Below are 56059 nucleotides of genomic sequence, written 5' to 3' on the forward strand. Positions count from 1 at the left end.
TGATTTAATCAAATAATAAGATAGGTTGTTAGTTATAAAGTCTATGTTTTTTTGATAAGTAGCTTTTCGATAAGTAGCTTTTCGATAAATGGCTTTGTGATAGTTCCTGAGCGTTTTCTATATGACTATTTTTATATATAGTCGGTTCAATATAATTTGGATACAAGGAAGGCGAGTGAAAGTGCTACAAGTAGCAGACTAAACGAGACTGTTATCGTATCTAATATATAGAGGATTGAATATAGTACCGTAGCAGTCAGTTATTGCTGCGGTAGGGTAGAGACAAGCCTGTTAATATTGAGGTCTGTTGAACATTAAAATATTAGCGCTATATTTTATTCATTAATAAGGATTGTTATGAGCCCAATTGCAACTGATCAATATGAGACCTTAAAAGTTGATATCACTGATAATATAGTAACGGTGACTCTGAATCGCCCACACAAAAAAAACGCCATGAGCTTCAAAGTTGTCAGTGAATTGATAGCATTGGCAGACCGTATTAGCAAAGATAAAATAATACGAGCGGTTATTTTAAATGGTGCAGAAGGCACGTTCTGTGCAGGTATCGATTTGGGTGACTTAAACCATCCGAAAAACAAAGCATTTGCATTTTGGGAACTCATAAAACCATGGCAGAGCTCTTTCCAACGCGTTTGTCTTGCTTGGCGCGATGTACCTGTACCAGTGATTGCCGTATTAGAAGGCTATTGTATTGGTGCAGGGCTGCAATTGGCGCTGGCTTGTGATGTGCGCATCAGCCATCCTGATTGTCAGCTGTCTATTATGGAAGCTAAGTGGGGCCTGGTACCAGATATGGGCTTGACTCAATCAGCATTTGGCGTGGTGCGAGAGGATGTGCTCAAAGAGTTGGCCATGAGTGCACGTATCATCGATGCTAATGAAGGTAAGGCATTAGGGCTGGTCAGTCATTGTAGCGAGACACCACTTGAGCAGGCTCAGCAGCTTACCGCTGAATTTGCAGAGCGCTCTCCTGATGCCGTATTAGCCAGTAAGCGTATCATCAATGCCATGCATCAGCAGCCAGCGACAACCTTATACAAAGAAAAAGTATGGCAGCTCAAAATGATGCTTGGTCAAAACCGCAAACTTGCGCTCAGAAAAGCCAAGCAAGCGAGTACTGCATTTGGCAAACGTCAGTTCCGCTAATCGAGTTTTTATCAAACAAATCGTCATTTATATTTTAGGCATTCATTGTATAGTCGATTCAATTTAAAAGTCATATAAGGTAACCAAGTGCAGATGTATATTAAATACGTCAAGCGCGGTTAACGAAGTAACACTTTTATAGTGGAATGATTATAGTGATTAGCGATTGTTTTATTAACGTTATACTACTATTGAAATACAAGCGGATGGTGCGATATAGCACTGTCTGTTTGTACAGTTGTATGTAACTATACACTATTGTTGTTAATGGCCTTTGTTGTCGGTATTAAGTAAGGGCTAAAACAGTGGAAGTATGAATAATAAAATAAAAATTACTATATAAAATGGTCTAAATATGTCTGCTCAAAAATCCTCCCTGCCGAACAAACCTATCGCTTCTGAGCGCGTACGCTCTGCTGATTTGCCCGTGGCATGGATTATGATGCTCGGACTTATCGTCGCGGTAGGGCCACTGTCTATCGATATGTATCTGCCAGCACTACCGTCAATGGCAAATGACTTTGGTGTTTCCACTGCCTTTATGGCCAACTCTGTCCCAGCCTATTTTTTGGGTTTGGTATTTGGTCAGCTGTTTTATGGACCATTTAGTGATCGTGTTGGTCGAGTAAAGCCATTATATATAGGTATGACGTTATATGTCATCGCCTCAATCGTCTGTGCGACCACTGATAATGAGTATGTATTATTCGTTGGGCGTACGATGCAGGCACTTGGTGCTTGCGTCGGAGCGGTGGTTACTCGTGCAGCGATTCGTGACCGTCTGACGGCCAAACAAACAGCAAAAGCATTTTCTATTATGATTTTGGTGATGGGGTTGGCGCCAATATTAGCACCATCGCTAGGGGCATTATTTTTACAGTTTTTTAGCTGGCACTCTATTTTTTGGTTTTTGGCAGCTTTTGGCACGCTGAATTTACTACTCACTAAGTTTTTCTTTTTTGAAACACTGACTGAAGAAAATCGAAATGTACGCCCTGCAAAAGAAGTGCTTAGTCAGTACTGGGACTTATTAAAAGACAAAACATTTAATTATCCAGCGATTGGTGGTGGTTTGCTGATGGGAGCCATGTTTGTCTACATCAGCTCAGCTTCTGAATTGATTATGGATACTTATGGCGTATCGGCAACGCATTTTGGTTGGTTGTTTGGCATGAACGCAGCAGGCTTTGTTGGCCTGACTCAGCTAAACCAATGGTTGACCAATCGCTTTCGTATTCTAAGTATTTTACGCTTTGGTGCGATGATGCAGGTTATCTCTGCAGGTGTGCTTTTCGTCGTAGGACTGTTTTTGGGTACAGACGCTTGGCTACCATTGGTACTTGCCTGTATTTTCTTCTGTATTTCAGGATTAGGTCTGACTCAGCCAAATGCTTCTGCTATTGCACTTGCTTTTCAAAAGCGCCGTGCTGGTATGGCGAGTGCACTGCAAGGCTCACTAATGTTTTCAGTTGGTATTTTTGGCGGATTGTTATTAAACCTATTTCCGGTCAATCCAGTCCTCAAAATTGGTATTGCTATGTTTGCATTAATGGGTCTTGGTTGTTTCTTGATTTGGCAAATCGATCGTAACTTAAACTTGGATGATGCTGAGTAAGCTAAAAGTTTAACTTTTTTGCGTTATATCTCAAAAAGCACTGATATAGATATCCTATATCAGTGCTTTTTTTGTCTATTTTATTGCTCAAGCAAAAAATATTTAATATTTATAATTAGACAAGGAGAAAGTTTAATTAGTTTATTTGTAATATATTTACATTTTGTTATATATAACAAATTATTAACAATTGCTAAACATAGTTATTGCAATCATAAATTTAGATAAGTATTATCAGTACGTAAGTTTCTGTAAGGAAATATTACGAATATATTGTATAACCTTGCTAAATTATTTTTCACTGAAATGTATAACAACGTTAAGCGTAAAGGGTAGATTATGATGCAGTTATATCGAGTGTTACCAGTTGTATTGAGCGTCGGCCTATTTGGCTGTGGTAACTCTTCCACTCAAGAAAATACTAATTCTACTGGTGCGCCAGTAACGGAAAGTAAGGATAACTTTGTTAGTAATCTGCCTGATACAGCGCCAACACTAAAGGTGGCGATGACTGGTGATTTACCACCTTTCTCGTTCCAAGATGATTATGGAAATATGCAAGGCACTGATGTTGATTCTATTAGAGCGATTGGAGAAGAGCAGGGCTTTAAAGTCGAGTTCTATAAAGAAACTTGGCAAGATATGTTCGATAGTGTCGAATCAGGACAGCGTGATCTAGCGATCTCAGGTATCTCTTATAAAGATGATCGCGCAATCAGATATGGATTATCAACGCCTTATTTCTTCAATCCGGCGACTATTATGTACTTAGAGGGTAAGTTTGATATCAAAGGTTTAGACGATATCAAAGGCTTAAAGGCAGGTACGTTAGAAGGATCTAAAGAAGAAGATACGCTAAAAGAGATGGGTAGCTCAGTTGAGCTAGCTTCAAGATCTACTGCATTTTTGGCTTACCAAGACTTGATACAGGGCAACACTGATGTTTTTTTATATGACATGCCAGTCTTACAATATGTCGCAAAAGGTTATCCAGAGCACAAAGTTACGATCGTACCTTATGAAGCTGCAAATGCGCCTTCAGCACAGCAAGTTATATTAATGGCAAAGGAAAATACTAAGCTCATTAAGACCGTGAACGAAGGTATTGCCAAGCTTAAAGAAAAAGGAACATTTAAAGAGATTGAGAATCGTTGGTTAGGTGAAGCCGAACCTGCTGAAAAGAGCGACTCTGACACTAACACTAAGCAATTGAACTAAGGAACTCTAAAGATGGCAACTATCTCGAATGTTGACAACAAGCGCTATCAAGGTCTAATTATTTCAATTGCACTGTTTTTATCTCTAATCGGTGCTTTGCTAGCCTTTACTTTTTATACCTCAAGTTTATTAGAAAGAAACACCGCCTTAATTGATCAAACCAACCAAGTCGCAAATAGTGCACAGGCGGTAATCAAAGATCTTTTTGATTTAGATCATAGTTATGGTGAGGATACCAACTCTCCACACATCCAGCGAGCGCTAAGCCGTTTGGAGCAAAATACTACCTTGATTACTGGCTCTTTGTCTGCTATCGAGCAAGGTGGAACGATTACTGATGCCGATGGTAAGAGCTATGACCTGCCAAATATTGATAGCAATGCACAAGTAAATATTGCTGCAGCTGATGAACAATGGAAAGCACTAGAGCCCAAGATTCAGACATACCTAAAAGATGCTGATAATATCATGGTGTCTTCCGAAGATGATCTAGCTCAAGCAGTTGAGCAGGCGAAGACATCAAGTTTGTTTATCAATGATTCTTTAGATAACTTGACTAAGGACGTGTTTAATAGTGCAGAACGTCAAGCAAACAGAATTCGTTTGGTTCAGCTATTGGGTGTTGCGGCTATTTTTGCCTACTTCCTAGTTTTCGTTTTCTTCTTTGTACGTCGTCTGCGTGAGACGGATGCGGAAGCTTTTGCCGCTCGCCAAGAAACGCAAGAGATTATGCAAACGGTAAATACAGGTCTATTCTTGCTTGATAAAGACTTAAATATTGGTCAACAGCATTCTCGCGCACTAAACGATATTATCGGTTCTGATAACTTATCAGGAGAAAACTTTGCCAATGTTTTACGTGGCCGTATTTCTGATAAGGATTTGAAGACCACACAGCAATTCATTGAGCAGCTTTATAATCCACGAGTCAAAGAAAAGCTGGTGAACTCTCTCAATCCTTTGCATAAGGTGATGTTGCATAATGCATCTGGAAGTAAAGCACAGAATAATCGTTTCTTAGATTTTAAGTTTTCACGTGTATATGACGATAAAGACATTGCCCGTATTCTGGTCAACGTCAATGATGTATCAGATGCGGTTTACCTAGAGCAGCGTCTAGAGAAAGAGCGCTCACAAAATGATATGCAAATTGAGATGTTAACCACTATCTTGAATGTGAATCCGAAGATTATTAATGAGTTCATTGTTAATACTCAGATGCATATCGACAAAATGAATAATATCTTGAAAAACCCTGGTAGCTCACAATACGAGCTTGAAGGAAAATTAAAAGCCATCTATCGCGAGATGCATAGCTTAAAAGGTGAGGCATCTGCGTTAAAACTACACAGCTTTACGAAGATTGCGTCTGATGCGGAAGATAAACTGCACGCATTACAGAACCAAGGCCAGCTTTCTGGTAATGACTTCTTACCATTGGCAGTACATTTAGATGACTTGTTGAGCTTATCGAACACCATCGCGACGTTAGGTGAGCGTATCAACCGCTCAGCACCGAAGACGTCACAGCCTGTAGAAGAAGCACCCGTATTAGGTGATGATATTGCAAAAAATAGCATACCAAAAACAGTCATGGTTGAGACGCCAAGATCAAACGATTCAGTCAATAGTGTAGATTTCGATGGCGGTCAGGATATTGATCTAGATAGTGACGAAGATGATAGTCTTTTGTCTTTTTATGAAGCGTTCGTAAAAGATATTGCCGAAAGACAAGGTAAGCAAGTGCAAATAAAGAGTAATACGCTGGCGCAAGTACACATACCAGAACGTATAGCAAAGCCATTCAAAGAAATGAGTATTCAGCTACTACGTAATGCTGTGGTGCATGGCATCGAAGCACCAACGGTTCGTCATTCAACTGGTAAGGCTGAAGTAGGAACCATTGATCTAGAAGTACAAAATAATGATTCGAACTTCATGCTGATTGTACAAGATGATGGTCAAGGTATTGATTATGATAGCATTCGTACTAAATTGAGCACAGAAGGTCGTTTTAGTATTGAAGACGCCAATAAGTTGACTAAAGGTCAGTTACTTAAGCAGCTATTTTCTTCAGGGTTTTCTACCAAAGATGATGCAGATGAAGATGGCGGGCGCGGTGTCGGTCTTGATATCATCAAAGCTAAAGTAAAAGATTACGATGGTAAGCTTAATGTGAATAGTGAACTGGGTCAGATGACACGGTTTGTTATTACGTTGCCTAAAGCTTAATTAAAAACAGCAGGTTATATTGTCAGGGACGACAAGCACTTCATTAAAGGTAATAGATCAGTTATGCATAAGTTAATGATTGTTGATGATTCAAATATTATTAGAAATCGTATTCAGCGCGCATACGATTCAGGGCAGTTTATGCTGGTTGCTACGGCGACCAGTGGTGTACAAGCCATAGAGAAGTTTAATATTCATCGTCCTGATGTGATCACGATGGACTTGACCATGCCGCAAATGGATGGACTCGAATGCATTGAAAAAATCATTGAGATTGATCCTGATGTACGTATTTTGGTAGTGTCAGCACTGTCTGACAAAGCCACCGGCATTGAAGCATTGTCGTTGGGTGCCAGTGGGTTTTTGTGCAAGCCTTTTTCCGAAGAAGAGCTTGTCGAGTCTTTGTATGAATTGATGCAAGACTAAACCCTTTAACGACTTAAGTAGATGTTATTATGAAAGAACAAAAGCTACAGATTTTTCTAAGTATTATTACTAACTATTTTAATCAGTTTGGGGGCGATGAGCTTATCGCTGATACCCCATATTTATTAGAGAACAAACAACCAAAAGTTCATGATTATACGGGCGTCATCGGTATATCAGGCGGCCAAAAAGGTGTGGTGTATTTTTCAGCAACCCGTCAGTTATTGTCTTCTATATTAGATAGCATGGGTGAAACGGACAAAAGCGATGAGAATTATATAGATTTGGCTGGCGAAGTGGCCAATACTATCGCAGGTAATGCGCGCAAAGAGTTTGGCTCAGAGTTTCATATCTCTGTACCACTTGTGTTTAAAGGATCTCCGCAAAGTATTGTATTGCCGAGCAATGAGCGTTCCTTTATTATTCCCATCACTTGGCACTCACAAGTTGGCGAGATTGTAGTTTGTTTGCAAGATTAACGACACTGCCGCGTAATAAAGACGGATATTAATATATTATGGTTAAAGTAGAAAAACTAGGTGTGTTTCTTAGCTCAATCAATGCGTTTTTTGCACAAATTGATGGCTCAGAAGTATCTATTGATACCCCTTATTTAAATCATAACAGAAGTGCTATTGGTTATGATTATAGCGGTGTGATTGAAATATCTGGCCCTCTCGAAGGCTGCGTGTATGTGAGTGCGCCAAGCGTGATGTTGCGAGAGGTGTTAAAAGTGATGGAGGAGCCTGACTCATCAATCGCGATGATGAAAGATTTGCTAGGTGAAATGGCCAATACCATCTCTGGTAATGCTCGTACAGAGTTTGGTGCGGAGTTTATTATTTCTCCACCCCATATTGTAGAAAGTGCGCCTAGCGTGTCTTATTTACCTAAAGACCGTCAAAGCTATGTGACTCCATTTATTTGGCGTGGTCATAAAGCCGTGATAGGTATTTGTATTGCATAGCCTAGGGCATGTCCTCAATTCTTGAAATGAGGACATGCTCAAATGTAGCGCAAATAACATACAGCCAAAATAATAACCAAAAAGCGACGCATCTGTGTCGCTTTTTTCGTTTGTTAGAATGGGGATGTTTTGCTTTTACTTTACGGGGTTATACTGATAAATTACTGGCGATTACAGTAAGTTATATGATAAAATACTGCGCAGCTATTTTATAATTTGATTTATAGTTTAGGTTTGAGAATATTTCTGAAATCTGATCATAGCTTCTTTTTTAAACCAACCAATGACACACACATCATGGCAAAGAATTGCTGGGTGTTTGGCGACTTGATTAATTTGCAAAAAAGTTAGTGTTGTCCCAATAAGCATTAACCGTTAGCAGATGCGTATCGCTAAATAGGCAGTTTTTGTGATGTGGAGGCATAACCCAACCAATAGGAATATTTCACATGGCTACAAAGAATCCAACCAAAATCGAAATGCGCGACTTACTACAAGCCGGCGCTCACTTTGGTCACCAAACACGTTTTTGGAACCCAAAAATGGGACCATACATCTTTGGTGCACGTAATAAGATTCACATCATCAACTTAGAGCACACAGTAAAAGCGTTTAACGAAGCATTGACTTACGTAAACGGCCTAGCTGCTAAGAAAAACAAAGTATTGTTTGTTGGTACTAAACGCGCTGCAAGCGGCATCATCCGTGAGCAAGCTGCTCGCGCTGGCATGCCATACGTTGACCATCGCTGGTTAGGTGGTATGTTGACTAACTGGAAAACTCTACGCCAGTCAATCAATCGTCTAAAAGAGCTTGAGAAGCAAGCAGAAGACGGTACTTTCGCTAAGCTAACTAAGCGTGAAGCGTTAGAGCGTACTCGCGATATGGAAAAACTTGAGCGTTCACTAGGTGGTATCAAAGACATGGGTGGCCTACCTGACGCTATCTTTGTTGTAGACGTAGATCATGAAGCGATCGCTATCAAAGAAGCCAAGAACTTGGGTATCCCAGTTATCGGTATCGTTGATACTAACTCTAGCCCAGACAACGTTGATTACATCATTCCAGCTAACGATGATGCTATCCGTGCTGTGACTTTGTATGTTACTTCTATGGCTGATTCTATCATTGCCGGTAAAGAATACGCACAAACTCAAGCTGGCGGCAAAGCTGAGCAAGAAGCACCTGCTGCTACTGAAGAAGCTCCAGCTGCAGAAGAAGCTGCTACTCCAGCAGAATAAATAGCTGACCCGAAGGGTTTAATGTTGTAAGGATAACTTGATAGTACTGCTATCAGCATCCTTATAATGTTATTAACAGCGTACAAGCTTACAATAGGCATGATGTAGTTTTACTCGTCATGCCTTGTTGTTGATGGATAGCTCACTAATAGACGAGTATTATCGTCTATACCTTCTGTCGCTATATACAGTTCCTGTGATAACGACATAATAAGTGCTTTCCTCACGACAAGAGCGACATCGTACAACTTGATTGTATAGCTAAACAGTAAAGCAACATCAGCAAAAGTTAAGCACGATAGTTGAATTCAAATAATTCTGATACAACGATGTAGCGGATTTATATGGACTTAACTGTACCTCACATAACAATACTAAGGTGACTCTTATGTCAGAAGTAAAAGTATCTGCCAAAATGGTAAAAGAATTGCGTGACCGTACTGGTCTTGGCATGATGGAATGTAAAAAAGCGTTAGAAGAATCAAACGGCGATGTTGAAACTGCCATTGATAACTTGCGTAAATCTGGTCAAGCTAAAGCAGCTAAAAAAGCGGGTAACATCGCAGCTGACGGCGCAATCATCATCGCTCAAGGTGAAAACAAAGCATTCTTGTTAGAAGTTAACTGTCAGACTGACTTCGTTGCAAAAGACGAAAACTTCAATGCGTTTGCAGAGCAAGTAGCTAGCATTGCTTTAGAAAACAACGAAACTAATGTTGCTGCTATCGCTGAATTACCATATGGTAATGGCCAAAGCGTTGAAGAAGCACGTGTATCACTAGTACAAAAAATCGGTGAGAACATTCAGATCCGCCGTGTTGAAGTACTTGAAGGTGCAAACATCGCTGCATACCGTCATGGTCTACGTATCGGTGTAGTGGTTTCTTTCGAAGGCGGCGCTGCAGACACTGGTAAAAACCTTGCCATGCATATCGCTGCATTCAACCCTGTTGCGGTTGATGACGAAGACGTTGCTGCTGATTTGTTAGCGCGTGAAAAAGACATCATTGAAGCGAAAGCTCGTGAGTCTGGCAAGCCTGATAACATCGTTGAAAAAATGATCGAAGGTGGCCTACGTAAGTACCTAGAAGAAGTTACTTTATTGCGTCAGCCGTACGTTATGGACAACGATAAAAAAGTTGGTGACGTATTAAAAGCTGAAGGCGTAAAAGTAATTGGTTTCAAACGTCTAGAAGTCGGCGAAGGCATCGAGAAGAAGCAAGAAGATTTTGCAGCTGAAGTTGCGGCTACTCAAGCAGCCAACAAGTAAGCTTTTATATTGGAAATGGCTGTGAGTGTAGGGTAATATTTTATTCAGCATTCATAGTCTGACTCTATCACCTACATTATAAGAGGTATAGTTAAATCCATATAAATCCGCTACATCGTCATCCTCGCTAACCATACTAATGTATAGCTTGCACTCGGTTTCCTTGTATCGTAATTATTTGAATTCAACTATAAGATAGAGTCTCCAAGTATAAAAAAGCCCGTTAATCAATTAACGGGCTTTTTTATGTCTGACTCTTTGTACATCATATTTATCGTTTAACGTAAGGCAGCATAAGCAGAATTGGTATAACTGGCATTGTTACTACTAGTGCCATAACTGACATTTTTTAGACCACCGCTCGTATTACTAGTTTGGTTACTGGCGCTCATGCTCGCACCAGATAGCCCTGAGTCATTTTTATATAAGCTATGGTAGCGACTCATGACTTTTTTAACATAGTTCTGTGTTTCCTTAAAAGGAGGGATGCCACCATATTTATCGACGTTTCCTTCACCCGCATTATAGCCTGCGACTGCATACTCAATTCTATTGTCAAAACGGCGCATGAGCCAAGCGATATATTTGGCTGAGCCTTCAATATTATCAGCAGGGTTCCAAGGGTTGCTCACTTTGAAACGGCGAGCTGTCGCTGGCATAAGCTGCATCAAACCTTGGGCACCGACTGGTGAACGCGCGTTTGGATTAAAAGCTGATTCTGTATGCATCATTGCTTTCATGAGGGCAGGATCTACGCCATGACGTTGGGCAGAGTCACGAATATAGCTATCATAAGCGTTGCGGGTGCCACTGTTGCTAGCAGCGCTGCTACCGTAATCATTATTGCTGCTATAACCGTTATTACTGCCATCATACAACTTAGAGCTTTTGTAGTAATTAACCTGCACTTTTTTAGTAAATTGATCAAAATTGCCACTGGGATTGACGTTAGTCATTAATACTTTCCCACTTTTATCCTTATAAATCGTTATGTTCTCAGCTTGAGCATGAACGGATAAAGTTGATAGAACAACAGTGGTCAAAAAAATAGGAGACAAGCAGCGAGTCACTAAGGTTGCAACGTTTATCATAGGGTTATCACTTTTTATCGAGTAATAGCAAATTACTTTGCCTATAGGCGCTTCGTTTTTCGCATTTAAGCGGTTATTGGGCTTGTCGGATTTTATAGCTATAAGGAATATAGCAACCTAGAAAAACCACGTTTAACTAGAAACCACTCGTAATAGATACAAAAAATAATAGTTGTTTACTATAGCATACAATAACTTTTCAACGCATAGGATTGTCAAAATAAGATGTAAAAATAGAGGTTATATCTTGGGATAACTTTATAAAAATCAATATGCTATGATTTTTTAGTCTGTGTTTTAAGCCAGTAGGTCAGTATTTATATGGCTTTATACCCATGAAAAATTGGCCCTAAAAGATCGCTCAGGTAATTTGAGCAATGGACTGCTGAGCGAGAAGCTTTTGAGAAAGGGGCTTTTAAGCAATAGACTATAGTCATTCCACTATAAAGGCATTACTGCGTTAACCTCGCTTGAAGTATTTAATATATATCTACGCTCGGTGGCCTTGTACTACTTTTAAATTGAATCAACTGTATTTAAATACTGGAAAACAGTAGGGGCTGTCCTAAGTAACTAGTTCAGCCCCTATCATACTATTGAGGATTTAACTGACGATTGCGCTGATGAAAATAGGTACCCAGATGGCTGTTACCAGACCGTTTACTGCCAATCCAAATGCAGCATAACGCCCAGCAGTATGACTGATTTGCCAGGCCTCCACAGTACCAAAGGCATGAGCAGCTAAGCCAAGCGCTAGGCCTTTGGCACGGTCATCATCGATACCACGAAACAAAAAGCGCGCTAAAGCCCCACCGATAAGCCCTGAGACAATGATAATTAAGTTCGCTAAGGCAAGGGGAGCTCCAATCAAATCGGCGACACTCAGACCAATCGGCGTGGTCACTGAACGTGTCGCAAAGGCGAGTATGGTGTCGTGACTTAACGAAAACAGATACGCCAATGACATGGGTAATAATGCACCCACGAGACTCGCAATGGTGACGATTAACATGAGCTTTTTGACTGGTAACCCTTTAAAGCTCATCGCTGCCAAAGGCACTGCCAATAATACGGTGACATAGCCTAACAGACGATCAAATACGGGCTTTGCCGCACTATAGTAATCATTGTAATCCCATTGCAAAAGAAACAAGAATAAAAGAACAAGCGCTAATGCGGTAATCACCATTGGCAACCATGAAATCTTACGTGCCAGCAATCGAGCAATGACATGCGCTGCCAAGGTTAATACGATAGCTGCTAGGGTCGTCACAAATAGACTGTCAAAACTCATAACTTATCCTTGTTCATATTGCTCACAGCTATTATTTGTGCTTTTCAATAGAGGTAGGGCTAGTACCGACATTGTTATTTAGCCAGCGATTTGAAAGAATCGCCAAGCCCCACAGTGGAATCAGCACACTGATAATCATTGTTATCATCACGCCCCATAGCTCATCACCTAAGGCAAATAGTAGCAAGCCTGCACCAGCAGAGACGGGTAAGAAAGCAAAGCCACTATCGACCAATAAGGTATTACTGGCTTGTGTTAGCCAACTTGGTAAGCCTTTGAGCAATCGCCACGCCATTAAAATACAAAACATAGCGACCAGCCCGACAATATTGGCGGCTTTTTCGATGCCCGCCCACTGGCAGATGACAACGGCTGATTCACGGACAAGGATGACTATCGCTAAAGTCAGGACGATTGCGAGCCATAGAGGCATATTAGAGAGATGAGTAGATTTCATAAGAAATACTGGCCAAGTCAGAGATAAATAGAATGAGCGCAAAGTCAGTACAGGTGATAACGCCGTAACTAAGCGTGTCCTATCTATCAATGTTTGTTGAATGTATAACAGGCGATTATATACAGAGTAGACAAACTAATAAAGTCTATAAGGTAATACCGTGCCTTGTTGTTTGGACTAGATATCAATTATTACGATATATGTCACACAAAAAAGGATGATATCGATTGATATCATCCTCTTATTGTCTATAACTTAAATGCTTAAAACATTGTTTTAAAATTTAGCTATTTCGATAGATTTTCTGCTTCAGTATTCAGCGCATCAAATTCGTCAAACGCTTTTTCTTCTGCTTCAGTCATTGTCAGCTCTTCAACGTCATCAGGCTGCTCAAACTCTTCAAGTACAGGCATCAGTAGCGTTGCTTGAGCAAGCGGCAGTACATCTACTGGATCTAGATCCACTTGACCAAGTAGTTGTCTCAATCTATCGCTTGGTAAGCGAATCGTTAAGCATTCGTGACCACTGTCATCATAGGTTTCTTCCTGAATAACGCCAAGCTCGTACAAGGTGTTTTTTAATTGCCCTGCATGATAAGGGAGCGTCAAATCAAACGTGGTCAGTGTGCCCGTGAGTAACTGCTGCACGGCTAATGATAGTTCTTCCATGCCCAAGTTCTCTCTAGAAGAAACATAGACGCGGTTAGGTTCACCTTCGCTAGCATAGCCGATACGTGCAGGCTCATCAGTTAAATCGATTTTGTTGTAGACATTGAGTACCGGCACATCATTATCAATTTCAGCTAATACGTCTTTGACCGCCTGAATTTGCTCATGCATGTCTTCGCTAGAAGAATCGATAACGTGTAATAATAAATCTGCTTCTAGCGTCTCTTCTAGTGTGGCATGGAAAGACTCGACCAACTCATGTGGCAAATGACGGACAAAACCCACCGTATCGACCAATACCACACGCCCCACACCTTGCCAATCTAAGCGGCGTAGCGTTGGGTCGAGCGTTGCAAACAGCTTATCAGCAGCATAGATGTTTTCATCGACCAAACGATTAAACAAAGTGGACTTGCCGGCATTGGTATAACCGACAAGCGAAATGGTCGGCACGTCTGATTTTTGGCGACGGGCTCGACCTTGCGCACGTGTCTGTCTGACTTTCTCAATTCTACTTTTAAGCTGCATGACGCGCACTTGTAGCAAGCGACGATCCGTCTCAAGCTGAGTCTCGCCTGGTCCACGCAGACCAATCCCACCTTTTTGACGTTCCAAATGCGTCCAACCACGGACCAAACGTGTCGATAAATGATTCAGCTGTGCCAGCTCAACCTGTAGCTTACCTTCATAAGTACGAGCACGCTGAGCAAAAATATCCAAAATCAGACCCGTACGGTCTAATACACGACATTTGACCAACGCTTCGATATTACGCTCTTGTGAGGGCGACAAACTGTGGTTAAAAAGCACGATATCTGCATCATGCTCGCGCACCAATTCTGCTATCTCTTCTGCTTTGCCGCTACCAACGAAATATCTGGCATCGGGACGTGCACGCGAACCTGTGACCAGTGCCAAGCGATCTGCACCGGCTGAGTCTGCCAACAGCTCAAATTCACCCAAATCGTCAGGATCTTGAATTTGGCGGATGTCTAAATGTACTATAATGGCGCGTTCGCCACCTTCATGTCTTTCAAAATAATCCAAAGAGTGTCACCTATTTAATAAAGTAGATATATCGCTATTATCAATTTAATAAACGTTTTAACAAACGTCGAAATAGCTTTTGTATGACCTTCTATATATGGTCTTATCACTTGATGTTAAAGCGTATTCGTATAAATATCGATATTTTTATGTTACAGAGTAGGTGGCTGAATAAAATACCAACAAAAGCACTTGATAACTCAGTGAACAAATCATCACTGAGTTCATAAATTTTGTTATACTCACTGCGTTTATCTAAGATATACAATCATATATTTTTAACCACGAGGGATACAGATGAGCCAATCTAAGTCAGGCTTTTCACTCAGACAACAATTCGGTCGCGGTAAACAAATCGCTGGCATGACCACCACTATCGCTGGCGGACTGCGTGCTGCTCAACGTATCGGTGCTTTTAGACAGCCACCACGCGAAACGCTACCGCGCTATATCCAGACCTTTTGCCGAAAGATGGCAGGCTCTTTTGGTGTAAAAGTCATTGCAGTCGAGCGAGTAGAGCAGCATCATGGTCTGTGGGTATCTAATCACGTGTCGTGGATGGATATTCCTGTAGTAGGGACTTTGAGTCCTGCTTTTTTCTTATCCAAAGCAGAAATCGGTGATTGGCCAGTATTTGGTAAACTGGCTCATGCAGCAGGTACGGTGTTTATTGAGCGTGGCTCCGGTGATTCAGGATCAGTTGCTGCACAAATTGCCAACTTCCTAAGCAAGGGGTTTTCGGTTATTTTTTTTCCGGAGGCAACCACTACCGATGGCAAAAAAATCAAGCGTATACATGGCACACTATTGCAGGCAGCGATAGATGCTGATGTTCCTGTGCGTCCTCTCGTAATTGCTTATGTCAATAAAGATGGTACGTTGAGTGAAGAATTGCCTTATTATGGTAAACTGACGATGAAAGACAGCTTAAAAAAAGTGCTGGATAGTAAAGACGTGACGGCTTATGTACTGCCACTTGAGTCGATAGATCCTAAAGGCTTGAATAAGAGTGAGCTCACCAACATATTGCAAGCACGTATGCAAGAAGGCTTGGCTGAACTACATTCGCGAGTACTGACAAAAGCATCTCAAGAAAAACTGGTTCAAGAAAAGCTGGCTCAAGAAAAAGTATCTAAAGCATAAGTTTTCTTAAGTATCAGGCTTGCTTTAATTGATAAGTGAGCAGACATAAAAAAGGCGCCAATCGCAGTGACAGTGCTCGCGATTGGCGCCTTTTTCTTTTAAATAGCTATAAACCAGACTGAGTTAAGGTGAAGGATTTGGATGTTGCGTATGTACCGCCTCAATCGCTTCTAACACATCTGAGCTTAGCGTCAGATTGGCACTATCGATATTAGATTTAAGCTGATCGAGCGTAGTTGCCCCAATAATATTACTAGTGACAAACGAGCGTGAGTTAACGAAAGCTAAGGCCATTTGCGCCATATCTAAACCGGCATCAGCAGCTATTTTGGCGTATTGCTCAGTGGCTGATATTGCCTCTTCATTAGTATAGCGGGCAAAGCGATCATACATGGTCAGACGAGCACCTGCTGGGCGCTTACCATCAAGATATTTACCTGACAATACACCAAAGCCGAGGGGAGAATAGGCAAGTAAACCAACATTCTCACGATGAGCAATCTCCGCCATATTGATTTCATACAAGCGGTTTAATAGACTGTAAGGGTTTTGCACGGTAAGAGGTGGTATTAAACCATTTTTATCCGCTTCCCAAAGATAACGCATGAGTCCCCATGCAGTATCGTTCGATAGACCATAAGCACGAATACGACCTTTTTTAATCTCATCGTTTAGCGCTTGAATGGTCTCTAAAAAAGGTGTCAAATCATCTAGCGGTTGCGCTGCCATCTCTTCAGTATAACCAAGCTGACTAAAGAAGTTCGTTTGGCGTTCAGGCCAATGCAGTTGGTAAATATCGATATAATCTGTTTGCAAGCGGGCAAGATTGTCATCGATAGCACTGCTGATATGCTCAGCGTTGAAGCGCGTCTGACCATCACGCAAAAACCCCATCGGTGATATTTTGCTAGCAAGAATGACTTTGTCACGCTGTTTGGTTTTATTAAACCAAGTGCCCATAAAACGTTCTGTGTCGCCTTGCTTGTCTTTATCTGGTGGCGATGGATACATCTCCGCCGTATCCCAAAAGTTCACACCTTCGCTCAATGCCATGTCCATTTGTTCATGCGCTTCGGACTCAGTGTTTTGCTGTCCCCATGTCATCGTGCCTAGACAGATTTTAGATACTTTTTCATCGAGCTGCGGTAGCGTTTGATACTGCATGCAAGTCTCCTTTTTGGTTGTTTTTATCGTCGCTAGTTCTTATCTTAATGAACGTCTAAAGCGTTTTGGTAGCCATTGAATGACTACATCAATTTGATACCAGTGACACCAGGTGGTGTTACCTTAAACACTTTTACTTTAAACAGTAGTGATTGCCCTGCGAGTGGGTGATTGAAGTCTACTTCGACTTGATCATCATCGATGGCGCTAATCGTACCAGGCAAGGTGTTTTTGCCTTTGTCTTCAAACTCTACCATCATACCAATCTCTGGATTGTCAGCGACTAGTGCAAATTGGGTACGGCTAAAATGCTGAATATTATCAGGATTCCAATCGCCAAATGCTTGCTCTGGCTCAAGGTGAGCGGAACGTGTATCACCAGCACGTAGGTTCATCAGCACTTGTTCAAAGCCTGGTAACAAGCTTTCATCACCAATGGTCAAGGTCACAGGGGTATCACGGCTAAAGGTAGAATCAATCACCGTGCCATTTTCTAGTGATACTTCGAAGTGTAGCTTTACAAGACTGCCGTGAGTGATACGGGTATCTTCGTTGGGATTGATAAATTGTGAGTCGGTCATAGTCAAAGGCCATTTGTTGCGAAATTGGGATATTAAATCAAAAAATAATATGAGAAATGATAAGTCATCTGACAGATTATGTAAGCGTAAAAAGTGTAACGCAAATAGTGTACTATAGTTGGTTTAAGACAGCTTAGATACGAGGAAGTCGAGTGAAACTACTACAACTCGTCGGATGAGCAAGTATGAAAGCGTATTTGATTTATATGAGATTGACTACGTATTTAGCGAATTTAAGAGAGAGCGGGCATATTGATGGCTAGTAAACAGCAAGGCCACATTAAAAAGTGGCAAGACGATAAAGGTTTTGGTTTTATCCAAACGGAGAATAGTGACTCTGTATTCTTTCATATCAATGAGTTTAAAGCGCATCGTCGTCCGGATGTCGGTGAGCAAGTGGTTTTTACGCTTGGGCAAGACAATCAAGGACGCATGCAGGCAAAAGATGTGCAAGAGCTCAAATTTGTACAGCAGAAAATGGCACAAAAAAACAAGCAAATTCGTCAGCGTAATCATAAGCGTAGTGCACAAGCTGATTTTGAAGCAGGGCAAAAGAAACGATTGTTTTTAGGTGCTGGGTTTTATGGTGTCTTAATCTTATTAGTGGTCATGGATAAACTGAATTGGCTAGTGGTTGGTTGGTATGCCGCATTGGGCATTATCACTTATGCGATGTATGCCAAAGATAAAGCCGCCGCTCAAAGTGGTAACTGGCGTACACCCGAGTCGACGCTACATCTACTCAGTGCGCTTGGCGGCTGGGTGGGAGCCATGGTTGCACAGACTTATTTGCGCCATAAGTCGCAAAAGGCTGAATTCCGTGCCGTGTATTATTTGACTGTCGTCATTAATATGGCAGGGTTGTTGTTTATATTGGCAGGTGGTGGTGGGTTAGAGACTTTAAAAGGATTGCTATAACTCATAAGTATTAGGCAGCAAGTATAAAGATAATAAAAAAGGTGGGTTACGCATTCGTAATCCACCTTTTTTATTTATAAGTCAAACTGGTTTATTTAACTGTCTTCAATTATGCTCGCGGCATTTCACGCTTCTTTTCCAAGAACAGCATATCAATGACAATCATTACCACGCCAATACTGATACCCATATCCGCGATATTAAAGATAGGGTAATGCCAGACATCGGCATTATGTACATGGATGAAATCGATGACGTGACCATGTAGCAGACGATCGATTAGATTACCAACTGCGCCGCCTAGTACCAATGCTAAGCCTGTAGATAGCAACTTGGCTGTGCGTGGCGCTTTAATCAAATAGCCAATTAAGAACAGTGACATCAATAATGCCAATCCTGAAAAAAACCACTTCTGCCAACCGCCAGCATCTGCTAAAAAGCTAAAAGCAGCGCCATAGTTATATGCCAATGTCCAATTAAGGAACGGCTCAATCACCGGTACTGGCTCATGAAAAGTCAGCTTGGTTTCAGCCAACCATTTCGTCCACTGATCGATGATAACTACGACCAACGATAGTAAGTACCACGTAAAGGCGCGGCTGCCATTAGCGAGAATTTTTGGTGTCTTGGTCAGACGACCTTTAGGCGTTGACGAGCTACCCGTCGTCGCATGAGCTGGCTCAGGTGAACCATCGCTCTGAATATTAGCCTGCTTATTTTCCGCTGGTTCTGTTGAGTTAGGCATAATGACGCACCTCGCCATTACCGCTGACGTTGGTTACGCAGCGTGCGCATAAATCAGGGTGCGCGCTATCTGTGCCGATGTCATCACGGATATGCCAACAGCGTACGCATTTGGTGCCAGTAGCGGCACTGATATCTACCACTAAATCTGTAGATTCTTCTGCATTACCTTCAGTTTGACCCTCTAGATTTACTTTTTCAGCAGGTGCTTCGCTCATTGGTTTTAAGGTGGCACTACTGGTAATGAGTACAAAACGCAGCTCTTCGCCAAGTTTGGCTAAGCTCTCATGCATCGCACCATCAGCATATAAGTTCACATCAGCAGATAGGTTGGCATTGATGATTTTCTCACCACGTGCGGTTTCGATATTTTTATTCACCATGTCTTTGGCGCGCATGATACGTTGCCAGTCATCATTGCTAATAGCACTTAGCTCAAGAGCGGGGAACTCATACCAGCCTTCGGTAAAGACATAGCTATCAGCACCGTGCAACACTTCCCAGGCTTCTTGCGCAGTAAATGACAAGATCGGTGTAATCCAGCGAATAAGTGCCTGAACGATATGATAGATAGCTGTTTGCGCAGAGCGACGCGGCTGACCATCAGTTTGTGTCGTATATTGACGATCTTTAATGATGTCTAAGTAGAAACTACCCAAATCTTGCGAGCAAAACGCAGTGATATGCTGAGTGACTTGGTGAAAGTCCATTGCATCATAAGCGCTGATGATTTGTGCCTGTACTGTCTGTGCGCGCTCAATGATGAATTTATCAAGGCTAACCAGTTCATTGATATCAACACTGTTGGTCGCTGGGTCAAAGTCGTCGGTGTTGGCTAGCAAGAAACGTAGGGTATTACGGATACGGCGATACATATCGATCGCGCCTTTGAATACCGTTTTACCTGCGCTCATCTCATAACGATAGTCGCTAGAAGCAATCCACAAACGCAGCATATCAGCGCCTGTTTTATTGATTTCTTCTTGCGGGGTGATGATGTTGCCAAGTGACTTACTCATCTTGCGACCGTTTTCATCGACCACAAAACCATGGGTCAATACTTGCTTAAACGGTGGGCGCTCGTACATGGCTTCTGACGTTAGCAGTGAGGTCTGGAACCAACCACGATGTTGATCAGAGCCTTCTAGATACATATCAGCTGGATTGGTCAACTCATCACGCTGATCAAGTACCGCAAAATGCGTCGTGCCTGAGTCAAACCATACGTCTAAGGTATCAGTCGCTTTGTCATAGTCAGCCGCTTCTGCGCCTAAGAAATCTTCACAGCTGGCATCAAACCAAGCTTCAACACCACCTTCATTGATTTTTTGTGCCGCGACTTCCATCAGCTCAAGCGTGTTTGGATGCAATTCGCCTGTTTCTTTGTGAGTAAAGAAAGTAATTGGCACACCCCATGTACGCTGACGTGAGATACACCAATCTGGACGACCATTCATCATAGATTCGATGCGGTTCTGACCCCATGCTGGCGTCCAGTTGACTGAAGGAATGTCAGCAAGCGCACGATCACGTAGGCCTTTGGCTTCCATGCTGATAAACCATTGCGGCGTTGCACGGAAGATAATTGGTGACTTATGACGCCAGCAATGTGGATAGCTGTGTTCAATTTTGGTATGGCTGATTAAGTGACCATTGTCTTGTAAAGCGGCGATGATTTGTGGATTTGCCTTATAGATGTGCTCGCCAGCGAATACGGCTGCGCTTTCTAAATAAACACCAGTACCACTAACTGGGTTTTCAACTGGTAAATTATATTTAAGACCCACGATATAATCGTCTAGACCATGACCGGGAGCCGTATGGACTAAGCCAGTACCACTATCAGTGGTCACGTGATCACCTAAGATAAGCGGTACTTGGCGATCTTCAATCAATGGATGCTGGGCACGCAGACCTTCAAGCTCGCTTCCTGATACCGTCGCTAGGATGCCTTTATTTTCTAACTTAAGTTCTACGACTGCCGTTTCGACAAGGTCGGCCGCCAATAAAAAGTTGCCTTTTTCAGTCGCGACGACACTATAGTCGCTGTCAGGGCTGACAGCAATGGCTTGGTTAGCAGGCAACGTCCAAGGGGTCGTTGTCCAAATGATGGCGGCGATATTGCCTAAGTTAGCCAATGCAGCCACTTTGTCAGTATCGAGCACATCAAAGCTTACGTAAATGGCGTCTGATACTTTATCTTGGTATTCGACTTCGGCTTCTGCCAGTGCAGAGCTACAGTCCAAGCACCAGTTGACGGGTTTCATACCGCGAGTGACGTGACCATTGTCATAGATTTTGGCCAATGCGCGCACGATATTGGCTTCTTGATGGAAGTTCATGGTCAGATAAGGGTTGTCCCAATCGCCAAAGATACCCAAACGTTTGAAGTCAGTTTTTTGCAATTCAATTTGCGTACTCGCATACTCACGGCACAGACCACGAAACTCTGTTGCTGAGACTTTTTTGCCGACTTTACCGACCTTGGCTTCGACTTTTTGTTCGATTGGCAGACCGTGACAGTCCCAACCGGGTACGTAAGGTGCATCAAAGCCTGACAAGGTTTTTGACTTTACGATAATATCTTTTAGTACTTTGTTAACCGCATGACCTAAGTGAATCTGACCGTTAGCGTATGGAGGGCCATCGTGCAAAATATACTTAGGAGCACCGATACGCGCTTGGCGAATTTTGCCATACACATCATCTGCTTCCCAAGCTGCCAGCCAATCTGGCTCACGTTTGGCGAGATTTGCACGCATCGCAAAAGGTGTGTCTGCAAGGTTTAACGTGTCTTTGTAGTCTTGGCTTGGTGTGTCGGTACTTTTATCAGTCATAGAAGGTATCTTTTTAAAGGGTAGGTTTGTGTGTCGGTTCAAAACCGGATACAAGGCTCAATGTTCAATATAATACTGGGATTTATGCTGAGTTATTACTGCTTAATTGCTAATATAATAATAGGTATATTGCTCATGATAGTTGGTTTATCAACCGTCATGTCAACAAATAACCATTTCGATAAATAGTGACGTCAATAATAAATGGTAATGAGACGATTGCAACATAAAATGTGCTGGTAAAAATAATGAGAAAAAATATTTAGATCGGCAGCTATTATATGACAAAAAGGGTAGGGTAAAAAGAGCTGGTCCATTTCACTCTAACTTTACCCAAAATCAATCATGTATATCAGTCATTAAATAATACGCATTAGAATATTAATTATCTATTTGTTACGATTACATGAACTGTTTACGTACTAATTAAGCATTAAAAAATAGACGATAACCACAGTCGTAACTTCAATGACCAAAGTGGCTGAATCCCTGTCAACCCTTGCGTCATCTTACCATCTTTCAGAATGACATAGGATGGTGTGACTTGTCCTTGCCAATCATCAAAGATATAACCCTCTTGGTCATTTACCGTCGTAAACTTAAAGTCTTTTTCGGTCAGGTAGCTCTGCAGCTCTTGGTTGGAACCTGATTGAACAGCGATAGTAACAACAGGATAGTTATTTGCGGCGGCCAGCTTGTTTATCGTTGGAGAGGTAAAGCTACAGACTGAACACCACGTACCCCAAAAATATACCAGTGTCGGTTGCTCGTGACTCAGCGCGGCTAAATCAACTGTTTGCCCTTGATAGTCCATCAATTGCAACTGAGGATTGGCTGGCATGACAGGTTGTCGCCACCAGTTGACCGCGGTATAAATCACGACAAACATTAGACCGTATAACAGCACTGTTTTAACGATGGACAGTATTTTTTGCTTTGGTGTTTTTTTAGCAATATCTTTCTTTAAGGTATCAGTCGTCATAGTGGCTGCTTTTTTGTCCTATGTATTTTTGGTAGATAAAAATAAACGGCTGAGAGGTCAGCCGTATTATTCACAAATTTGATTACATAGTTGTTAACAGGTGATTTCTCTTACCCGCCTGATTAAGGCTTTTGCGCGCGGTCCTGTAATGGATTGCCTATAAGTACGCTGCCTGAGTTTTCGCGGCGTTCTTCATCAGTCAGTTTGCTGGCTGGAATTTTGGCTTTCTTCTTCCATTTTAGACTGAATAAGTCATCACGGCGGTCAATCAGGTTATGAACTGAGCCTTCGTTACGCACATGGGTAAGTTTGTCTAAGTTCACATCAGAGAAAAACACCATTTCGGTATTGGCCGTGGTTTCCGCCATAATTGCATCATGCGGGAATGCAAAATCTGATGGTGAAAAAATAGATGACTGAGCATACTGAATATCTAGACTTTCTACCTGCGGTAAGTTACCAACTGAACCACAAATCATCACATAGCATTCGTTTTCAATCGCGCGTGCTTGGGCACAATGACGCACACGTAAGTAACCGTTCTTCGTGTCTGTCCAAAAAGGTACGAACAAGATATCCATGTCATCTAGCGCCAAGAGACGAGCAAGTTCGGGGAACTCAACATCATAACAAACCAAGATACCAATGCGACCAGCGTCTGTATCGAACACCTTAACCTCATCACCGCCCTCGATGACCCAAGCGCTGCGCTCATGTGGGGTGATATGAATTTTGCGCTGCTCTTCAACCGTACCATCACGGCGGCACAGGTAGCTGACGTTATATAGGGTGTCATCTTCATCTAGTAACGGCATAGAGCCACAGATGACGTTTACGTTGTAGCTGACCGCTAGATGCGATATCTCATTTTTGAACCACTCGGTATATTCTGCCAAAAATCGAATGGCAATGTTTTGATCTGTTGACTCGCATAGACCCATCAAAGGTGCGTTGAAAAACTCTGGCAAGCAGGCAAAATCTGAGTTGTAATCAGCCATGATATCGACAAAAAATTCGACTTGTTGTAGTAGCTCTTCAGGCGACTCTACTTCACGCATCTGCCACTGGATACCACCGATACGTACTTCAGACTTACGCGTATTGGGCTTGTAGTCTTTTGGCTCATAATAAATATTGGCCCACTCAAGCAGGGTAGCAAAACCTTTAGACTGAGCATCATCTGGCAGATAAGCAGTTAGGATACGCTTGACGATAAAGCCATTTGATAGTTGAAACGATAGCGCAGAGTCATGGATTTCACGAGCTGCGACGGCATCGATATAGTCGCCAGGGGTGAGGTCTTGATGATTATGGTAGTTAGGGATACGACCACCGGCCAAAATCGCGCGGAAGTTCAGCTGACGACACAGCTCTTTGCGCGCATCATATAATCTACGTCCTAAGCGATAGCCACGATATTCCGGATCAATCAAGGCATCTAGACCATAGATAGCGTCACCTTCCGGGTTGTCTCTAATAATCTCTTTTTGACCAATCAAATCGTCATAAGTATGTGGGTTAGAGAACTTGGCATAGTCCACGCGCATAGAGAGAACGATACCGATCAGCTGATCATGATCAAACATTGCAATCTGCCCTTCAGGAAAGGCATCAATCAAAGTATGGATAGTGGTTTTTGACCATGCGCCGCCTAAGTTGACATAAACACGGTCCATCAATTCTTTTAATTGAGGGTAATCTTTTTTCTTGATCTCAGCAATCGTTAGGTGAAGGTCATCTAGTTTTTCTATCTTACTCATAATGTTCCTGTTTTAAATATTTGTTGATATTAGTCATGGCTAGTAGGGCAGCGTATATTGCTTATAAATCCAATACGTGGTCAGTCTGGCCGAGTTTACTCTTTGTAGTATTTTAACTCGCCTTCCTTGTATATGGATTATCTTAATCGAGTTTGACAGTCACGTTGGCAAGTTTTTATATAAAAAAGTGATAAAAACATTCCAATCACAAAACATTATCGTTACAATAATTTATCATTGTATTTACAATAAGTTATGCGTGTATTTTATCTTATTTTGCCTGCTAAATTCAGCGTCGCTAAAGTGGTTTTTAAAGTTGATATCGCTTAAAAATGAATATAGGAAGTCGTAAGATTTGTATGTGACTATCTTCACTATCGTTTATTACTATTTTCAGGTAATACGTATGAAGAAAACCTCATATTAATTCGATATCGCTTTTATATAGCATTTCTTACTTGGTAGCTTAGTCGCTTTATGTCGCTCGTTATCATAGCAAGCTACACAAGCAATGACAGTCTAACGTGGTAACTATTTGCTACGTTTTTGTGAGTCAGTATCTTTTTTATTCGGGCATCGTTTTCCTTTGCTTGTTTTGTTTAGCCGTATTCAAACGGCTTTTTAGGATTGTTTTATTATGCCCTTAAGTCACACCGATATAGTCAGTACGTGGGACGAGATAGAAGACTCAACTCTGGTCCAATTGGTTTATGTCAGTAGCCTGACGATTGCCTCACGCTTAAGCGCCTCTATATTTGACGAAGTAGAAAATCATGCACGTGACTATAATCAGCAGCATGGCATCACAGGTACGCTATGTTATGGTAGTGGCCACTTTTTGCAATGCATCGAAGGTGAGAAGGCTCACGTATATGCACTAAAGCAACGCATTTTTGCAGATAGCCGCCATAAAGATGTTGAGGTGCTGCTCTTACAGACCATAGAACATCGTAGTTTTGCTGACTGGCGTATGCGTTTGCTGTTTTTGGAACGTTGGTTATGGTCACCAGCGACCAAAAATCAAGCCACGCAACTGTCACCGTATCTGCCATTCGCACCGCATGGCTGGTCCCCTGTCCGTACTGAGCAATTTCTGCATATTATAAAAACCTTTGATAGCCCGCCGCATGTGAAAGCCGCAGGTATTACGTATAATGCCCTGGGTAATATGTTTCGTCATATCGCAGCGCCGCATCAAGCATTTTTGATCATTCAAGGATTTTTAAGCGTATTGCTTGTAGTAGCGCTGATACTACTTTATTTATAAATTATCGCTTTTATAAACTAAAAAAGACGCTAACCTTTATGGTTCAGCGTCTTTTTTATTGAGGGTAAGTTAAACGTTTAAGATACCCTCACTCTCGTGAGTAATAAACTTATTACGTATTACATATCAAAAATCTTACCGCGGTTCATGATATTGTTTGGATCAAAGACTTTTTTAACCTCTCGTAAATAATCAATCTCTGTCTCGCTACGGCTATAACTCAGATAAGGTTTCTTTGTCATGCCCACGCCGTGTTCAGCAGACACCGAACCGCCATATTTTTGTACTGTCTCAAACACATGCTTATTGACCACCTGACATTCTGCAAAGAAATCATCCTTACTTATATTCTCAGGCTTTAAGATATTCAAATGCAAGTTGCCATCCCCGATATGACCGAACCAGCACACCTCAAAGTCAGGATAGTTACTGCTGACAATGTCATCAATTTCAACAATGAACTCAGGTACATAGCTGATAAGGACAGAGACGTCATTCTTATAAGGGGTGAATACTGAAATGGTCTCAGAGATGTATTCGCGAAGCTTCCACAGCTCTTCAGCTTGGGCTAAGCTCTGACTCATGACGCCATCGACGACCCAACCTTGCTCCATACAATGCTCAAATATGGCCATGGCCTTATCCATGATTGGCTCATAAGGCGCTTCGAACTCTAGCAACGTATAAAACTTGGTACGTGACTCAAACGGCTCTTGTACTTGACCATGTGCCATCAGTTTATCAATCGCGACATCGTCAAAGAATTCAAAGGCGGTCAAGTCAATCTTGGCTTGAAAGGCGGATAGCACATTCATGACATCGTTAAAGCTGTCCATGCCGAGTACCATGACACTTAAGTCTTGCGGCTGACGCTCTAGCTTGATCTGGGCATGGGTAACTAGACCTAGCGTGCCTTCGCTACCAACAAACAATTGACGCAGATCATAACCAGTCGCGTTCTTAACCATACCACGGTTGAGATGTAAGATATCACCTTTACCAGTGACAACAGTCAGTCCCATAATCCATTGACGGGTCATGCCATAGCGAATGACTTTGATACCGCCTGCGTTAGTACCGATATTGCCACCGATTTGACTTGAACCTGCTGAGGCAAAGTCGACAGGGTAGTACAAGTCTTTAGATTCAGCAAACTGCTGCAACTGCTGCGTGATGACGCCGGCTTCGACTTCAACTATTCGATCGGCCGGATAGAACTGTCCGATACGGTTCATCTTATCCATACTGACGACAATCTCACCATTAGCGGCGACTGCGCCAGCTGATAGACCAGTACGACCACCACTTGGTGTCAGGACGACGTTGTGCTCATTGGCAAGTAGGACGATAGATTGCACTTGCTCGGTAGTTTTCGGAAAGACGATGGCGGCAGCGGCAGGCGCAAAATGCTTGGTCCAGTCTTTGCCCCAATGCTCTAAACTCTCAGCGTCAGTTTTGATTTGGCTGGCATCAAACTGATGAGTCTCAATCAGAGTACTTAAAATAGTTTGGACAGCTGCGGTATGGGTTTCAGGTGTGCTTTGGCTAGATAAAGAAGTCATGGTCAAATCTCGGTATAAACAAACGCTATGTATAAAGGGGATTATTATATCGCTAAATTGATAGAAATATACTTATCATAATTGTAGTGACTTACGCATTGTAGTGACATCCGCACTTTTAGGTAAGTGTGTTCAACTCAGTAGGTGTTGGTGATTGTGATTGTGATAATTATAGAGTGATATGATGGCATGTGCATGCACAAGCGTAAATAGTATAGTAAAGAAACTATTCGCTCATGTTCAATACACACTAATAAACACTGAAGGATATAATTCACTATAGCATAAAAAAAATTCAGGATAGATAATCAATAATTCATCTAATCTGCTAACATCGGCGTCGAATTTTGTGTAAGATATCTAGACTGTTTTCGTTTCATCCATCATAGATTATCGCGCAGATAATTTTATAAGACAATTATAGGACAGTTCCCACATGGCGTTATCACTACAAAAAGACAAAATCCGGTTTTTATTGCTTGAAGGTCTACATGCCAATGCTCTAAAAGTATTGGAAGGCGCTGGCTATCATAATATCGAAAATATCAGCCAGGCTTTAGATCAAGATGAGCTCATTGAAAAAATTAAAGATGCCCACTTCATTGGTATCCGTTCGCGCACTCAGCTAACACGTGAAGTACTTGAGCATGCACACAAGCTGATCGGCATTGGGTGCTTCTGTATCGGTACCAACCAAGTAGATTTGGAAGCAGCTCGCGATCTAGGTATCCCTGTCTTTAACGCGCCATACTCAAACACCCGCTCAGTGGCTGAACTGGTATTGGCTGAAGCTATTATGCTGTATCGTGGTATCCCTGAAAAGAACGCCACCGTACATCGCGGCGGCTGGGGCAAGTCTGCGACTAACTCACATGAAGTACGTGGTAAGACCATCGGTATCGTTGGCTACGGCTCTATCGGCTCACAGCTGTCTGTATTGGCAGAAAGCTTCGGCATGAAAGTCATTTATCATGATGCCGTGACCAAATTGCCACTAGGTAATGCTGTGCAAGTAAGTAACTTAGAAGAATTATTATCAACTGCCGACATCGTTACATTGCATGTGCCTGATGTACCAAGCACGCGCTATATGATGAAAGCTGAGCAGTTCGCGCAAATGAAAGAAGGCAGTTATTTCATCAATGCCGCACGTGGTACTTGTGTAGAGATTGATGACCTTGCTGCTGTGCTTGAGTCTGGTAAAGTATTGGGCGCAGCGATTGATGTGTTCCCGAAAGAGCCAAAATCTGCTGACGAAGAGTTCGAATCACCACTGCGTAAGTTTGACAATGTTATCTTGACGCCGCACATCGGTGGCTCAACGCAAGAAGCACAGGCTAACATCGGGCTAGAAGTGGCAGATAAGTTTGTTCGATATTCTGATCAAGGTGATACGGCGACGGCTGTTAACTTCCCAGAAGTATCTGTTCCGTTCAAAGAAAACTCGCATCGTCTGCTGCACATTCACAAAAACGTACCGGGCGTATTGTCACAAATCAACCGTCTGTTCGCTGAAGCAAACATCAACATTCTAGCGCAAAGCTTAATGACCGAAGGTGATGTTGGTTATCTGGTGATGGATGTGGATTATAACGATTCAAGTGCCGCTCTAGATCAGCTAAAAGACGTGGAAGAGACTATCCGCGTACGTATCTTATTCTAGTATAGTTAATCCACTATAAAAGAGTTACAGCGTTAACCTCGCTTGAAGTATTACATATACATCTGCACTCGGTTGCCTTGTAACACTTTCAAATGGGATCAACTATATCAGCGTTGATTGTTTCGATAAACACTGACAATTTGTTATAAAAAAGAGAGGCTCTAATAAATAGAGCCTCTCTTTTTTGTTTAGCCTGAAGTAAGACTGTTTATTTCTTTTTGGCTTGGTTTGCTGCATCGGCTAAACGTTGTGCTTCAACCTTAGCGGCTTTGCGTTTCTCTATCACATCTATCACGTCGCTACCGATGTGTGCTTCACCACGTTTTTTGGCCAATTGCATTTGGTGTTCACGTTCGCGAAAGCGGGCTTTTTGCTCTTCAGTTGCTTTATCGATACAATGCGGGCATGACTCGCCTTTAATATAGGCGCTGCTTTGCATGTCATCAACAGTAATGGGCATGCGGCATGCGAAACATTGCTCGTAGCTGCCTTTTTCTAAGTTGTGATTGACCGATACACGGTTGTCAAAGACAAAGCAGTCACCTTCCCACATAGAGTCGCTAGCAGGTACTTCTTCTAGATATTTTAGGATGCCGCCTTCTAAGTGATAAACCTCTTCAAACCCTTGTTCACGCATATAGGCAGTGGATTTTTCACAGCGGATACCACCTGTGCAAAACATAGCGACTTTTTTATGTTTAGCTGGATCCATCTCTTTTGCCACGTATTCTGGGAACTCACGGAAGGTCTCCGTATTTGGGTTGACAGCATTTTTAAAGGTACCGATTTGCACTTCATAATCGTTACGAGTATCGATCAGAATGACATCAGGATCAGAGATTAGCGCATTCCAATCGCTTGGTTTTACATAACGGCCGACCGATTGCAAAGGATCGATATTTTCAACACCCATGGTAACGATTTCTTTTTTGAGCTTCACTTTGGTGCGATAAAAAGGCTGAGCATCAGTATAAGATTCTTTAAAAGTAAAACTACCAATCGCTTCGATACTACGCAGATACTCGAGGACGTTATCAATACTTTGGCGCGTGCCAGAAATCGTACCGTTAATACCTTCAGCGGCAATTAACAAAGTGCCTTTGACGTCGTTATCGAGCATGGTATTTAAAATCGGCTCACGGTATTGCTCAAAGTCAGCAAAGCGTGTGAACTTGTAGAGTGCTGCAACTACGATATTGTTAGTGACACTGTCGTAGGCGGGTGCTGCTTTGTTATCAGTTGCAGTACTGTCTTGGGTATTACTCATGTTTTTCTCCTGCTGGCTAGGTCGTAAACCTAGTGCATTGGGTTAACAGTCTGGTTCAAACAAACACGCTATTGTGTCATCCTCGCTTGATGTACTCTGGGTACAATCTGCGCTCGGCTTTCTTATATCACATTCATTTGAAGTAGACTGTGTCATTTCAAAATGGGTTATAACACTAGCCTGATTGTGGAATTGGCTAATGCGCGCGTAGTGTAGCAAATTTCAGTAGGATTTTGAATAGTTCAATAGCTAATAGCTAATAGCTAATAGCTAATAGCGTCGCTAAAGCAGTATACGAATCATTAAGCAATCTTATCTGAGCGATTACCACTTTTAGACGTTTATCCAATGAGTAGAGCTTGCTATAGTAGATGTTTGCTCATTATTTTATTGTAAAGGCGCTCGTATGTCTCTGTTCCAATCTATCATTATCGAAAAATATGTCCGTGAACTTGATAACACTCAATTAGAGACAGCATGGCAGACTTACAGCCATTGTTTTTTAAACCTATCTAAACAAGACAACATCCGTCTAAGTAAAGAAGAGCAGTATCAAGAGGGCTTTTTGCGTGACTTATTTGTCGATGTCTTTGGTTACACACTAAATCCCAATCCTAGCTATGACATAACGACAGAATTCAAAAACCAAACGGGTAGTAAAAAAGCTGATGGCGCAATACTCAAAGACGGCCATGCTATTGGCGTGATTGAGCTAAAAGGTATGAATACTACCGACCTTAGCAAAATTGAGCAGCAAGCCTTCGGATATAAAAATAATCAGCCCAAATGTCGCTATGTCATAACATCTAACTTTCAAAAGCTGCGTTTGTATATCGATAATGCGGTCGAGTTCATTGAGTTCAATCTATTCACTTTGACTCAAGACGACTTCGCATTGTTGTATTTATTACTGCATCGTGATGGGATCATGGGCGATTTGCCTGCCAAGCTCAAGTTAGCATCTCTATCACAAGAAGAGGCGATAACGAAGCAACTCTATAAAGATTACTCGGTATTCAAACGAGAGCTATTCAACGACTTGACTAATAATAATCCGAGTGTGGATAATCTGGTATTGTTTCAAAAATCACAAAAGCTACTCGATAGACTACTGTTTATTTTCTTTGCTGAGGACAGTCATTTACTGCCAGCCAATTTTGCCAAAGGCATCATCAGCGAGTGGGAGTAGTTGAAATCGCTAAAGATGACTGTGCCTTTGTACGATAGGGTCAAAGCATACTTTGGTTATTTGGACAAAGGTCATAAGGATGAGCATAGCGAGATATTCGCCTATAACGGTGGTCTGTTCAGTACAGACGATCTACTAGATAGTGTCATTATCAGTGATGAAATTCTACAGACCCATGTCAAGATACTCTCGGAATACGACTTTGACAGTGAGGTTGATGTCAATATTTTAGGGCATATCTTTGAGAACTCGCTCACAGAACTCGATGAGGTAAAAGCCCAACTAGAGGGTACTGCGATTGATAAATCGCAAACCAAGCGTAAAAAAGATGGTGTGTTTTATACGCCAAAATATATTACCAAATACATCGTCGAAAACACTGTCGGTAAGCTCTGTACGGATAAAAAAGCAGAATTCGAGATAAATGAAGATGACTATCAGCAAGAAATCTTGGTCAATAAAAGTGGGACAAAGAGAGTAAGAGGGGCTAAACAAACTGCCAAAGATAAAGAATCTCTAGATAAACTAAATAGCTATCGAGATTGGTTATTACAAATCACGATTTGTGATCCTGCGGTAGGAAGTGGGGCGTTCTTAAATGAGGCGCTGAATTTCTTAATCGCTGAACATGAGTATATCGTCGAGCTAGAAACCAAACTATTCGGTAGCGGTCTGCCGTATGCAGATATCGAAAATAGTATTCTAGAAAACAACTTGTTCGGTGTCGATATCAACGAAGAGAGCGTTGAGATTGCCAAATTGTCCTTGTGGTTACGCACTGCGCAGCCGCGTCGTAAGCTAAATAACCTCAATGATAATATCCAATGCGGTAACTCATTGATTGATAATCCATCAGTCGCAGGAGATAAAGCCTTTAATTGGAAAGTGGCGTTCCCACAAGTCTTTGCAAAAGGTGGCTTTGATGTGGTGATCGGTAATCCACCTTATGTAAAGGAATATACTTCTAAAAGTGCATTTGACGGTCTTAGAAATCATAATATTTATCAAGGTAAGATGGATCTATGGTATTTCTTTGGTGACTTAGCATTAGATATTGTAAAAAAAGAAACGGGTCTTATAGGTATCATTGCACCTAACAACTGGATAACAAATGCTGGCGGGTCAAATTTCAGAGATGCAATACTCAAAAAGGCTAAAATATACGAGTTCGTAGATTTTGGAGATTACAAGGTATTTGAAGATGCTGGTATCCAAACGATGGTATATGTTATGTCAAATACTGAAGACAATGATATTTATAAATTAAATTACTCAAGACTGAATAATAAGAAATCTAGCTATGACTCAGTGGTATCGTTTTTAGGTAGAGATAATAGTGCAGCCACTTACTTCAAGTCGGAAATAAATAAGATAAAAAGTACAGGGAAGCTATTACACTTCATAAATAGTCAAAACAATCAAATTTTAAAAAAGATAAGCCTGCAACAGGATTTCGAGCTAGATAAAGACGAAGTTGCTCAAGGCATAGTGGCACCACAAGACTTTTTAAATGATAAAAATCGTAATATATTAGGTGAAGGTTTTCATACGGGACAGGGGATATTCAATCTTAGTACTTTAGAGTTTGAGAATATGAAGTTAAACGTCAAAGATTTAAGCCTAATTAAGCCGTTTTATACATCAGAAAAGCTTAAAAAATATTATGGAGCCTCTGATAATGACTTTTGGGTTATTTACACTAACTCTTCTTATAAAGACAAGACTAGTCTAGATGATTTTCCATTGATAAAAAATCATTTAGATAAATTTCAGAAAATAATTACCTCACACAATAAATCATACGGCCTACATCGAGCTAGAGATGAGAAATTTTTTACAGGAGAAAAAATACTCTCGTTGAGAAAATGTGTTGAGCCTACTTTTACATATACAGATTTTGATTGTTATGTGTCGCAGACATATTTTTCGATAAAAACAGATAGATTGAATTTGAAGTTCTTAACAGCTTTGCTCAACAGCAATGCTATGAAATTTTGGCTTAAATATAAAGGAAAAATGCAAGGTGACATATTTCAAGTAGATAAAGAGCCTTTACTAGGAATGCCAATAAAGATGTCTAGTAGTACTGAGGATTTTTCTGAAAAAGTGGATGTTATTATTTTATTTAATCAACAGTTGCATGAGCTTAAAAATAAGTTTAACCGTACCTTACAGCGCAAATTTAATATAAAACTCGAAAAATGGCATGAGCTTAGCTATAAAAACTTTATCAAAGAATTAGGTAAAAAGAAAATCAAAATGGGTTTGGCTGACGAAGCCGAATGGGAAGAGTATTTCTTAGCCGAGAAGACCAAAGCACAGCAATTCATAGCAGAAATTGAACGTACCGACCGTGAGATAGATCAAATGGTTTATAAACTATATGATTTGACTGATGATGAGATTGCCATTATCGAAGCCAGTTAATGTAAGTATTTGTCATTATATAGACACAAAAAATCCAGCTCAAAGGCTGGATTTTTTATTGCTAAAATAAATAGCTATAGATTTACTTACTCTGGAACCAAGTATCCGCTTTGCTACGGGCACTAGCAATGTCTGAGCTTGATAAGTTCAATGCCAACTGACCAATTTTACCGCGTGCTTTGTTACGTACTTTTTCATCTAGCATGCCGTCACGGGCAGCCAAGTCATACCATTTATAAGCATCGACCAAATTCTTTTGCTTCTCATCTAACAAAGCAAGTGTATAGCTGGCACGGTTATCACCACGCATAGCGGCTTTTTCTAACCAACCACGAGCTTGTTGTAAGTTAGGCTGTACACCTTCGCCACGCAAATACATGATAGCAAGGTTTAACTGAGCAGGAGCAACGCCTTGTTGAGCTGCTTTGGTATACCACTGAACGGCTTGTTGGGTGTTTTGTGCAACACCTTCCCCTTTCTGTAAGCGCTTGGCTAAATAGAACTGAGCATGGTCATTGCCTTGGGCAGCACGACTGGATAGCTCGCTGATTGGCATTAGCTCAAAACGTGACGTATCAAGTGGTACGTTTGATATTAACTCAGCGTTGGCAAGACCTGCACAAGAAAACAATGCAGTAAACAACGCAGCTTTTAATAATTTCATAGCAGCTCCAAAATTAGGCAGTTAATAAGCAAAAGAGTTGCACCGCTAAAGAGATTTAGACGGCGATAACAATTAGGGGATATCTAGCGAGACTAACTGACCTAATTATTAGCAATATATTTAATGTTTGAGGGTTGGTTAACCTTAATCGACACGATAAACGGTCGAAATTAGGGCGTGGCCAACATTATTTTGCTAGCTTAACACCCAAGTTTACGAAACTCAAATACTAATTACCTAAGTTAACGGTAATTTACCCAATATTGTTTGTAACAAAATCATACAGTTACTCAGATATCAATATTTTGAGACTAAGAGGCAAGTATCTGCATCGTTAATATTAATCTGATGTACGTTTAGTCACTCTGTAAATAGCGACGTCTGCTAATAGGTTGGGAGCTTGTCGAATCAATGCTTTCATCAGTGGCGTATGACCTTTTTCAGAGTCACTGACGGCAAAGCGATTGACGATATGAATGTCATGCTTAGCACAGAGCTGCTCAAAATCTTTAAACGTACACAGATGAATGTTTGGAGTGTTATACCACTCGTAAGGTAGAGCCTCTGACACAGGCATCATCCCTTTTAGACCTAGGTGCAGGCGGTTTTGCCAATGGGCAAAGTTAGGGAAGGTGATGACGGCTTCGCGGGCCACACGTAGCATATCAAGCAATAGCACATCAGGCGATTTCACTGCTTGCAGCGCACGTGCCATGACGACGGTGTCGAAACTATTATCAGCGAAGCGTGCCAGACCATCATTGAGGTCTTGCTCGATAATAGACAAGCCTTTTGCGATGCCATCGTTGATTTTTTCTTCGTCAATCTCAAGTCCGTAGCCAGTCACGCCGCGATTTTGTTGTAAATGTGCGAGTAGTTCACCATTGCCACAGCCCAAATCTAACACATGCGAATGCGGGGCAATCCAACGCTCAGCCAGTTGATGATCCATTCTCATGAGCGTGCTCCTGTGGCGGTACTTTTGCCAGAAATAAATGGTGCCGTCAAAAATCCTCTGACCGCCCCCATATAACGTGGAATATCAAATAAGAAAGAATCATGGCCATGCGGCGCATCAACATTGATATAGTTGACGGGTTTGCCAGTCGCCATCAGTGCATCGACGATCTCTTGTGAGCGCTCTGGTGCAAAGCGCCAGTCAGTGGTAAATGAGACCACTAGGTATTGGCATTGAGTATGAGCAAAGGCCGCTTTGAGTGCAGACAGCTCTTGCTGACGATCGTTTTCGATTTCATCTAGCGTTGCGACAGCATCTTCTAGCTCAACTTGCGTACTGTTCTTACTAGATTTAACGGAAGCCGCGATTGAGCCCTCAAGTTGTGCTGCTGGCTCTGTGGATTCTATAGCATCTGTTGCTGCAACTGATGGATAGTCGCGTGTCGGATCAAAATAATCTAAGGCTTTTGTCATCAGCAGATAAGTATTAGCATCAAAATTTTCGCTAAAGCGTTCGCCTTGATAGCGTAAATAGCTTTCGACTTGGAACTCGACATCGTAGCCATACATAAACTTGCCGGATTTTAAATCACGACCAAATTTTGCCTTCATCGCATCATCGGTCAAATAGGTAATATGACCAACCATGCGCGCCAGTATCAGCCCGCGACGAGGGTAGGTACCTGCTTGTAGATAGCGACCATCTTTGAAGTCAGGGTCAGACAATATAGACTGACGTGCTACTTCGTTAAAGGCGATATTTTGTGCCGATAACTTAGGCGTACTAGCAATGACGACACAGCGTTTTAGCCGCTCTGGATAGTCAACTGACCATTGCAGTGCTTGCATGCCGCCCATCGAGCCGCCAACAATGGCGTGCCACACCTCAATACCGAGACGATCTGAGAGCATGGCTTGAGTTTTCACCCAGTCTTTAATGGTGACGAGTGGAAAGTCAGGACCATAAACAGGTGGTTCAGTGCTAGTGTTTTCGTCGTCTGAGATCACATTTTCTGGATTGAGCGTTGTGGGACCTGTCGAGCCGAAACAGCTACCGATGTTGTTCACGCAGACCACATAAAATCGATTGGTATCGATGGCTTTATTAGGGCCAATCATATTGTCCCACCAGCCAGCCTTTTTATCATCGGCACTATGCAGTCCTGCCGCATGATGGCTACCGGATAAGGCATGGCAGATAAGTATGGCGTTTGATTTATCGCTATTAAGCGTGCCGTAAGTCTCGATGATTAAATCGAATGAGGGCAAGGTGCGATTGCACTCTAAGGTCAATGGCTCAGCGAAATGAAAAATCTGGGGCGTGACGATCCCGACTGAGCCCACCGTGCCAGTCGCACTGGTTGAGTCAATTGAATCGGATGTATCTGTGGGGAACTGGTCACTGGTATTATCAGGGCGTGCGTTCAAAGCTACCTCGCAAGACAACAATCATCAATAAAATAAAAATGGCAACACATCGACAGACTATTGTGCCGATATTGTCTTACCTACACTGTGTTTATAATGCGCCTGCCTATTGTATGGCGATGCGCATATGAGTACAACCTTCGATCGATGTCTTTCGCACTCGGTTGCCTTATCTTTCATTTAAACTGAATCAACTATAGATGCATAATGGGAGGATAATAAACAAATAGCAACTGAGTATCAAATTGTATAAGTACGCTTTTACCCTGCGTTATTAATGGATAAAATGCTACACTAATAAAGCATTTATTTAATTATGACTTCATAATACTTTGCCACATGATTGCTTTGTTTAAGCTAATACCTTCTCTATCAACCCAATAAAATAGTGCTGCTATGAAACCTAAACTGCCACCACGTATTGCCGTCCTATTAGTGAACCTAGGTACTCCAGATGAGCCAACAGCACCTGCTGTACGTCGTTACCTAAAACAGTTTTTGTCAGACCCGCGTGTGATTGAGATTCCCAAATTTTTATGGGCGATTATTCTCAACTTGTTTGTATTACCCAGCCGTCCTAAACGTGTGGCAAAAGCATACGCCAGTATCTGGGAAGGCGACTCGCCGATTCGTAAGATTTTAAAAAGCCAAGTTGAGATTTTAGAGCCACGACTAGCCAATACTGCTGCGCCGTTTCGTGTGTCTGTGCATCCTGCGATGAGTTATGGCAATCCTGGTTTGCCTGATGTCATGGATGCGCTACGTGGTGAAGGGGTTGATCATTTTGTTATTTTGCCATTATTTCCGCAGTATTCAGCCTCTTCAGGCGGCGCAGTCTATGATGCATTGACGAAATGGACACTGAAGCAACGTAATTTGCCGAACTATACGATAGTCAAAGATTACTTCGCGCATCCACTTTATATACAAGCATTGGCAGATTCTATTCGTCGTTTTCAAGCCGTACATGGCAAGCCTGAAAAACTGATGTTTAGCTTTCATGGTATTCCGCAGCCTTATGCTGATAAAGGGGATCCGTATCCTAAGCGTTGTAAATGTACTGCAGCACAAGTCGCTCATGCGCTTGGTCTAACAGAAGATGAATGGATTATCAGTTTCCAGTCGCGCTTCGGTAAGCAAGAGTGGGTCAAGCCATATACTGATGTGGTATTAGAAGATTGGGGCAAGTCAGGCGTGCGCTCGGTACAAGTGATTAGTCCGGCATTTTCAGCAGATTGCTTAGAGACACTGGAAGAGCTGGCGATTGAGAACCGTGAAAACTTTCTCCATGCGGGCGGGCAAGAATATCACTATATTCCAGCATTGAATCTTGATGATGCGCATATTGATTTGCTTGAAGCGCTTAGTGCACCATTGGTCAAAGGTTGGGCGGGCACGTTGGATGGTTGGGCTTAGTCGCTGAGTGTCACCTCTATACCTAATAGTTGTTATAAATAATAAAAAAATACCGGACATGATGTTCGGTATTTTTTTGTATGTGTCATATCAATAGAATAAAGTTGAGATTTTTTGTTACTGTTATGTAACAATGTGCCAAACAGTTTTTTGTTTTGTGCTCTTTGCTATTTTTACATAGTTGCTTAATTTTATATTTGTACCACTTTATTTTTGAGGATAAGCATGTCTAGCTTTAACGATTCACTGAACCCTATATCATTGCAAAAACCTAACGGCCAACCTCCGAACTTACCGCCAATGGATGAATACAACACAGTATCTCCACAGTTATTGGAAGCCCCTCGGTTTTGCAAAATATCTTGGGGCGCACGTTGGCTTATAATGCCTTTGCGCATTTTTAAAGATTATTTTGGGTTTTGGCTAGTGATAGGCATGGTGTTTCTTATTGTCACTTTTATAAGTATTTATATTCCCGTTATTGAGCATATTTTTGGTATCACAAGCGTCATCGCGAGTGCGGTGATTACGCTCATTTGTGCCGCCCAGTTCCAAAACGAAGATTTAGACTTCTCTGCGCTTTGGTCAAAGTTCAAAATTCATTTATTGCCGCTTATTATTTTGAATGTTTTGTTCGTAGTCGGTGTAGTTATCGTCTTAATACCCCTCATTATTTTTTTTGGTGGCGTGTCTTTGGTGTCTTTAATTGACATTGAAACCATTCAATATCAAAATTTTCCTGTGCAAGCGCTAGTGTTTAGTGCGCTAGTATCATTGGTATTGCTTGTACTGTTGTTTATGGCGATGTTTTTTGCGCCCGCACTCATTGTTATGCACGACTTAGGCCCAAAAAGCGCCATGAAGCATAGCTTAAAGGGGTGTTTGGCAAATATGTTACCAGCCATACTATATTCCCTCATTGTCTTGATTGCCTTACCTATCTTTTTAAGATTAACGCTAGGATTCGGGATTGTTGTTGCAATACCGTGGTTGATGATTGCCAGTTATGTCAGCTACCGTGATGTGTGGACCGATCAGCCGTTATCAGCGGCGTAAGTCATGTTTAGTAAAAATAGTTTTTAGCAAAATCTAATCTATTTACTGATCGAAAAAAAGCACGCTCAATCGTATTGAGCGTGCTTTTTATATTCCAATTATTGCTTCGTTTTTTCTAATGCTAAGCTATTTTCATCAATCGTCACGGTTGCTATATTCTGCGGCATCTTTGTCTGCGATATCGACAATACTAGGGTAATCGCTGTCATCCAAATTGTCTTCGACCAATACTTCGTCTACTCGTGACTCATCAATATTTTGGCGATGCATCGGGGTTAGTCCTTGCGTAGCATCGCTGCCTACTTGTGAGTTGTTAAACCCTGCACTATTATCAATGACATCGTCATTATCAATGGTATGCAACATCGGATTGTCTAAATCAATTTCTTGACTGTTGTCATTGAGGTTCGTATCACCTTCTATGTGATCCATTTCTTCTAGTAATGGGCTTTTAACGTTATCCATAGTGGTTTCCTTTTTATTATTGATCATTATGATTTGTCTTATTTATCAAGGTTAGTGTGACGCGTTATGCTTATCACTGATAGTATTAAGGTGTCACAGGATGTTCAAAAAATGTAAGAGGTTTAATAATATGCAAAGTATTCGATTGATACTTAGCAGAACATTAGTAGGTGGTAAGGTATTAACTATAGTAACAATCATGAGTGCAGTTACCAGTGTTGCCGCTTGTAAACGTCTACCTTATACAGATATCGAGAAAGTCGAAGGCGTGTCTTTGTCTAAACCTGGACTTATTATTGATGCAAGCTTACCTGCACCCACAAACACAATAGAATGCCAGTCGCTCACAGAGGGTCAGACTATAAAAGTTAGTGGTCATAGTGTGCTGAGTCAAAATTGCGACTTGGACAGTAAGTCTGTGCGTTTTGTACTCGATAGCTCGCATAGTTCGTTAGACTGTCAGGGCGCAAGACTAAGCACAATGGTTGATGATGAATCGAATGCTAGCGCTATCACAATCAAGCCTAAAACAGATGCTGCTATCGAAGATATTTCCGTCGCTAACTGCCATATTGATGGTTATGGACATGCGCTGCACATTCGCCAATATAGCAACCCCAATCAACGTTATGCGCGCAACTTTACAGATCCATCTGCCAATCGTATTCTAGCGCCACGTGATATTCATATCACTAATGTGAGTAGTATCAATAGTCGTAACAGTGGCATGTTTGTAGGTGATCACGTTCATGCTGTTACTTTTGATCGCATTCGAGTTCAGAATGCTGGCACAGTTGGCTTATATCTGGAGTTTGGCAGCCGTGATAACGTGATTATTAACTCAGTCTTTATTGGTAATGGTTTTCGCACGTTTAAGCCCAATCGTGAGGCTATTGCACTTGATTCTTCTGCAAACAACCGTATTGAGCACAATCAGTTTGTTCATAATGGCGCAGGCAGTATACTGCTGTATCGCAACTGCTTTGAGCATGCTAATGATCCAGTACGTAGTAATCACTTTAAGCGGACTGAGTCTAGCCGCGATAATATAATCCGTAGTAACACTTTTACAGACGAGGCTGTTGGAGTTTGGGTGGCATCAAGGCAGTCACGCAATCTCAAAGGTTTTCAGTGTGGTGCTTATTTGATTAAGCAGACACCATTTGCCAGTTACCATTTAGACAGTGCTAAAAACAATAAAATCATAAATAACCATTTTGAGAATGTTGAGAAGGGTATTGTTGTTGAAGACGACGATACGCTAATTAATGACAATAAGTTTGCTGCTACGGTGAATATGCCTATTAGCGTTGGTTCAGAAGTTCGCGAAGAGAGTACAGCCGGAGCAGTGAAGGATACGGTGATAGAAGGTAATAGCTTTGATAACAAAACTATTCAGCAGGCGATTATGATTCGAGAGAAAAGCAAAATGGCCACCGAAATTCGGTAGCCATTTTTTATACTTTAATGAGCGTAGTGTTGCTAGCTTGATGAGCTACTTTGCACCTACTTTAGTATTTACCCAACGTATCAATGAGTCAGGAGCCACTTGTGCTAGTGTCTGGAATAGTTTGGCTGGCAGGCCGACAGAGTAGTGCGTGCTTCTAAGCTTGCGATTAGGACTCGTGGTGAGTTTGCATAGGGTTTTTGCGACATCATTGACGTCTAGGTTGATGCCCAAGCGATCAATACTGGTCACTTCGATGTCCGCTGTCATGTCAGATTTGACCCATAGCGGCATGACGTCGATAACCTTGATGCCTAGCTTTTCATATTCGATGTTCAAGCCTTCAGTGAGACCTCGTACAAAGAACTTACTGGCAGAGTAATTAGCAACTTCAGGCTGACCATAGATAGCAGACGCAGAAGATACATTAATGATTTTGCCGTTTTTATTATCGGCTAAATAAGGTGCCAGCTTATGACAGCCAATGAGCACGCCTTTACAGTTGACGTCAATGAGAGCCAGTTGGTCATCTAGGTTAGTCGTCGGTAATGCGCCAGTGACCAGTACGCCAGCATTATTAATCAACGCATCGATACTGCCAAAATTATCAATCATCTGAGTAATAGCATTGTCCCATGAGTCAGGCTGAGTAACATCAAGCTGACCCGTTATCACACGCTTTTTCTTGAGCGATTTTTTAAATGTTTTGTCAGTAATCGCCTGCTCGAGCGTAGAGGTGTTAGTGGCAAATAGCCCGACATTATGGCCTTTTGCTGCTAGCTTTTTTGCTGTTGCCAGGCCAATGCCTCGTGATGCGCCTGTAATCAATATATTCATAGTCATTCACTCAATAGTTATTCAGATGCTGTAAATTAATGGTTAATGCCAGACGTCAATACTGAGCGACAACACTAACATGATGGCCACAATTATCATTGTTTTTGGTGTTTGCATTTCAGTATAGCAAACTATGGCTCAAACACTACAGCAGTACTGATTTGATACTTTGCGATGGACATATAGCAGCAGCCATATAATGATGACTATGTTAAAAATAACTTCTATTAGAATTTAATTGCACCACAAATTAATAGTCATTATCTGCCGTTATTGTCGATTCAGCATGGTGAATTTTTGCTGATTACTTGGCAGGTTGTCAAACGTCGATAGTTTGAATTGTAATAAGTAAATCAGCGCAATTATATAGATTACGTTTTCTGATAATTCTTCGACTATCTCACCAAACTCATGTGGGAACATAATTGCGTTTTCCCCCATGTACTGCAACACCGCTAAAACAGCAACACCCAGATATAAAGATTTTGGGACGTTTTTCAGAACGCTCCAAAAGTAATGGCGCGCACGGACTAGCAAGATAAGCGTCACCACAATAATGGCTAGCAATACGCTGTCTTCCCACCAGTCGTAAGAATGCCCGAGCAGTATAAAGTCTTCTGGCACTAATACATCAGACAAATAACTCAACTCTCTGCGAATGACACTGAAGAAAATTAAAACGGAGGCAAGCCAAAAATAGCGGCCCTGTAGCACACGGCTTTGTACTGAATATTGTAAGCAGCGTAGCAAACATAAAGTTAAGATAATGGCTTCACCAATTTCGATAATACTATTTTCAGTAATAATGGTGGTCTCCTGATTCATAAAATACAAAAAGTGAGCCCAAGGGCTCACTTCAGAATAAAAATTATTTGGTTATATATCACTTAATAGGCCGCTACTATAACGCTAAATCTAACCTGATGTTGTTAATTAACATAACTAATCGGTCATTATCTATTGTTAATTCAGGCAGCCTAATACTCTTTAACCTCAATATAAATATCCATCGTTAGAACAAAGCTTCCATGCGCAATAAAGCAGCTGGGTAATGGTCTTTATCTTCGTCTTTATCATTGTAGTAATTTAGCTCTGTCTGTACATAAAGCCACTCGCGCCAAATGGGCTGGCGGTAGCTAATAGCAGGACCATAACTGTTTACCCCTGACTTATCACTCTCAAGATAACCGCTGGCAGATACACCATAGGACAATTGTTTTTCGTGGCCTAAATAATGGACTTGTCTGAGATCATTATCCCAATCTTTACGCTCGTCATTATCTTCATTACGATAGCGAACGGTAGTACGGTTGTTGATAAATCGATTATCGCTTTTGCCGTATTGTAAGTCTAGTGCGGCATTGGCATAGTGTTCACTATCGAGCCCGTAGCGATAAAAGCTATCGGTGCTGATATCCAGCTTTTTACCTTCGTACCAGTCTTTGTCGATACTTACTTTGACATAAGGATCGTCGATTGAGCGAACTCCGACATCGACATCTGTTTTGACGCCCAACTGTTCTTCAATTTCATCATTAAAACGTGACCAACGCAGTGCAATAGAGGCGTTGTCTTCTCGAGTTTTTCGAGAGTCGATGAGTCGGTCTCCATTGTTGATAGCTTGATAAGTGTCACCAGTGGTGCCTTGTTTTAAAAAAGTATCGTCATCCAAGTCTTCATCGCCGATAATCAGGCTCAATCGTCTTTCTAGTACAGGTAATTGCAAGCGGCCACGAATCCTAGGTTCAATGGTGACATCGCTACCTGTTTTGGGATCGTTGGTCCAACGTGTGTCCAATACCACTCGTAAACTGGCTTTAGCGGGCTCTTTCGGATCAGGTTCACCAAACCAACCGTCCATTTTATGTGCCCATTCATGTAATTGGTCTTGAACGTCTTCACGGCGTTCATCTGTCCAGCCTTGTGCTTCTGGTACTAATTGAATGGGTTGCTCAGTAGAGGTATTAGTGGACTGATAGCCAAGTTGTTCGAGGTCGTTATCATGATCAAGGCTGGTGTAACTAGATGGTGAGTCCGTTTCTGTTACAACAGACGCTACTACTTTAGATTCTGTTGTGGAAGTGGTATCAGCCAGTGCTGGCGTACATAAGCTTAAACTAGCAAGTGTATAGAAGGTAAGGGTATTAAGGTTTGCGGGCTTAATCATGGAGGGCTTCAGTTGTTTTGGGTAGCTAAAAAGGGTAAACAAAAGTATTATGCCATAGGTCAGTAATTATAGGGAAGTTGTGGCTAGCAATGTTTTAGTTCTGAGGAAGGATGCGTAAATTTTATGTATGCTTGTATAGCAAAGGCGCTATTGCTTGTATAACAGTATTGCTCAATAGGTCTTCTAATATGAAAAAGGCTAAGCAAAATGCCTAGCCTTTTTCTGTTAAACCGTACGTAGAATAAATTTTATGCTTTAGCTATTAATGCGCTTCATCCCAGTTCTGACCACTATCAGTCTCAACCAATAGCGGCACTGCAAAGTCTACATTCCAGCCCTTTTCTACAGCCGTTGTCTTCAATACATCTTGCATCGCATCAGTAATCAACTGGCTAATCTCATCAACCTTATCAGTATCGACTTCGAATACCAATTCATCATGGACTTGTAGCAGCATTTTAGCTTGATCTTTTGGCAATACCTTATCGACAGCAATCATAGCAAGTTTGATTAAATCTGCCGCTGAGCCTTGAAGTGGCGCATTAATCGCAGCACGTTCCGCGCCTTGCTTGACCATACGATTGCTATGAGTGATGTCAGGCGTATATAGTTTACGACCTAATATCGTCTCGACATAGCCTTGCTCATGAGCGCTGGCACGCGTATTGATCATATAGTTTTTGACACCTGGATAGCGATCAAAGTACATGTCGATATAATCTTGCGCTTCATTGCGGCTCATTTGCAATTGCTTGGCCAGACCAAATGCACTCATGCCATATAGTAGACCAAAGTTAATGGCTTTGGCGTTACGGCGCTCGGTCGAGGTGACCTCTGAGACATCTTTGCCAAGCACTTCGGCGGCAGTCGCAGCGTGAATATCTAACCCTTCGTTAAAGGCATGCGTTAAATTATTATCACCTGAAAAATGCGCCATGAGACGTAATTCAATTTGTGAATAATCCGCTGCGAGAATCACGCGGCCTTCTGGAGCGATAAAGGCTTGACGAATTAAGCGCCCAGTTGCGGTACGAATAGGAATGTTTTGCAAATTGGGATCGGTCGAAGACAAACGACCAGTGCTGGTCAATGCTTGGTGATAGCTGGTATGCACACGATCAGTTTCGCTATCTGCCACATTATCGAGCGCGTCGGTATAAGTGCTTTTTAGCTTAGATAGGCTGCGATACTCTAATGTGATATCGACCAATGGGTGATCGATTTTTGACAGTACCGCTTCGCCAGTCGAGTATTGGCCTGATTTGGTTTTTTTACCACCAGCAACGCCAAGCTTTTCAAACAACATCTCGCCCAATTGCTTCGGTGAGCCAAGATTAAATTCTTCACCAGCGATTTCATAGGCCTGTTTTTCAAGCGCGATAATTTCTTCATCAAAGCGTTTTGATAACTCATTTAAGAATGGACGCTTGATTAAGATACCGTTTGCTTCCATTTGGCACAGTATCTCTGCTGTTGGAATCTCTAACTCATGTAATAATTTAGCATTATTGGCATCGTTTGCCATCTCGACGCTAAATACCTCAAATAATTGATAGGTAATGTCGGCATCTTCACAAGCATAGTCACTGGCGATATCAATGGCGACTTGATCAAAAGTGACTTGCTTAGCGCCTTTACCAGCGACATCTTCATAGCTGATGGTTTGGGTTTGTAGATAATGCCGTGCCAAGTCATCCATACCGTGACGAGTGGCGGCAGCGTTAATCACATAGCTGGCAAGCATGGTATCCATGGCCCAGTTGTTGGGTTGTTCATGAATGGCACCGAGCAGGTCAATATTATAATGACTGAGAATGTGAGCATCGTATTTTAGATGTTGACCGATTTTACCGATATTTGGATTTTCCAAAATAGGCTTTAAGCGTGTCAAAACAGTATCACGGTCGAGCTGTTTGGCCGTTAGCTCGTCACCTTCTAGACTATGAGTCAGCGGAATGTAATACGCTTCATGTGCTTGCACAGCAAAGGACAAACCGACGATTTCGGCTTGACGCCAATAGACGCTAGTGGTCTCGGTATCGATGACAAAATGCGGTACAGACTCTAATAGCTTAATCAGACTCTCAAAAGCTGGTTCGTCGAGCACTGTATGCCATGCTCTATCATGCACTTTGCTATCTTGGATATTCTCAATACTGCTTGATTGTAGTGACTTGGCCACTTGCGCTTGTGATTCGGCATTCGCTTGACTGTCAGCGACGCTTTGCGAGCCGTTGCCATTGGCGGGGTGGTTTGGGTGGTCAAGAGACGCTAGCTCGTTTCTAAACTCAAGCTCATTATACAGTTCGCGTAATTCGTCTATATGAGCACAAGGATCGGTATTGATTTTCAAATCATTCCAGTCTTGACCGATACCCAAGTCTGTCACGATGGTGGCTAGCTTTCTATTAAACGGAATATCATCAGCGTGTTCAATCAAACCTTTTGCACCGCGACCTTTGATGAAACCAATATGCTTTAACATATTGCCGATATCGCCATACTCAACGAGTAGGTCTTTTGCCGTTTTTTTACCGATACCAGGCACGCCTTTGATACCGTCTGACGCATCACCCATTAACGTTAAAAAATCAATCATTTGGTTTGGGTTAATACCAAATTTATCAATCACGGCTTGGGTGTCAGTAATTTTACCGGTGAAGCTGTCTTCTAAGATAACGCAGTCATTGACCAGCTGCATCATGTCTTTGTCACCCGTTGAGATGACGACATGATGACCTTCAGCGACAGCACGGTGGGCAAGTGTACCAATGATATCATCGGCTTCTGCGCCTTCGATACGCAACAGGGGCAGACCTAAGGCCGTGACCAAACGATGAATATAAGGAATCTGTTCTACTAGCTCTACGTCGATGGGTGGTCGCGCTGCTTTATAATCAGCAGACATATGGTGACGAAAAGTCGGTGATTTGGTATCGAAACAGACAGCCATATGCGTAGGGTGATAACGGCGCATCAGCTTGAGCAGTGCATTGAGCGTGCCACGAATAGCATTAGTAATCAGGCCTTGCGAGTTTTGCATGGTCTTTGGTAAGGCATGATAAGTGCGAAACAGATAGTAAGAGCCGTCAACTAAGATAAAAGGTGGTTGGTTTTTATCGACGTGACTGGTGTCCATCGTCGCTACATTGGGCATGGTTTCAAAGTTTGGCAATGCGGCAGGATCAATCGCTTGATGGGAGTTGTGGTCACTGTCGGTGATGGAGTCGGTCATAGGATCAGTCATAAAGGTCACTTATCAGCTATTAGATAGAAATATGTGCTTATTATAACGATAAAATCCGTGTGTGCCGAACTGCTTAACCGTTACGAGATGTTCAATATCACCTATTGAATTGCCTATTGATGTGAATGATGCGCGTGGTATGACAATTGGTTCAGCCATAAAAAAAGAACCCAGCGTGAACTAAGTTCTTTATTTCGTAGCTTATCTAACAATCGAACAGCTTTAATAATCAAGCTGCTTAACCGTCGAGCTTGTATTATTTTACTTCTGAAGTCAATTCTACATCGATGTTGCCACGTGTTGCTTTTGAGTATGGGCATACCTGATGTGCTTTTTCAACCAGTTGCTGAAACTCATCAGCAGACAGCTCAGTGTTTTCACCAATGACATGGATTCTAGCTGCTAGCTTATAATCATGTCCTTCGCCTTGTAATAAATCGACTTCGATCGACGTCTTTGAATCAAACTTTGCTTTTTCCATTTGCTTAACAGCGCCAAGTGCACCGTCAAAGCAAGCGCTATAACCTATCGCAAACATCTGCTCTGGATTATTACCTTCCTTTCCAGAGCCTGGTGACACCATGTTGATGCTGAGATCGCTATCGCTCAAACTGGCTGAACCTGCACGGCCGCCAGTAACAGTTGCTTTGGTAGAATATAAAGTCTTCATAATGCATCCTTTTTTGTTATCAGTTTTTATAATTAAACGGTAAGTTTTAATTTGTCATTCAGCATAACAAACCATTGGCCTAGCTATATAGGTCAGTCGTAAGTATATACTGTGAATTTGTAATTTTGATGACTATCGATTGAATTTAAGACACGCAATAATTATTTTTATCGTTAAAGCGTATTTAATGGAAAATAAGAGGTAGCGATTATCACTTGCTAGATAGCAATCGACTGCTCGGTTGTGCACACCAGTTGCGTCAATGAGTGGTTCACATCATACGTTACTATTGACGTTAAAAGTTTTCCCATATGCTCTATTTGACGGTTCGGTGGTATTTTTTGTGCGCTAATTCTGCACCCTGACGCTAAATCCGCTACAATATGCCCATTATTTATTCTATTTATTCAGATTACTGTCTAAAAGACAGCCTTTTTGAAGTTAAGGTTGAAGCCAAAAATTATGAGCGTAGATCCAAAGAAACTAAACAAAGAAGTAGCCAAACGTCGTACCTTTGCCATTATCTCGCATCCCGATGCTGGTAAAACCACCATGACTGAAAAGCTGCTACTGTGGGGGCAGGCAATTCAGGTAGTAGGCGAAGTAAAAGGCCGTAAGACTGATCGTCATGCCACCTCAGATTGGATGAGCATGGAACAAGAGCGTGGTATTTCTATTACCACCTCAGTCATGCAGTTTCCGTATCAAGATCATATGGTCAACCTACTAGATACACCCGGTCACGCTGACTTTAGTGAAGACACCTATCGAACTCTGACCGCTGTAGATAGTGCATTGATGATGGTTGATGGCGCAAAGGGTGTCGAAGAGCGAACCATCAAGCTGATGGACGTGTGCCGGATGCGTGATACGCCGATTATCTCATTCGTTAACAAGCTCGATCGTCAAATTCGCGAGCCGCTTGAGCTGCTTAGTGAAATCGAGTCAGTTCTAAAGATTAAATGTATTCCAGTGACTTGGCCTATCGGTATGGGACAAGATTTCGTGGGTGTGTATCACTTGACCGAAAACAAAACCTACTTTTATCAAAAAGGTAATGGCGGCAAGATGACGGTCTCTGAGACCCGAGAAGGTTATGATTATCCTGACATACGTGAGCGTCTAGGAACGTTGATGTTTGATGCCTTTGAGGAGTCGCTTGAGCTGGTACAAATGGCGCTAGAAGAGTTTAGTGTTGAAGCGTTCTTGGCAGGCGAGATGACACCTGTATTATTCGGTACAGCGCTGGGTAACTTTGGTGTCAACATGGTACTCGATACTCTGGTTAAATATGCACCGCCACCTAAAGCGCATCCGACCAATGAGCGTGAAGTCGCCGCGACTGAGACCGACTTTAGTGGTTTTGTCTTTAAGATTCAGGCCAATATGGACCCGCGTCACCGTGACCGTATTGCATTCTTACGAGTCTGCTCAGGTAAGTACGAAAAAGGCATGAAGCTAAAGCATGTGCGTTTGGGCAAAGACGTACGTATTGCTGATGCGTTGACCTTTTTGGCAGGAGACCGTGAAGCGTTAGAAGAAGCATATCCAGGGGATATTATTGGCTTGCACAACCATGGAACTATCTCAATCGGTGATAGCTTCACAGAAGGCGAAGAGCTAAACTTTACCGGTATTCCACATTTTGCGCCTGAACTGTTCCGCCGTGTGATACTCAAAGACCCGCTAAAGTCTAAAGCGCTACAAAAAGGTCTTCAGCAGTTAAGTGAAGAGGGCGCAACACAGGTCTTTATGCCGCAAATTAATAACGATTTAGTCTTGGGTGCGGTTGGTGTACTACAGTTCGAAGTGGTCGCGCATCGTCTCAAAGAAGAGTACAAGGTTCAATGTATCTTTGAGCCTGTATCCATTGCAACGGTACGCTGGATTCACTGTGATGACGAAGTGGCACTGGCTAAGTTTAAGAAGAAAGCTCATGACCAGTTATCACTCGATGGTGGTGGCTATCTGACGTATCTTGCACCGTCGCGGGTTAACCTGCAGTTGATGCAAGATCGTTATCCAGAAATCACTTTTAGTAATACTCGTGAGCATTAAAATCCATTATTCCACGATATGATTTATCTCTAAAGACACGCTAGCCGTGTCTTTTTTATTACCTATAATTTACGTACTCAACGCTTAAAAACTGGTAATTTCTCAAAACACAAACAGTGTTCCTACAATACATTATTATTGTTACAGTAGAATGTTAAGCAATGTTGTATGTTTATGAAAGAGGCTATATGAACGCTACGAATCCATTTAATATTAATAACTCATCAGTATTCCTGCGCTCACCTATAAAAGCGAGTCACGCACGTCTGATGGGTCTATTGGCTAGTAGTTTTCTGCTAGGGGTCGTCGCTATGCCTGCAAATGCAGGTAATCTCATCAGCAGTACCGATTACTTTAATTATGAGTTGTCAGAAAACATACAAGCACAATGTGTAGAGCGTGATAATTGCCCCGAGATTGATATTAAATATTTGAATACCAATCATCGTTGGATAAATGATATGACGAATGAGCGTATCAATGCGTTAGTCGTCAATAGTAAACCGACTGAGTCAGCACCTATCAAAACGAAACTGAATCAGGCAGCGGTAAACGCAGCGATTGATGACTTTGCTAGCTCACAATTTATAGATATTCCTGAGGGTAGTTCATGGGCTTATAGCTTAATGGTCACACCTGAGTATTTAGGTCATGTGAGTGACTTTGAATTGTTCGAAATCGACTCTTATGTCTTTACTGGTGGTGCTCATGGCATGCCTTATAGTGAGTACTTGGTATTTGATCTAAGCACCAAAAAACAAATTAAACTTGATGATATGCTTCAATCAGGTAAAAAATCAAAGTTCGAAGCACTTGCATACGATGCTTATAAAACGTGGGTTAAAACGGTGGACGACGATGTCAGTAGCTATGAAAAAAACTGGCCGTTTACATTGAGTGATAATATAACGCTGACGGATGAAGGTATCGACATTCGCTATCAGCATTATTCTATCGGTCCATATGCTTATGGTATGCCTGTATTAAGCATTCCATATAGCAAGCTTGACGGTATTATCAAGCCTCGTTTTATTATTAAATAGCGCAAATAGACACGGTATTATTTATAACGGTTAACACTAAAATCGCTTTAAACATTGGTAATAATTTAGCTAAAATCATTTGAAATTTAATAGAAAAATAAGGAATGGCATCATGACAAACAATATAGACAGCGGAAACCCGACACCATCAGCGAGCACTTGGCAGCTTAATGCGTTGACAGAAGCGCTTGGAGAACTGACCCTGACGGTCGATGACAGCCTATCTATCGGACGTGGCAGTGATAATGATGTGGTACTCGGCAGCAAGCAAGTATCGCGTAATCATGCCGTGCTCAGCGTATTAGATGGTCAGTTGTATGTAAAAGATTTGGACTCATCAAACGGCACGTTTATCAATGATCAGCGTATCGAAGGCAACCAGTCAAGCCTATTACAAGTAGATGACACAATTGGCTTTGCCAGCTTTAGCTTTTTGGTAAATGCGCCTGTGGCTGCAGAAGAAGAGTCGTTAGTACCAGTAGTGGCAGAGAATGCAAATGCAGTGGATAGTATAAATACTGTTGATGACAGTAATACTGAAGCTGCTGTTACTGAGACTACTGGCAAAGAAGATGAGTTCGAAGAGTACATCATCGAACACCCAACCATTGATGAACCTGTGGTGAAAGAAACAGGTATCGAAGGTATACTGCCTGCTACAGACGAAAGTGTTGAGACAGTACCTGTCGATATAGCTTCAGAAGTAGCAGTAGAATCAACAAATGAAGCATCTGATACTAGTGTGCCTACAGATAATGCCACTGAAACAGTCGAACCAGCCTCACAAGAGCCAATTGTCAAAGAAACAGGTATCGAGGAAGTCTTGTCAGCTGCAGAAAGTGTAGAGTCTGCACCAGTAGAGGATACTCCAGAGCTTATAGTAGAAGAACCAGTACTAGAAGAGCCAGGAGTCGCAGAAGAACCCGTGATATCAGAAGAGATAGCTGAGCAGCAAGAAGTAGCAGCGACAGAGCCTGAATCGCCAGTAGTTGATCAGAGTGAGCCATTAATAGATCAGTCGGCTGTACAAGAAGAGGCCGTATCTGAAGATCCAGTGCACGAAGAGCCAGTAGTCGAACCAGAGCATGACAAAACGACGACGACTGAGCTGCAAGAAGAAGCTGATCCTGATGTCTTACGTGCTAAGCAAGCAGCCACTGCACAGTTTTCCGGTACAGCCAATCTAGGGCAGTCTCGTGATCTTGGTACCGAAGGCAATAATGCGGCAAATCAGGCAGTCAACAACCCAGCCAATGCAGGACACATAGAGAAAAAACCAAGCGGTGGTTGGTTTATATGGGTATTTGTTGCCATTCTCATTATTGGGTTAGCGCTATGGTTGTTTAATAAAGGCGTCGTATAACCAACAGTCGCTTATACAACACTAGCCAGATAGCTCATATCTTTCGCGGTTAAGCTGTAAAAGCGAGTTTCTATAGCGTCAGCATTCAGTAGAGTGTTGACGCTATATTTTATCTATAGTCAACTTCTATAAATTGGATGCGGTATTAGGCTCGCTTAGTCTGCTACTTGTAGCGCTTTCACTCGGCTTCCTTGTATCCAAATGACATTGAACCGACTATACCTTTTTATTGTTTCTATTCTTTTTATCTTTTGCCAATATGTTGCTAAGAGAGCCTTACTATGATGACCTTTGAAGAATATCAGTCTTTTAAAGACCGTGGCTTTAGTCATGCACCACTGGTAAAAAAACGCTTAATGGATTCGCAAACGCCAGTATCTGTATTTTCTAAAGTACGCGATCTGAATGGTTCGGCATATTTGTTTGAGTCAGTCGTAGGCGGTGAGCGCTGGGCACGATATTCGATGATTGGCTTGGGTAGCGATCTGATTTTGCAATATACAGATGGTAATATGACGGTCAAAAGAAACGATCAGACTGATGTAAATGCAGTAGATGATCCATTTGATTATATTCGTCAGTTGATGGCTCAGTATAATATGCCAACAGCAGCCGATATCGCTATGTTACCGAGCTTTAGCGGTGGTTTGGTAGGTTACTTTGGTTATGACATGGTACGTGTCATTGAGCCAAGCGTGGGCTTGTCTGACGCACCCAACCCCATGTCGATGCCAGACATGTGGTTGATGCTGTCGATGAGTGTGATAGTTTTTGATAGTTTAGAAAACACGTTATCTATCATCGTCTATGCCGACTGCAATAGTGAAGATGGCTACAGTAACGCTATCCGTGAATTAGAAAAAATTGAAGAGAAGTTAGCAGAGATGCCAAACTTAAGCGCGCCAGTGATGCCGACGCCAACGTTTACCTCACAAACAGGTGCAGAGAAATACTGTAGTGACGTCGATAAGATTAAAGACTACATCTTAGCAGGTGATGTCATGCAGGTGGTTCCTGCTCAGCGTTTGACAGCTGACTATACAGGCGACTCGCTGGCTGTCTATCGTGCCCTGCGGTTCTTAAATCCATCACCTTATCTGTTCTTGGTGCATGGTTATACCTTAGACGATCACAAGCGTTTTGATATTATAGGAGCCTCGCCTGAGATATTATCACGTATCGAAAATGGCAAAGTGACGGTGCGACCATTAGCAGGCACTCGTAAACGTGGGAAAAACCAAGCAGAAGATGAAGCGCTCGAGCAAGAACTCCTCAATGATAAAAAAGAAATTGCTGAGCATTTGATGCTTATTGATTTGGGTCGCAATGATATTGGCCGCGTTTGTGAATACGGCAGTGTTAAGGTGACCGAAAAGATGTTTGTTGAACGCTACTCACAAGTGATGCATATTGCTTCTAACGTTGAGGGGACGATATTGCCTGACAAAGACGCACTGGATGTCTTTTGTGCGACGTTCCCAGCAGGCACCTTAACAGGGGCACCCAAAATCCGCGCCATGCAAATCATTGATGAGTTAGAGCCAGTACGTCGAACGGTCTTTGGTGGTGCAGTAGGGTATCTGGGCTGGCATGGCAACATGGATACCGCTATTGCTATCCGAACGGCTGTTATGCGCCGCGGCAAAATCCATATCCAAGCAGGTGCGGGTGTCGTCGCTGACTCTATTCCAGAAGATGAATGGGATGAGACCAATAAAAAAGCACTTGCTTTGTTAAAAGCGGTAAAAATGGCCTGTAATGGTTTGCACATTCGCTAGTTAAATAGCCAGCTGTGTGGCAAAAACAAATGCTTTGAACAAAAAGCCAATTTATCGTCGTATTTTTATTCATAAAAAAACTAGCTTAATCAGTGACTTAAATATTTATATTAAATTAATTTAAAAAAATATGAAAAAGGGCTTGCGCATCTCAAAATATTTGATAGAATAGCCACCACTTTAAGAGAACAAGCCGACTTAGCTCAGTTGGTAGAGCAACTGACTTGTAATCAGTAGGTCGCCAGTTCGATCCCGGCAGTCGGCACCATCTCTCTTAAAGTAGCTTTTTATGAATATGTCTTAAACTAAAGTCATTTTTGTTTAAAGCAACCTAAGGTGGGATTGGGGAGCGGTCAAACCCAACAGACTGTAAATCTGTCGCGAAAGCTTCGAAGGTTCGAATCCTTCTCCCACCACCATATTTTCTAAGTTTGTCATAGCGCCAAGCATACTCTATATATTTAGAGACTCTCGATTAGAGTCATTTAGAATAAGAGTAAATGCGGGTGTGGTATAATGGTAACACCTTAGCCTTCCAAGCTAATGACGCGGGTTCGATTCCCGCCACCCGCTCCATATATACACCATCGCAAAAATTATCAATAATAAATCACGATAATCAGTTTATGATAACTGTGTCGTGATATTTTTTTAGTAAATCTACAATATTATTTTTACTGTAGTTATTAAAAACATGCTCATATAGCTCAGCGGTAGAGCACTCCCTTGGTAAGGGAGAGGTCTCGAGTTCAATTCTCGATATGAGCTCCATTTATTGTTTAAGCTTTTTGTGTTTGCTTTGCTATTTTAAACAGCGTTGCATCGATATCGAAAGCATAGGATATTGAACATTATAAATACAGTACAGCAATTGATGATTTAAGGGTGACACTGAGGTGTTGCCCTTTAGTGCTGTCAATTTATTAATAAATACTAAGTTTATTTGTAGATGAGCTACAGTAAGATAAATTAGTGCAACAGCGATGTTATATAATAGCTAGCAATGTTCAATAGATTGAAAAGTAAGTATAATATTTATCTGTATGAAGTTGAAGCGCATAGATTTTAGCAAGATTACAGAATAGTTTTAGTAGATAAACCATAGCGTCAACGGTTTGATGGTCTTACCTGCATCATGAGCCGTCAAACAGCTATTCACTGATCTTTGATTGATAAAGATTCACCAAAAAAAAGAGGAAATACCCATGGCAAAGGCCAAGTTTGAACGTCTAAAACCGCATGTCAACGTTGGTACCATCGGAC

44 protein-coding genes and 4 tRNA genes (1 of these 48 only partly in view) are annotated in these 56059 nt (G+C 41.9%); 27 read left to right on the forward strand and 21 right to left on the reverse strand.

Annotation, left to right across the window (positions count from 1 at the left end):
* From I6E61_RS02655 to tsf, 10 genes are all read left to right on the forward strand, one after another.
* Positions 1-8 carry the end of a hybrid sensor histidine kinase/response regulator gene (locus I6E61_RS02655; RefSeq protein ID WP_197129281.1) on the forward strand. The gene continues 3547 nt to the left of window position 1, outside the view, so only the last 8 of its 3555 coding nucleotides appear in the window; its start codon lies beyond the left edge, outside the window; the stop codon is at positions 6-8.
* Between the two features lie 349 nt (positions 9-357).
* Positions 358-1170 carry a crotonase/enoyl-CoA hydratase family protein gene (locus I6E61_RS02660; protein WP_197129284.1) on the forward strand — a complete coding sequence of 271 codons (813 nt, stop codon included), beginning with the start codon at positions 358-360 and terminating at the stop codon, positions 1168-1170.
* 355 nt (positions 1171-1525) lie between these two features.
* The gene (locus tag I6E61_RS02665; protein ID WP_197129287.1) at positions 1526-2785 is read left to right on the forward strand and encodes a multidrug effflux MFS transporter; all 1260 of its coding nucleotides are present in this window, start codon (positions 1526-1528) and stop codon (positions 2783-2785) included.
* Between the two features lie 339 nt (positions 2786-3124).
* Complete coding sequence (locus tag I6E61_RS02670) at positions 3125-4003, forward strand: transporter substrate-binding domain-containing protein (protein WP_197129290.1); 879 nt, start codon at positions 3125-3127, stop codon at positions 4001-4003.
* Positions 4004-4015: 12 nt separating this feature from the next.
* On the forward strand, positions 4016-6235 hold the full coding sequence (locus I6E61_RS02675; protein ID WP_197129293.1) for an ATP-binding protein: 2220 nt from the start codon (positions 4016-4018) through the stop codon (positions 6233-6235).
* 63 nt (positions 6236-6298) lie between these two features.
* Positions 6299-6661 (forward strand): response regulator, encoded by a 363-nt coding sequence (locus tag I6E61_RS02680; protein ID WP_194195899.1) that lies wholly within the window; start codon positions 6299-6301, stop codon positions 6659-6661.
* Between the two features lie 29 nt (positions 6662-6690).
* On the forward strand, positions 6691-7140 hold the full coding sequence (locus I6E61_RS02685) for a chemotaxis protein CheX (protein WP_197129296.1): 450 nt from the start codon (positions 6691-6693) through the stop codon (positions 7138-7140).
* A gap of 38 nt (positions 7141-7178) precedes the next feature.
* Entirely contained in the window at positions 7179-7628 is a 450-nt protein-coding gene (locus I6E61_RS02690) for a chemotaxis protein CheX (protein WP_197129298.1), read from the forward strand.
* Positions 7629-8077: 449 nt separating this feature from the next.
* On the forward strand, positions 8078-8869 hold the full coding sequence (rpsB, locus tag I6E61_RS02695; RefSeq protein WP_110921724.1) for a 30S ribosomal protein S2: 792 nt from the start codon (positions 8078-8080) through the stop codon (positions 8867-8869).
* A gap of 388 nt (positions 8870-9257) precedes the next feature.
* Positions 9258-10139, forward strand: coding sequence for a translation elongation factor Ts (gene tsf / locus I6E61_RS02700; RefSeq protein WP_197129301.1), 882 nt, complete (start codon positions 9258-9260; stop codon positions 10137-10139).
* A 278-nt stretch (positions 10140-10417) separates the two neighbouring features.
* Here tsf and I6E61_RS02705 read toward each other — a convergent pair whose 3' ends face one another.
* The 4 genes from I6E61_RS02705 to hflX all read right to left on the reverse strand — a co-directional run bounded on the left by I6E61_RS02705 (position 10418) and on the right by hflX (position 14696).
* On the reverse strand, positions 10418-11230 hold the full coding sequence (locus I6E61_RS02705) for a lytic transglycosylase domain-containing protein (protein WP_197129303.1): 813 nt from the start codon (positions 11228-11230) through the stop codon (positions 10418-10420).
* 604 nt (positions 11231-11834) lie between these two features.
* The gene (locus tag I6E61_RS02710) at positions 11835-12524 is read right to left on the reverse strand and encodes an LrgB family protein (protein ID WP_197129307.1); all 690 of its coding nucleotides are present in this window, start codon (positions 12522-12524) and stop codon (positions 11835-11837) included.
* 31 nt (positions 12525-12555) lie between these two features.
* The gene (locus tag I6E61_RS02715; protein WP_197129310.1) at positions 12556-12981 is read right to left on the reverse strand and encodes a CidA/LrgA family protein; all 426 of its coding nucleotides are present in this window, start codon (positions 12979-12981) and stop codon (positions 12556-12558) included.
* Between the two features lie 287 nt (positions 12982-13268).
* Complete coding sequence (gene hflX, locus I6E61_RS02720) at positions 13269-14696, reverse strand: ribosome rescue GTPase HflX (protein ID WP_197129328.1); 1428 nt, start codon at positions 14694-14696, stop codon at positions 13269-13271.
* A gap of 297 nt (positions 14697-14993) precedes the next feature.
* Between hflX and I6E61_RS02725 the strand changes: the two genes are divergently transcribed.
* Positions 14994-15839, forward strand: coding sequence for a 1-acyl-sn-glycerol-3-phosphate acyltransferase (locus tag I6E61_RS02725; protein ID WP_197129331.1), 846 nt, complete (start codon positions 14994-14996; stop codon positions 15837-15839).
* A gap of 123 nt (positions 15840-15962) precedes the next feature.
* On the opposite strand, the gene I6E61_RS02730 is transcribed toward I6E61_RS02725, so the two are convergent.
* Positions 15963-17003 carry an aldo/keto reductase gene (locus tag I6E61_RS02730; protein WP_197129334.1) on the reverse strand — a complete coding sequence of 347 codons (1041 nt, stop codon included), beginning with the start codon at positions 17001-17003 and terminating at the stop codon, positions 15963-15965.
* 83 nt (positions 17004-17086) lie between these two features.
* A complete protein-coding gene (locus I6E61_RS02735; RefSeq protein ID WP_197129337.1) occupies positions 17087-17584 on the reverse strand; it encodes a peptidylprolyl isomerase in 498 nt (165 codons plus the stop codon).
* Between the two features lie 255 nt (positions 17585-17839).
* Here I6E61_RS02735 and I6E61_RS02740 point away from each other — a divergent pair, with 255 nt between their 5' ends.
* A complete protein-coding gene (locus I6E61_RS02740; RefSeq protein ID WP_197129340.1) occupies positions 17840-18502 on the forward strand; it encodes a cold shock and DUF1294 domain-containing protein in 663 nt (220 codons plus the stop codon).
* A gap of 109 nt (positions 18503-18611) precedes the next feature.
* Here the strand turns inward: I6E61_RS02740 and lspA are convergent, their stop codons facing one another.
* The 4 genes from lspA to I6E61_RS02760 form a co-directional block, all read right to left on the reverse strand.
* Entirely contained in the window at positions 18612-19247 is a 636-nt protein-coding gene (gene lspA, locus I6E61_RS02745) for a signal peptidase II (protein ID WP_197129343.1), read from the reverse strand.
* Complete coding sequence (gene ileS / locus I6E61_RS02750; RefSeq protein WP_197129347.1) at positions 19240-22083, reverse strand: isoleucine--tRNA ligase; 2844 nt, start codon at positions 22081-22083, stop codon at positions 19240-19242. Before ileS ends, lspA begins: the two co-directional genes overlap by 8 nt.
* Before the next feature lie 433 nt (positions 22084-22516).
* The gene (locus tag I6E61_RS02755; RefSeq protein ID WP_197129350.1) at positions 22517-23065 is read right to left on the reverse strand and encodes a protein disulfide oxidoreductase; all 549 of its coding nucleotides are present in this window, start codon (positions 23063-23065) and stop codon (positions 22517-22519) included.
* A 122-nt stretch (positions 23066-23187) separates the two neighbouring features.
* Entirely contained in the window at positions 23188-24825 is a 1638-nt protein-coding gene (locus I6E61_RS02760) for a carbon-nitrogen hydrolase family protein (RefSeq protein ID WP_197129353.1), read from the reverse strand.
* Positions 24826-25462: 637 nt separating this feature from the next.
* Between I6E61_RS02760 and I6E61_RS02765 the strand changes: the two genes are divergently transcribed.
* Positions 25463-26092 carry a BLUF domain-containing protein gene (locus I6E61_RS02765; RefSeq protein ID WP_197129356.1) on the forward strand — a complete coding sequence of 210 codons (630 nt, stop codon included), beginning with the start codon at positions 25463-25465 and terminating at the stop codon, positions 26090-26092.
* A gap of 119 nt (positions 26093-26211) precedes the next feature.
* On the opposite strand, the gene I6E61_RS02770 is transcribed toward I6E61_RS02765, so the two are convergent.
* A complete protein-coding gene (locus I6E61_RS02770) occupies positions 26212-27654 on the reverse strand; it encodes an FAD-binding oxidoreductase (RefSeq protein ID WP_197129358.1) in 1443 nt (480 codons plus the stop codon).
* A gap of 436 nt (positions 27655-28090) precedes the next feature.
* On the opposite strand from I6E61_RS02770, the gene serA reads away from it, so the two are divergent.
* On the forward strand, positions 28091-29317 hold the full coding sequence (gene serA / locus I6E61_RS02775; RefSeq protein ID WP_194195879.1) for a phosphoglycerate dehydrogenase: 1227 nt from the start codon (positions 28091-28093) through the stop codon (positions 29315-29317).
* Positions 29318-29525: 208 nt separating this feature from the next.
* Here the strand turns inward: serA and I6E61_RS02780 are convergent, their stop codons facing one another.
* The gene (locus tag I6E61_RS02780; RefSeq protein WP_197129361.1) at positions 29526-30584 is read right to left on the reverse strand and encodes a rhodanese-related sulfurtransferase; all 1059 of its coding nucleotides are present in this window, start codon (positions 30582-30584) and stop codon (positions 29526-29528) included.
* Positions 30585-30990: 406 nt separating this feature from the next.
* On the opposite strand from I6E61_RS02780, the gene I6E61_RS02785 reads away from it, so the two are divergent.
* A complete protein-coding gene (locus I6E61_RS02785; protein ID WP_197129364.1) occupies positions 30991-31773 on the forward strand; it encodes a type IIL restriction-modification enzyme MmeI in 783 nt (260 codons plus the stop codon).
* Positions 31774-31794: 21 nt separating this feature from the next.
* Positions 31795-34200 (forward strand): N-6 DNA methylase, encoded by a 2406-nt coding sequence (locus tag I6E61_RS02790; protein WP_197129367.1) that lies wholly within the window; start codon positions 31795-31797, stop codon positions 34198-34200.
* Positions 34201-34282: 82 nt separating this feature from the next.
* Here the strand turns inward: I6E61_RS02790 and I6E61_RS02795 are convergent, their stop codons facing one another.
* From I6E61_RS02795 to I6E61_RS02805, 3 genes are all read right to left on the reverse strand, one after another.
* A complete protein-coding gene (locus I6E61_RS02795) occupies positions 34283-34864 on the reverse strand; it encodes a tetratricopeptide repeat protein (protein WP_194195877.1) in 582 nt (193 codons plus the stop codon).
* A 340-nt stretch (positions 34865-35204) separates the two neighbouring features.
* A complete protein-coding gene (gene metW, locus I6E61_RS02800) occupies positions 35205-35822 on the reverse strand; it encodes a methionine biosynthesis protein MetW (RefSeq protein WP_110921706.1) in 618 nt (205 codons plus the stop codon).
* Positions 35819-37165 (reverse strand): homoserine O-acetyltransferase, encoded by a 1347-nt coding sequence (locus I6E61_RS02805; protein ID WP_320158562.1) that lies wholly within the window; start codon positions 37163-37165, stop codon positions 35819-35821. The genes metW and I6E61_RS02805 overlap by 4 nt, the downstream gene beginning before the upstream one ends.
* A 480-nt stretch (positions 37166-37645) precedes the next feature.
* Between I6E61_RS02805 and hemH the strand changes: the two genes are divergently transcribed.
* Both hemH and I6E61_RS02815 read left to right on the forward strand, forming a co-directional pair.
* On the forward strand, positions 37646-38665 hold the full coding sequence (gene hemH, locus I6E61_RS02810; protein ID WP_197129373.1) for a ferrochelatase: 1020 nt from the start codon (positions 37646-37648) through the stop codon (positions 38663-38665).
* A gap of 225 nt (positions 38666-38890) precedes the next feature.
* Positions 38891-39721 (forward strand): BPSS1780 family membrane protein, encoded by an 831-nt coding sequence (locus tag I6E61_RS02815; RefSeq protein WP_197129376.1) that lies wholly within the window; start codon positions 38891-38893, stop codon positions 39719-39721.
* Positions 39722-39856: 135 nt separating this feature from the next.
* On the opposite strand, the gene I6E61_RS02820 is transcribed toward I6E61_RS02815, so the two are convergent.
* Entirely contained in the window at positions 39857-40186 is a 330-nt protein-coding gene (locus I6E61_RS02820) for a hypothetical protein (RefSeq protein ID WP_197129380.1), read from the reverse strand.
* A 199-nt stretch (positions 40187-40385) separates the two neighbouring features.
* Here I6E61_RS02820 and I6E61_RS02825 point away from each other — a divergent pair, with 199 nt between their 5' ends.
* Positions 40386-41636 carry a right-handed parallel beta-helix repeat-containing protein gene (locus tag I6E61_RS02825; RefSeq protein WP_197129383.1) on the forward strand — a complete coding sequence of 417 codons (1251 nt, stop codon included), beginning with the start codon at positions 40386-40388 and terminating at the stop codon, positions 41634-41636.
* Positions 41637-41681: 45 nt separating this feature from the next.
* Here the strand turns inward: I6E61_RS02825 and I6E61_RS02830 are convergent, their stop codons facing one another.
* From I6E61_RS02830 to I6E61_RS02850, 5 genes are all read right to left on the reverse strand, one after another.
* Positions 41682-42470 carry an SDR family NAD(P)-dependent oxidoreductase gene (locus I6E61_RS02830; protein ID WP_197129385.1) on the reverse strand — a complete coding sequence of 263 codons (789 nt, stop codon included), beginning with the start codon at positions 42468-42470 and terminating at the stop codon, positions 41682-41684.
* A 270-nt stretch (positions 42471-42740) separates the two neighbouring features.
* Entirely contained in the window at positions 42741-43295 is a 555-nt protein-coding gene (locus I6E61_RS02835) for a hypothetical protein (RefSeq protein ID WP_227685633.1), read from the reverse strand.
* A gap of 187 nt (positions 43296-43482) precedes the next feature.
* Positions 43483-44637, reverse strand: coding sequence for a hypothetical protein (locus tag I6E61_RS02840; protein ID WP_197129388.1), 1155 nt, complete (start codon positions 44635-44637; stop codon positions 43483-43485).
* Between the two features lie 262 nt (positions 44638-44899).
* Positions 44900-47872 carry a DNA polymerase I gene (gene polA / locus I6E61_RS02845; RefSeq protein WP_197129513.1) on the reverse strand — a complete coding sequence of 991 codons (2973 nt, stop codon included), beginning with the start codon at positions 47870-47872 and terminating at the stop codon, positions 44900-44902.
* A 268-nt stretch (positions 47873-48140) separates the two neighbouring features.
* Entirely contained in the window at positions 48141-48554 is a 414-nt protein-coding gene (locus I6E61_RS02850) for an Ohr family peroxiredoxin (protein ID WP_194195870.1), read from the reverse strand.
* A 462-nt stretch (positions 48555-49016) separates the two neighbouring features.
* Here I6E61_RS02850 and I6E61_RS02855 point away from each other — a divergent pair, with 462 nt between their 5' ends.
* From I6E61_RS02855 to I6E61_RS02890, 8 genes are all read left to right on the forward strand, one after another.
* A complete protein-coding gene (locus I6E61_RS02855; protein WP_194195869.1) occupies positions 49017-50612 on the forward strand; it encodes a peptide chain release factor 3 in 1596 nt (531 codons plus the stop codon).
* 188 nt (positions 50613-50800) lie between these two features.
* A complete protein-coding gene (locus tag I6E61_RS02860) occupies positions 50801-51655 on the forward strand; it encodes an RsiV family protein (protein WP_197129391.1) in 855 nt (284 codons plus the stop codon).
* Positions 51656-51767: 112 nt separating this feature from the next.
* Positions 51768-53018 (forward strand): FHA domain-containing protein, encoded by a 1251-nt coding sequence (locus I6E61_RS02865; protein WP_197129394.1) that lies wholly within the window; start codon positions 51768-51770, stop codon positions 53016-53018.
* A gap of 281 nt (positions 53019-53299) precedes the next feature.
* A complete protein-coding gene (gene trpE / locus I6E61_RS02870; RefSeq protein ID WP_197129397.1) occupies positions 53300-54796 on the forward strand; it encodes an anthranilate synthase component I in 1497 nt (498 codons plus the stop codon).
* Positions 54797-54988: 192 nt separating this feature from the next.
* Positions 54989-55064, forward strand: a tRNA-Thr gene (locus tag I6E61_RS02875).
* Positions 55065-55131: 67 nt separating this feature from the next.
* Positions 55132-55215: transfer RNA gene (locus I6E61_RS02880), tRNA-Tyr, on the forward strand.
* A gap of 83 nt (positions 55216-55298) precedes the next feature.
* Positions 55299-55372: transfer RNA gene (locus I6E61_RS02885), tRNA-Gly, on the forward strand.
* Positions 55373-55492: 120 nt separating this feature from the next.
* Positions 55493-55567, forward strand: a tRNA-Thr gene (locus I6E61_RS02890).
* The last annotated feature ends 492 nt before the right edge of the window (positions 55568-56059 follow it).

The sequence above is a fragment of the Psychrobacter sp. NZS113 genome, assembly GCF_015864825.1.
Lineage (GTDB): Bacteria > Pseudomonadota > Gammaproteobacteria > Pseudomonadales > Moraxellaceae > Psychrobacter.

What these genes read in the sequence shown, in the direction of transcription:
- polA (WP_197129513.1), bottom strand. Translation starts at nt 47,872, where the DNA reads ATGACCGACTCCATCACCGACAGTGACCACAACTCCCATCAAGCGATT.
- lspA (WP_197129343.1), bottom strand. Translation starts at nt 19,247, where the DNA reads ATGCCTAACTCAACAGAACCAGCGGAAAATAAGCAGGCTAATATTCAG.
- I6E61_RS02730 (WP_197129334.1), bottom strand. Translation starts at nt 17,003, where the DNA reads ATGCAGTATCAAACGCTACCGCAGCTCGATGAAAAAGTATCTAAAATC.
- I6E61_RS02740 (WP_197129340.1), top strand. Translation starts at nt 17,840, where the DNA reads ATGGCTAGTAAACAGCAAGGCCACATTAAAAAGTGGCAAGACGATAAA.
- I6E61_RS02770 (WP_197129358.1), bottom strand. Translation starts at nt 27,654, where the DNA reads ATGACTTCTTTATCTAGCCAAAGCACACCTGAAACCCATACCGCAGCT.
- I6E61_RS02725 (WP_197129331.1), top strand. Translation starts at nt 14,994, where the DNA reads ATGAGCCAATCTAAGTCAGGCTTTTCACTCAGACAACAATTCGGTCGC.
- I6E61_RS02855 (WP_194195869.1), top strand. Translation starts at nt 49,017, where the DNA reads ATGAGCGTAGATCCAAAGAAACTAAACAAAGAAGTAGCCAAACGTCGT.
- I6E61_RS02705 (WP_197129303.1), bottom strand. Translation starts at nt 11,230, where the DNA reads ATGATAAACGTTGCAACCTTAGTGACTCGCTGCTTGTCTCCTATTTTT.
- I6E61_RS02785 (WP_197129364.1), top strand. Translation starts at nt 30,991, where the DNA reads ATGTCTCTGTTCCAATCTATCATTATCGAAAAATATGTCCGTGAACTT.
- I6E61_RS02825 (WP_197129383.1), top strand. Translation starts at nt 40,386, where the DNA reads ATGAGTGCAGTTACCAGTGTTGCCGCTTGTAAACGTCTACCTTATACA.
- I6E61_RS02735 (WP_197129337.1), bottom strand. Translation starts at nt 17,584, where the DNA reads ATGACCGACTCACAATTTATCAATCCCAACGAAGATACCCGTATCACT.
- rpsB (WP_110921724.1), top strand. Translation starts at nt 8,078, where the DNA reads ATGGCTACAAAGAATCCAACCAAAATCGAAATGCGCGACTTACTACAA.
- I6E61_RS02760 (WP_197129353.1), bottom strand. Translation starts at nt 24,825, where the DNA reads ATGAGTAAGATAGAAAAACTAGATGACCTTCACCTAACGATTGCTGAG.
- I6E61_RS02690 (WP_197129298.1), top strand. Translation starts at nt 7,179, where the DNA reads ATGGTTAAAGTAGAAAAACTAGGTGTGTTTCTTAGCTCAATCAATGCG.
- I6E61_RS02670 (WP_197129290.1), top strand. Translation starts at nt 3,125, where the DNA reads ATGATGCAGTTATATCGAGTGTTACCAGTTGTATTGAGCGTCGGCCTA.
- I6E61_RS02715 (WP_197129310.1), bottom strand. Translation starts at nt 12,981, where the DNA reads ATGAAATCTACTCATCTCTCTAATATGCCTCTATGGCTCGCAATCGTC.
- I6E61_RS02815 (WP_197129376.1), top strand. Translation starts at nt 38,891, where the DNA reads ATGTCTAGCTTTAACGATTCACTGAACCCTATATCATTGCAAAAACCT.
- I6E61_RS02840 (WP_197129388.1), bottom strand. Translation starts at nt 44,637, where the DNA reads ATGATTAAGCCCGCAAACCTTAATACCCTTACCTTCTATACACTTGCT.
- I6E61_RS02850 (WP_194195870.1), bottom strand. Translation starts at nt 48,554, where the DNA reads ATGAAGACTTTATATTCTACCAAAGCAACTGTTACTGGCGGCCGTGCA.
- I6E61_RS02680 (WP_194195899.1), top strand. Translation starts at nt 6,299, where the DNA reads ATGCATAAGTTAATGATTGTTGATGATTCAAATATTATTAGAAATCGT.
- tsf (WP_197129301.1), top strand. Translation starts at nt 9,258, where the DNA reads ATGTCAGAAGTAAAAGTATCTGCCAAAATGGTAAAAGAATTGCGTGAC.
- trpE (WP_197129397.1), top strand. Translation starts at nt 53,300, where the DNA reads ATGATGACCTTTGAAGAATATCAGTCTTTTAAAGACCGTGGCTTTAGT.
- I6E61_RS02665 (WP_197129287.1), top strand. Translation starts at nt 1,526, where the DNA reads ATGTCTGCTCAAAAATCCTCCCTGCCGAACAAACCTATCGCTTCTGAG.
- metW (WP_110921706.1), bottom strand. Translation starts at nt 35,822, where the DNA reads ATGAGAATGGATCATCAACTGGCTGAGCGTTGGATTGCCCCGCATTCG.
- I6E61_RS02795 (WP_194195877.1), bottom strand. Translation starts at nt 34,864, where the DNA reads ATGAAATTATTAAAAGCTGCGTTGTTTACTGCATTGTTTTCTTGTGCA.
- I6E61_RS02820 (WP_197129380.1), bottom strand. Translation starts at nt 40,186, where the DNA reads ATGGATAACGTTAAAAGCCCATTACTAGAAGAAATGGATCACATAGAA.
- I6E61_RS02780 (WP_197129361.1), bottom strand. Translation starts at nt 30,584, where the DNA reads ATGAGTAATACCCAAGACAGTACTGCAACTGATAACAAAGCAGCACCC.
- serA (WP_194195879.1), top strand. Translation starts at nt 28,091, where the DNA reads ATGGCGTTATCACTACAAAAAGACAAAATCCGGTTTTTATTGCTTGAA.
- hemH (WP_197129373.1), top strand. Translation starts at nt 37,646, where the DNA reads ATGAAACCTAAACTGCCACCACGTATTGCCGTCCTATTAGTGAACCTA.
- I6E61_RS02835 (WP_227685633.1), bottom strand. Translation starts at nt 43,295, where the DNA reads ATGAATCAGGAGACCACCATTATTACTGAAAATAGTATTATCGAAATT.
- I6E61_RS02865 (WP_197129394.1), top strand. Translation starts at nt 51,768, where the DNA reads ATGACAAACAATATAGACAGCGGAAACCCGACACCATCAGCGAGCACT.
- I6E61_RS02830 (WP_197129385.1), bottom strand. Translation starts at nt 42,470, where the DNA reads ATGAATATATTGATTACAGGCGCATCACGAGGCATTGGCCTGGCAACA.
- I6E61_RS02765 (WP_197129356.1), top strand. Translation starts at nt 25,463, where the DNA reads ATGCCCTTAAGTCACACCGATATAGTCAGTACGTGGGACGAGATAGAA.
- I6E61_RS02660 (WP_197129284.1), top strand. Translation starts at nt 358, where the DNA reads ATGAGCCCAATTGCAACTGATCAATATGAGACCTTAAAAGTTGATATC.
- I6E61_RS02685 (WP_197129296.1), top strand. Translation starts at nt 6,691, where the DNA reads ATGAAAGAACAAAAGCTACAGATTTTTCTAAGTATTATTACTAACTAT.
- I6E61_RS02860 (WP_197129391.1), top strand. Translation starts at nt 50,801, where the DNA reads ATGAACGCTACGAATCCATTTAATATTAATAACTCATCAGTATTCCTG.
- ileS (WP_197129347.1), bottom strand. Translation starts at nt 22,083, where the DNA reads ATGACTGATAAAAGTACCGACACACCAAGCCAAGACTACAAAGACACG.
- I6E61_RS02710 (WP_197129307.1), bottom strand. Translation starts at nt 12,524, where the DNA reads ATGAGTTTTGACAGTCTATTTGTGACGACCCTAGCAGCTATCGTATTA.
- I6E61_RS02675 (WP_197129293.1), top strand. Translation starts at nt 4,016, where the DNA reads ATGGCAACTATCTCGAATGTTGACAACAAGCGCTATCAAGGTCTAATT.
- I6E61_RS02755 (WP_197129350.1), bottom strand. Translation starts at nt 23,065, where the DNA reads ATGACGACTGATACCTTAAAGAAAGATATTGCTAAAAAAACACCAAAG.